The sequence below is a fragment of the Clostridioides sp. ZZV15-6597 genome (assembly GCF_020657815.1).
Lineage (GTDB): Bacteria > Bacillota > Clostridia > Peptostreptococcales > Peptostreptococcaceae > Clostridioides.
On the sequence record NZ_JAGWCT010000015.1, the window covers coordinates 1 to 57,671 of the forward strand.

The 57,671-nt window shown below is 28.9% G+C and carries 64 protein-coding genes (1 of these 64 running past the window's edge); 19 read left to right on the forward strand and 45 right to left on the reverse strand.

Annotation, left to right across the window (positions count from 1 at the left end; all coding sequences use genetic code 11):
- The first annotated feature begins 196 nt into the window (after positions 1-196).
- Complete coding sequence (locus tag KGF52_RS05535) at positions 197-763, forward strand: GNAT family N-acetyltransferase (RefSeq protein WP_227839427.1); 567 nt, start codon at positions 197-199, stop codon at positions 761-763.
- Positions 764-920: 157 nt separating this feature from the next.
- Here KGF52_RS05535 and KGF52_RS05540 read toward each other — a convergent pair whose 3' ends face one another.
- Positions 921-1,781, reverse strand: coding sequence for a YitT family protein (locus KGF52_RS05540; RefSeq protein WP_227839428.1), 861 nt, complete (start codon positions 1,779-1,781; stop codon positions 921-923).
- Between the two features lie 985 nt (positions 1,782-2,766).
- Here KGF52_RS05540 and KGF52_RS05545 point away from each other — a divergent pair.
- The 3 genes from KGF52_RS05545 to KGF52_RS05555 all read left to right on the forward strand — a co-directional run bounded on the left by KGF52_RS05545 (position 2,767) and on the right by KGF52_RS05555 (position 4,752).
- Positions 2,767-3,087, forward strand: coding sequence for a Fe-S cluster assembly protein HesB (locus KGF52_RS05545; RefSeq protein WP_227435162.1), 321 nt, complete (start codon positions 2,767-2,769; stop codon positions 3,085-3,087).
- A gap of 140 nt (positions 3,088-3,227) precedes the next feature.
- Positions 3,228-3,872, forward strand: coding sequence for a tRNA (guanosine(46)-N7)-methyltransferase TrmB (trmB, locus tag KGF52_RS05550; protein WP_227839429.1), 645 nt, complete (start codon positions 3,228-3,230; stop codon positions 3,870-3,872).
- A gap of 148 nt (positions 3,873-4,020) precedes the next feature.
- Positions 4,021-4,752, forward strand: a complete 732-nt coding sequence (locus KGF52_RS05555) for a hypothetical protein (RefSeq protein ID WP_227839430.1) — start codon at positions 4,021-4,023, stop codon at positions 4,750-4,752.
- 146 nt (positions 4,753-4,898) lie between these two features.
- Here KGF52_RS05555 and KGF52_RS05560 read toward each other — a convergent pair whose 3' ends face one another.
- Positions 4,899-5,177: a hypothetical protein gene (locus KGF52_RS05560; protein WP_227828036.1), complete on the reverse strand. Its 279-nt coding sequence runs from the start codon at positions 5,175-5,177 to the stop codon at positions 4,899-4,901.
- A gap of 270 nt (positions 5,178-5,447) precedes the next feature.
- On the opposite strand from KGF52_RS05560, the gene KGF52_RS05565 reads away from it, so the two are divergent.
- The 10 genes from KGF52_RS05565 to lexA all read left to right on the forward strand — a co-directional run bounded on the left by KGF52_RS05565 (position 5,448) and on the right by lexA (position 13,884).
- Entirely contained in the window at positions 5,448-5,894 is a 447-nt protein-coding gene (locus tag KGF52_RS05565; protein WP_227839431.1) for a hypothetical protein, read from the forward strand.
- 268 nt (positions 5,895-6,162) lie between these two features.
- The gene (gene accB / locus KGF52_RS05570; RefSeq protein ID WP_227828038.1) at positions 6,163-6,615 is read left to right on the forward strand and encodes an acetyl-CoA carboxylase biotin carboxyl carrier protein; all 453 of its coding nucleotides are present in this window, start codon (positions 6,163-6,165) and stop codon (positions 6,613-6,615) included.
- 15 nt (positions 6,616-6,630) lie between these two features.
- The gene (accC, locus tag KGF52_RS05575) at positions 6,631-7,992 is read left to right on the forward strand and encodes an acetyl-CoA carboxylase biotin carboxylase subunit (RefSeq protein ID WP_227839432.1); all 1,362 of its coding nucleotides are present in this window, start codon (positions 6,631-6,633) and stop codon (positions 7,990-7,992) included.
- Positions 7,993-8,006: 14 nt separating this feature from the next.
- Complete coding sequence (gene accD / locus KGF52_RS05580) at positions 8,007-8,861, forward strand: acetyl-CoA carboxylase, carboxyltransferase subunit beta (RefSeq protein WP_227828040.1); 855 nt, start codon at positions 8,007-8,009, stop codon at positions 8,859-8,861.
- A 20-nt stretch (positions 8,862-8,881) separates the two neighbouring features.
- The gene (locus KGF52_RS05585; RefSeq protein WP_227839433.1) at positions 8,882-9,826 is read left to right on the forward strand and encodes an acetyl-CoA carboxylase carboxyltransferase subunit alpha; all 945 of its coding nucleotides are present in this window, start codon (positions 8,882-8,884) and stop codon (positions 9,824-9,826) included.
- A 188-nt stretch (positions 9,827-10,014) separates the two neighbouring features.
- Positions 10,015-10,275 carry a stage V sporulation protein S gene (locus tag KGF52_RS05590; protein WP_003424039.1) on the forward strand — a complete coding sequence of 87 codons (261 nt, stop codon included), beginning with the start codon at positions 10,015-10,017 and terminating at the stop codon, positions 10,273-10,275.
- 153 nt (positions 10,276-10,428) lie between these two features.
- Complete coding sequence (locus KGF52_RS05595) at positions 10,429-10,800, forward strand: ACT domain-containing protein (RefSeq protein ID WP_227828042.1); 372 nt, start codon at positions 10,429-10,431, stop codon at positions 10,798-10,800.
- Positions 10,801-10,829: 29 nt separating this feature from the next.
- Positions 10,830-11,675, forward strand: a complete 846-nt coding sequence (locus KGF52_RS05600) for a hypothetical protein (RefSeq protein WP_227839434.1) — start codon at positions 10,830-10,832, stop codon at positions 11,673-11,675.
- Between the two features lie 343 nt (positions 11,676-12,018).
- A complete protein-coding gene (locus KGF52_RS05605; RefSeq protein WP_227828044.1) occupies positions 12,019-13,146 on the forward strand; it encodes a tyrosine-type recombinase/integrase in 1,128 nt (375 codons plus the stop codon).
- A gap of 102 nt (positions 13,147-13,248) precedes the next feature.
- Complete coding sequence (gene lexA / locus KGF52_RS05610) at positions 13,249-13,884, forward strand: transcriptional repressor LexA (RefSeq protein ID WP_227828092.1); 636 nt, start codon at positions 13,249-13,251, stop codon at positions 13,882-13,884.
- 146 nt (positions 13,885-14,030) lie between these two features.
- Here the strand turns inward: lexA and KGF52_RS05615 are convergent, their stop codons facing one another.
- From KGF52_RS05615 to KGF52_RS05625, 3 genes are all read right to left on the reverse strand, one after another.
- Entirely contained in the window at positions 14,031-15,194 is a 1,164-nt protein-coding gene (locus tag KGF52_RS05615) for a ComEC/Rec2 family competence protein (protein WP_227839435.1), read from the reverse strand.
- 327 nt (positions 15,195-15,521) lie between these two features.
- A complete protein-coding gene (locus tag KGF52_RS05620; protein WP_227839436.1) occupies positions 15,522-16,154 on the reverse strand; it encodes an OmpA family protein in 633 nt (210 codons plus the stop codon).
- The gene (locus KGF52_RS05625; RefSeq protein WP_227839437.1) at positions 16,147-17,505 is read right to left on the reverse strand and encodes a hypothetical protein; all 1,359 of its coding nucleotides are present in this window, start codon (positions 17,503-17,505) and stop codon (positions 16,147-16,149) included. Before KGF52_RS05625 ends, KGF52_RS05620 begins: the two co-directional genes overlap by 8 nt.
- Before the next feature lie 169 nt (positions 17,506-17,674).
- Here KGF52_RS05625 and KGF52_RS05630 point away from each other — a divergent pair, with 169 nt between their 5' ends.
- The gene (locus KGF52_RS05630) at positions 17,675-18,274 is read left to right on the forward strand and encodes an ABC transporter ATP-binding protein (RefSeq protein WP_227482658.1); all 600 of its coding nucleotides are present in this window, start codon (positions 17,675-17,677) and stop codon (positions 18,272-18,274) included.
- 403 nt (positions 18,275-18,677) lie between these two features.
- Positions 18,678-20,276: a peptide chain release factor 3 gene (locus tag KGF52_RS05640; RefSeq protein WP_227839438.1), complete on the forward strand. Its 1,599-nt coding sequence runs from the start codon at positions 18,678-18,680 to the stop codon at positions 20,274-20,276.
- A gap of 88 nt (positions 20,277-20,364) precedes the next feature.
- Here the strand turns inward: KGF52_RS05640 and KGF52_RS05645 are convergent, their stop codons facing one another.
- The 20 genes from KGF52_RS05645 to KGF52_RS05735 all read right to left on the reverse strand — a co-directional run bounded on the left by KGF52_RS05645 (position 20,365) and on the right by KGF52_RS05735 (position 36,537).
- Positions 20,365-20,838 (reverse strand): cupin domain-containing protein, encoded by a 474-nt coding sequence (locus KGF52_RS05645; RefSeq protein WP_227839439.1) that lies wholly within the window; start codon positions 20,836-20,838, stop codon positions 20,365-20,367.
- A 1-nt stretch (position 20,839) separates the two neighbouring features.
- Positions 20,840-21,931, reverse strand: a complete 1,092-nt coding sequence (eutH, locus tag KGF52_RS05650; protein WP_227839440.1) for an ethanolamine utilization protein EutH — start codon at positions 21,929-21,931, stop codon at positions 20,840-20,842.
- Between the two features lie 10 nt (positions 21,932-21,941).
- The gene (locus tag KGF52_RS21390; protein WP_255640451.1) at positions 21,942-22,067 is read right to left on the reverse strand and encodes a hypothetical protein; all 126 of its coding nucleotides are present in this window, start codon (positions 22,065-22,067) and stop codon (positions 21,942-21,944) included.
- Positions 22,060-22,332, reverse strand: coding sequence for a EutN/CcmL family microcompartment protein (locus KGF52_RS05655; RefSeq protein ID WP_227839441.1), 273 nt, complete (start codon positions 22,330-22,332; stop codon positions 22,060-22,062). Before KGF52_RS05655 ends, KGF52_RS21390 begins: the two co-directional genes overlap by 8 nt.
- A 12-nt stretch (positions 22,333-22,344) precedes the next feature.
- Positions 22,345-23,070 carry a TIGR02536 family ethanolamine utilization protein gene (locus KGF52_RS05660; RefSeq protein ID WP_227839442.1) on the reverse strand — a complete coding sequence of 242 codons (726 nt, stop codon included), beginning with the start codon at positions 23,068-23,070 and terminating at the stop codon, positions 22,345-22,347.
- Positions 23,071-23,177: 107 nt separating this feature from the next.
- Positions 23,178-23,807, reverse strand: coding sequence for an ethanolamine utilization phosphate acetyltransferase EutD (eutD, locus tag KGF52_RS05665; RefSeq protein WP_227839443.1), 630 nt, complete (start codon positions 23,805-23,807; stop codon positions 23,178-23,180).
- Positions 23,808-23,819: 12 nt separating this feature from the next.
- Positions 23,820-24,581 carry a cobalamin adenosyltransferase gene (locus KGF52_RS05670; RefSeq protein ID WP_227839444.1) on the reverse strand — a complete coding sequence of 254 codons (762 nt, stop codon included), beginning with the start codon at positions 24,579-24,581 and terminating at the stop codon, positions 23,820-23,822.
- A gap of 126 nt (positions 24,582-24,707) precedes the next feature.
- The gene (eutM, locus tag KGF52_RS05675; RefSeq protein WP_003423991.1) at positions 24,708-24,995 is read right to left on the reverse strand and encodes an ethanolamine utilization microcompartment protein EutM; all 288 of its coding nucleotides are present in this window, start codon (positions 24,993-24,995) and stop codon (positions 24,708-24,710) included.
- Positions 24,996-25,074: 79 nt separating this feature from the next.
- Positions 25,075-26,544 carry an acetaldehyde dehydrogenase (acetylating) gene (locus KGF52_RS05680; RefSeq protein ID WP_227839445.1) on the reverse strand — a complete coding sequence of 490 codons (1,470 nt, stop codon included), beginning with the start codon at positions 26,542-26,544 and terminating at the stop codon, positions 25,075-25,077.
- A 2-nt stretch (positions 26,545-26,546) separates the two neighbouring features.
- Positions 26,547-27,254 (reverse strand): BMC domain-containing protein, encoded by a 708-nt coding sequence (locus KGF52_RS05685; protein WP_227839446.1) that lies wholly within the window; start codon positions 27,252-27,254, stop codon positions 26,547-26,549.
- Between the two features lie 9 nt (positions 27,255-27,263).
- A complete protein-coding gene (gene eutL, locus KGF52_RS05690; protein WP_003423987.1) occupies positions 27,264-27,917 on the reverse strand; it encodes an ethanolamine utilization microcompartment protein EutL in 654 nt (217 codons plus the stop codon).
- 19 nt (positions 27,918-27,936) lie between these two features.
- Positions 27,937-28,818 carry an ethanolamine ammonia-lyase subunit EutC gene (gene eutC / locus KGF52_RS05695; protein WP_227839447.1) on the reverse strand — a complete coding sequence of 294 codons (882 nt, stop codon included), beginning with the start codon at positions 28,816-28,818 and terminating at the stop codon, positions 27,937-27,939.
- Positions 28,819-28,830: 12 nt separating this feature from the next.
- Positions 28,831-30,195 (reverse strand): ethanolamine ammonia-lyase subunit EutB, encoded by a 1,365-nt coding sequence (locus tag KGF52_RS05700; RefSeq protein WP_227828058.1) that lies wholly within the window; start codon positions 30,193-30,195, stop codon positions 28,831-28,833.
- Positions 30,196-30,212: 17 nt separating this feature from the next.
- The gene (gene eutA / locus KGF52_RS05705; protein WP_227839448.1) at positions 30,213-31,646 is read right to left on the reverse strand and encodes an ethanolamine ammonia-lyase reactivating factor EutA; all 1,434 of its coding nucleotides are present in this window, start codon (positions 31,644-31,646) and stop codon (positions 30,213-30,215) included.
- Positions 31,647-31,838: 192 nt separating this feature from the next.
- Positions 31,839-33,236 (reverse strand): histidine kinase N-terminal domain-containing protein, encoded by a 1,398-nt coding sequence (locus tag KGF52_RS05710; RefSeq protein ID WP_227828060.1) that lies wholly within the window; start codon positions 33,234-33,236, stop codon positions 31,839-31,841.
- Complete coding sequence (locus tag KGF52_RS05715) at positions 33,229-33,804, reverse strand: response regulator (RefSeq protein WP_227828061.1); 576 nt, start codon at positions 33,802-33,804, stop codon at positions 33,229-33,231. The genes KGF52_RS05710 and KGF52_RS05715 overlap by 8 nt, the downstream gene beginning before the upstream one ends.
- A 145-nt stretch (positions 33,805-33,949) precedes the next feature.
- Positions 33,950-34,399, reverse strand: coding sequence for a EutP/PduV family microcompartment system protein (locus KGF52_RS05720; RefSeq protein ID WP_227828062.1), 450 nt, complete (start codon positions 34,397-34,399; stop codon positions 33,950-33,952).
- A gap of 7 nt (positions 34,400-34,406) precedes the next feature.
- The gene (locus tag KGF52_RS05725; protein ID WP_169466896.1) at positions 34,407-34,757 is read right to left on the reverse strand and encodes a BMC domain-containing protein; all 351 of its coding nucleotides are present in this window, start codon (positions 34,755-34,757) and stop codon (positions 34,407-34,409) included.
- Between the two features lie 241 nt (positions 34,758-34,998).
- Positions 34,999-36,129, reverse strand: coding sequence for a 1-propanol dehydrogenase PduQ (locus KGF52_RS05730; protein ID WP_227839449.1), 1,131 nt, complete (start codon positions 36,127-36,129; stop codon positions 34,999-35,001).
- Between the two features lie 231 nt (positions 36,130-36,360).
- The gene (locus tag KGF52_RS05735; protein ID WP_227839450.1) at positions 36,361-36,537 is read right to left on the reverse strand and encodes a hypothetical protein; all 177 of its coding nucleotides are present in this window, start codon (positions 36,535-36,537) and stop codon (positions 36,361-36,363) included.
- Positions 36,538-36,889: 352 nt separating this feature from the next.
- Here KGF52_RS05735 and KGF52_RS05740 point away from each other — a divergent pair, with 352 nt between their 5' ends.
- Complete coding sequence (locus KGF52_RS05740) at positions 36,890-38,485, forward strand: recombinase family protein (RefSeq protein WP_227839451.1); 1,596 nt, start codon at positions 36,890-36,892, stop codon at positions 38,483-38,485.
- 459 nt (positions 38,486-38,944) lie between these two features.
- A complete protein-coding gene (locus KGF52_RS05750) occupies positions 38,945-40,543 on the forward strand; it encodes a peptide chain release factor 3 (RefSeq protein WP_227839438.1) in 1,599 nt (532 codons plus the stop codon).
- Positions 40,544-40,631: 88 nt separating this feature from the next.
- Here the strand turns inward: KGF52_RS05750 and KGF52_RS05755 are convergent, their stop codons facing one another.
- The 20 genes from KGF52_RS05755 to KGF52_RS05845 all read right to left on the reverse strand — a co-directional run bounded on the left by KGF52_RS05755 (position 40,632) and on the right by KGF52_RS05845 (position 56,804).
- Positions 40,632-41,105: a cupin domain-containing protein gene (locus KGF52_RS05755; protein WP_227839439.1), complete on the reverse strand. Its 474-nt coding sequence runs from the start codon at positions 41,103-41,105 to the stop codon at positions 40,632-40,634.
- A 1-nt stretch (position 41,106) separates the two neighbouring features.
- Positions 41,107-42,198, reverse strand: a complete 1,092-nt coding sequence (eutH, locus tag KGF52_RS05760) for an ethanolamine utilization protein EutH (protein WP_227839440.1) — start codon at positions 42,196-42,198, stop codon at positions 41,107-41,109.
- 10 nt (positions 42,199-42,208) lie between these two features.
- A complete protein-coding gene (locus KGF52_RS21395; protein WP_255640451.1) occupies positions 42,209-42,334 on the reverse strand; it encodes a hypothetical protein in 126 nt (41 codons plus the stop codon).
- Positions 42,327-42,599 carry a EutN/CcmL family microcompartment protein gene (locus KGF52_RS05765; protein WP_227839441.1) on the reverse strand — a complete coding sequence of 91 codons (273 nt, stop codon included), beginning with the start codon at positions 42,597-42,599 and terminating at the stop codon, positions 42,327-42,329. Before KGF52_RS05765 ends, KGF52_RS21395 begins: the two co-directional genes overlap by 8 nt.
- A 12-nt stretch (positions 42,600-42,611) precedes the next feature.
- Entirely contained in the window at positions 42,612-43,337 is a 726-nt protein-coding gene (locus KGF52_RS05770) for a TIGR02536 family ethanolamine utilization protein (protein ID WP_227839442.1), read from the reverse strand.
- Between the two features lie 107 nt (positions 43,338-43,444).
- On the reverse strand, positions 43,445-44,074 hold the full coding sequence (gene eutD / locus KGF52_RS05775) for an ethanolamine utilization phosphate acetyltransferase EutD (RefSeq protein WP_227839443.1): 630 nt from the start codon (positions 44,072-44,074) through the stop codon (positions 43,445-43,447).
- Between the two features lie 12 nt (positions 44,075-44,086).
- Positions 44,087-44,848 carry a cobalamin adenosyltransferase gene (locus KGF52_RS05780; protein ID WP_227839444.1) on the reverse strand — a complete coding sequence of 254 codons (762 nt, stop codon included), beginning with the start codon at positions 44,846-44,848 and terminating at the stop codon, positions 44,087-44,089.
- A gap of 126 nt (positions 44,849-44,974) precedes the next feature.
- Positions 44,975-45,262, reverse strand: a complete 288-nt coding sequence (eutM, locus tag KGF52_RS05785; protein WP_003423991.1) for an ethanolamine utilization microcompartment protein EutM — start codon at positions 45,260-45,262, stop codon at positions 44,975-44,977.
- 79 nt (positions 45,263-45,341) lie between these two features.
- Positions 45,342-46,811: an acetaldehyde dehydrogenase (acetylating) gene (locus tag KGF52_RS05790; protein WP_227839445.1), complete on the reverse strand. Its 1,470-nt coding sequence runs from the start codon at positions 46,809-46,811 to the stop codon at positions 45,342-45,344.
- A 2-nt stretch (positions 46,812-46,813) separates the two neighbouring features.
- A complete protein-coding gene (locus KGF52_RS05795; protein ID WP_227839446.1) occupies positions 46,814-47,521 on the reverse strand; it encodes a BMC domain-containing protein in 708 nt (235 codons plus the stop codon).
- Between the two features lie 9 nt (positions 47,522-47,530).
- The gene (gene eutL / locus KGF52_RS05800) at positions 47,531-48,184 is read right to left on the reverse strand and encodes an ethanolamine utilization microcompartment protein EutL (protein WP_003423987.1); all 654 of its coding nucleotides are present in this window, start codon (positions 48,182-48,184) and stop codon (positions 47,531-47,533) included.
- Between the two features lie 19 nt (positions 48,185-48,203).
- Positions 48,204-49,085 (reverse strand): ethanolamine ammonia-lyase subunit EutC, encoded by an 882-nt coding sequence (gene eutC / locus KGF52_RS05805; protein ID WP_227839447.1) that lies wholly within the window; start codon positions 49,083-49,085, stop codon positions 48,204-48,206.
- Positions 49,086-49,097: 12 nt separating this feature from the next.
- Positions 49,098-50,462, reverse strand: coding sequence for an ethanolamine ammonia-lyase subunit EutB (locus tag KGF52_RS05810; RefSeq protein WP_227828058.1), 1,365 nt, complete (start codon positions 50,460-50,462; stop codon positions 49,098-49,100).
- A 17-nt stretch (positions 50,463-50,479) separates the two neighbouring features.
- A complete protein-coding gene (gene eutA, locus KGF52_RS05815) occupies positions 50,480-51,913 on the reverse strand; it encodes an ethanolamine ammonia-lyase reactivating factor EutA (protein ID WP_227839448.1) in 1,434 nt (477 codons plus the stop codon).
- A gap of 192 nt (positions 51,914-52,105) precedes the next feature.
- A complete protein-coding gene (locus tag KGF52_RS05820; RefSeq protein ID WP_227828060.1) occupies positions 52,106-53,503 on the reverse strand; it encodes a histidine kinase N-terminal domain-containing protein in 1,398 nt (465 codons plus the stop codon).
- Positions 53,496-54,071, reverse strand: coding sequence for a response regulator (locus KGF52_RS05825; RefSeq protein ID WP_227828061.1), 576 nt, complete (start codon positions 54,069-54,071; stop codon positions 53,496-53,498). Before KGF52_RS05825 ends, KGF52_RS05820 begins: the two co-directional genes overlap by 8 nt.
- A 145-nt stretch (positions 54,072-54,216) precedes the next feature.
- Positions 54,217-54,666 carry a EutP/PduV family microcompartment system protein gene (locus KGF52_RS05830; RefSeq protein WP_227828062.1) on the reverse strand — a complete coding sequence of 150 codons (450 nt, stop codon included), beginning with the start codon at positions 54,664-54,666 and terminating at the stop codon, positions 54,217-54,219.
- A gap of 7 nt (positions 54,667-54,673) precedes the next feature.
- Positions 54,674-55,024, reverse strand: coding sequence for a BMC domain-containing protein (locus tag KGF52_RS05835; RefSeq protein ID WP_169466896.1), 351 nt, complete (start codon positions 55,022-55,024; stop codon positions 54,674-54,676).
- Positions 55,025-55,265: 241 nt separating this feature from the next.
- Entirely contained in the window at positions 55,266-56,396 is a 1,131-nt protein-coding gene (locus KGF52_RS05840) for a 1-propanol dehydrogenase PduQ (protein WP_227839449.1), read from the reverse strand.
- A 231-nt stretch (positions 56,397-56,627) separates the two neighbouring features.
- A complete protein-coding gene (locus KGF52_RS05845) occupies positions 56,628-56,804 on the reverse strand; it encodes a hypothetical protein (RefSeq protein WP_227839450.1) in 177 nt (58 codons plus the stop codon).
- Positions 56,805-57,156: 352 nt separating this feature from the next.
- Between KGF52_RS05845 and KGF52_RS05850 the strand changes: the two genes are divergently transcribed.
- Positions 57,157-57,671, forward strand: partial view of a recombinase family protein gene (locus KGF52_RS05850; protein ID WP_227839451.1) — the 5' end (the start) only. It continues 1,081 nt past the right edge of the window; the window shows 515 of its 1,596 coding nt (coding positions 1-515); the start codon lies at positions 57,157-57,159; its stop codon lies beyond the right edge, outside the window.

Here is a 57,671-nt window from a genome sequence, read left to right on the forward strand (position 1 = left end):
ATACATATATCTTACAATAAATAGAACTACTATAGAGCTTCTATTATTACTAACAATGTTGTAGATTTGAAAGATTTATAATAAGCTAATTTTTATTAAAATTAGAAATAAGGTTAATTTGAGCACATTTATATAATTAGTATCGTATTTTAAATATGAACAGTATATTAGATTAATGTATAAAGGAGGATTAGAAATGTCTGATTCTGAATATCCTCAAATGAAAACCTTAGAAACTAGAAACTGTATACTAAGACCTGCATCATTAAATGATACTGAAGATTTTTTTGATTGTTATAAAAATAAAGTAGTAGTAAAACATTTACCATTTAGTGAGCACAAGTCTTTAGAAGACACAAGAAAATTTATAAAATCATTTTTTTTAAATCCATATAAAAAAGGAAAAATAGGTCACTTTGCAATAGTATACAAAAGAGATAATAAAGTTATTGGGAATATGGGATTTAATAATATAAATCCCAAGGCATTGGAAGCAGAAATAGGCATATGTATTAATCCAAATTATTGGGGGCATGATTTTGCTACTGAGATAACTAAAAGAGTAATACAATATGGATTTAGGGAGCTAAATCTAAATAAAATCATTGCAATAACCTATGAAGAAAATACGAATTCTACAAAATCATTAGATTTATTAGGCTTTAAATGTGTAGGAAAATATATCAAAAAAATTCATACTGGAAGCACGATAAAAAATGTCCCTTGTTATCAGTATGAATTAAAAAAAATAATGAGTATTTAGTGTTCTAATAAGAGCTAGATAAAAACAATGCCAAAATCATATTATATCCACTAAAAAGGTTTAGTATATTAATATACTCACACTTTAATATAATATGATTTTGGCGTCTATAAGTTATTAAAAAATATATAAACAAAGTTATAAAATAACCTATTAATTAATTTTCTAAGTTTTTAAATCCTTCTCCAAGAACCTCATGCACATCTGTAACAATAACAAATGCAGTAGGGTCAGTCTTTTTAACTAATCTCTTAAGATAAAGTTCTTGTTTTTTAGAAACTACAACAAGTAGTACTTCTTTATTTTCTCTAGTGTAACCACCTTTACCATCAAGAATAGTAAGACCTCTATCAAGTTCTTTTGTTATAGCTTGTCTTAAACTTTCAGGTTCTTCAGAAATAATAAAAAATGCTTTTGAATGATCAAATCCTTCCATTATCATGTCTGCTATTTTTATTAAGACACAAAGCGCTATCCCAGAGTAAAGTCCCGTTTCTATACTACGATTTACTATACCAGAAGATATAACGACCATTCCATCTAAACAAGACATAAATTTTGTAGCTTTTATCCCTGGAAACTTTTTACTAAGTATAAGTGCAATTAAATCTGTTCCTCCAGTAGAAGCATCTGATTTAAACATTATTCCTAAACCTATCCCAACCAAAATTCCTCCTGCAATAGCAGATAGTAGTAAGTCATCAGTTAATCTCAATTTTGATAGTGGGTCTGTCAATTGGACTATAGCAGAGAATACAATTGTTCCAAATAACGTTTTTAATGAATTTTTTGTACCCATAATTCTAAAGGCAAGTATTACTAATGGTACACCTATGATTAACATGATAGCTGATACTGGAAGCCCTGTAACTTTATTTAATACTAAAGATAGACCACTAAGCCCTCCAGGAGCAATTGTATGTGGTTTTAAAAACATATTTATACCAATACTCATTGATATACAACCAAAAAATAACCCAATCATTTCAAGTAAAATTGGCGACTTTTGTTTTTTCATATAAACACCTCCATGAACTTGTCACAATTTAATATTATAACATATTTGACCAGTTTATATTATATAAAATTTCTTGACATAAGTAATTTCAAGTGTTTTATTATTCTTAATATTTGTAAAATATTTCTAAAATACATGATTTTCTGTCATTCTTCTAACACAATTATTTTTTAGTGGAAATTTTTTATATGTTATAATTTTTAATTCTTTTATTAAAGTATCCCCTATAAAAGTGGTTCTATGATATGCTTTTCTATTTTCATTAATATACACATATTATTTTGTATTCAGATTTAGATAGTTTGATAAGTAATTTTAAACTGTTTTATATATCGTCACTGTTTTGTATATTGTCGTAGTGCTTTATTAAATAAAACAGATAACTTGATAATATGAAACTATACACATATAATTTAAGAAGTATCATATTTAAGAATATTTGCATTAAAAATAGTTAAAAACACAAATATATAAGTTTAAGAAAAGATTTGATTAAATGCGTAAGTCTGGATATAAGACAATATTTTACTCGTACATTATTTTTTTCTTAGTGCTTTTCTGTAGTGCTTTTCTGTCTGGCTTTAACTGCAAGTAGTAATCGTATTATTACAGTTCTAGATGGTGTAATAGCATAATAATTGGTAGATGCATTATGCTAATTTTTACATAATAAATTTAAAGATTTTCTTAAACATTTTCCATACTTTTCAGATTGTATAAATTTTGTATATATGAATTAGACTATGTTAAATGTGTTATAATATTAAGGCAATAAATAAAAGATTATAGTATATATGAATTATTTTATTTGCTGTTTACTAAACATATTATCAGGGTATTTATTTAAGACAGTGAAATATTTAAAAGGTTTAAGTAATAATTGATAGAAGTTTTGGCAAAATATACAAAAACTAATTGATTATATACGTTATATGGGTATATAATAGATATTGTTTTAATAAAATACTTGAAAGGGAATGATTTGATGAAAATTACTTTACCAGAAACAGCTATTGATACTTTAAAAAGTATCCTAAAAGACAATCAAGATAAACCTAACAATGTAAGAGTATACTTTGCAGGTGTTGGTTGTGGAGGTCCTTCTTTTGGATTAGCTTTAGATGAGAAAAAAGAAGATGACTTAACTTATGAAGTTGGAGAATTGCAATTTGTAATGAGCTCTGATGAATACAGTCAATATGGAGATATAATTATAGAAGATACAGGGTTTGGATTTAGAGTAATTCCTGAAAACATGAAAGATCAAGGTGGAGGAGGATGCTCTGGTTGTTCAGGGTGCCACTAGAATTGATTTTTTAGTATATTGAGAACTCTCTTTGATAGAAATACTTTTCTATTTTAAGAGAGTTCTTTTTATTTTTAAGTAAGATAATGTATAATAAAAAATGTATTTTACTAATTTTTATATGTAAGGAGAATTTTATTGTGAGAAGAAGACGAAAAAAAGGTGCAGATGAAAAACTTTTAAGTTATACAGAATATGTCTTAAGGGAAGATATAGACAAATTAAAGGGAAAATGGAATATAAAGTTTGGAAATGATAATCCAATACATGTGGAATTTGGAACTGGAAAAGGTCAATTTATTACAACCTTGGCCAAACAAAATCCTGATATAAACTATATTGCTATGGAATTAAAGGAAGAAGTACTCTTAAAGGCTGTTGAAAAAGCTGATGATTCTAATTTAGATAATATATTATTTTTGTGGGCGGATGTAAGCGATATTCTAAATTATTTTGAATCTAAAGAATTATCTAGGATTTATATAAATTTCTGTGACCCATGGCCAAAAAATAGATGGAGTAAAAGAAGACTTACTTATTCTGGATTTTTAGAAATGTATAATAATATTTTAGAAGATAATGGAGAAATTCATTTCAAAACAGATAATGAAAAATTATTCGAGTTTAGTTTAAATGAAATTGCTGCAAATAATTGGCTCTTAAAGAATATTTCTCTTGATTTAAGCAGTAGTGAGTATAAAAATAATGTTACAACAGAGTATGAGGATAAATTTATGTCACAAGGCATGCGAATATTTAGATGTGAAGCTAAAAAACGTAACTAGTAATATGTTTATAAGTTTAATAGTAGAAATTTATGCTAATTTATATTAATAAAGTGTACGAAAGTAGGCATATATAACAAGGAAACAGAGCCCTCTCATAGAAATTAATTTACTATGTAAAAAATTTTGTTTTATGTGGGAGGGTGCTATGAATTTAGCTAATTTAATACCATTTCTTATTTCTGCGACGGCTTTAAATCCAATAAATTCAAACGATAAGATTTTAAGTGAAAACCAACTTAAAGATATTTTTCCTGATGCTAACCTGAGAGCAGTTGTAAAACGATATGTAAATCCAGATGAAATGACTATAAGTAATATAAAGGCTTTGGATGGAGAATTTTATGCAACAGGGGAAAATATTTCAAATTTAAAAGGTATATCATATCTTGAAAACATAGACAATTTTATTTTTTGGAACAATAACATAAAGGAACTTCCTAGAGAAATACTAGGTTTAAAAGATATGGACTCAATTAATCTTGCAAATAATTATTTAATTAATGATAATACAGTCAATTCTCTTTCTAATAATGGTGTAGATGTAAATTGCGACTTGAATTTTATTGATACAAAAGACAATCAATATAAATTGGATTCTAAATACCATAATGTTGACATAGCAAAAGGTGAGAGTATTGATTTGAGAAAAATAGTTACAAAGAAAATTGATAGTTATTACAAATATTGGGAAGTAACTAATAGCCTTCCAAAAGATTTAAACTTTGTGGTATCTGTAAGTGATAAGAGTATACTTTCATGTAAAGATATGATTATTAAGGGTAATAATAAAGGGCAAGCAGTTGTGAAAGTTATACTAAATGACAAAGATGATTTAAATACATCGCAAGAAGTTTTAATCACTGTAAATGTAAAATAACATAAAATAAAGTGTATATTCATATAACTTATTTAATTATTATATTTTTAATTTCAATATTAAATCAAAGCAAAGGTTGCTAGTAACAAAGCACTAATATTAATGTTTTGTTACTAGCAACCTTTAGATATCTATGAATAGATTATCTAAAAAATCCCATTTCTTTTGTTAGTAGCCCATATCCCTATTAAAATTATCAATGAATATACTATATACAAAAATATTCTTATATACTGAACATCTAGTCCAAAAAACTCAATATTACTTTGTGAGGTATGCAACATCACAAGTACTGCAGATATACCAATAAGCAAAGGATTAATTACTATTTGCTTATCAGTTCTTAAAATCATTATTTTCCCCATCCAAATTATCGATAATATAAAAAATAAAATTTTAAGACCAAACTCTAATGTATCTACCAAAGCGAAAACATCCCTTCATTTATAATAAATTTTTCAGCTTAATCAAATATAAAACCCTAATATAACTTTTTAAACTTGTACTAAATCCATATAAGATAATTTAATTAAGTTCTATAAAACTTTATCTACATTAATATATACTACACTATACTTTGCATTTCTTAAATATAAATTAATAAAATTAATAAAATTTTGTTCATGAGCATATAAAGATATATTTCATTATTTAAATGCATATCATTATATATACAGTTTTAGGAGGCGAGGTATATGGATTCTAAATTTTTTAATTGGTACACTCAATCCTTAGGAGGAACTTTTGGTATTATATCATGTATATGTGCTTATTTAAATGGATATATGTTTGTTTATACAAATAGCGCTAGTAGTTACTTTGAAAGTATAGGATTTTTAGGAATAATTTCAAGCTATGTATTACTTCCACTTTGTATGCTAACTTTGGTTTTTGGAATTATACGTTCTTATACTCCAGATACATCCGATAAAAGTATTTTTGATATACCCTTTTTTACTTTAAATAAAAGGTTAATACTTGTTACAGTAGTTTTTGGATTTATTGGTGCTAGATTTTATTTTATAATTCCTACAATTTTAATGACTTTTAACTTATATAGTAGTATTTTAATCACTAAATTAAAAGATATACTATATAAGAACAAAGAAAATGATACTAATATGAAAGAAAGTGAAGTCTAAATTGCATAATTTTGGTATTTGTCTTAAAAATCCCCGAGGTATTAATTTGTATTTTATTATATTTTGCAAAATATATTGAATTTTATTCATTTTATACTTATAATTTATATTAATAATGGAAAATTAAAACAAAAGAATTTACTGGTTGTTAATTTAAAATTAAAATATATCTGAATGTGTTGATTCTATAGTCAGCACTTTTTCTTTTATAAATTTGCTTTTTGTGATATAATATTAGCACCAGGTAATAATACAAGGGGGTAACAACATGAACATCAATGAAATTAAAGAATTATTAAAGGTCATAGACTCAACTAACTTAGAATATGTAAAGCTTGAAAGTAGCGATTTTAAATTAGAAGCATCTAAAAAAACTGAAGTTACAAGCTCGCCTGTTTTAAGTGTACAACAAGAATCGGTAGTAGATCTTTCTTTAGAAAAGCCATTTGTAAACGAGGCACCTGTAGTATCTAATGAGAATTTATCAATAGTAGTAGCTCCTTTGATGGGAACATTCTATGATTCTCCAAGTCCAGATGCAGAAAGCTTTGTCAAGGTTGGCGATGTAGTTGAAGAAGGTGACACTTTATGTATATTAGAAGCAATGAAACTTATGAATGAAATAACAAGTGAAATTAAAGGTGAAATAATTGAAGTATTAGTTGATAATGAAGAACTAGTAGAATATAATCAACCTTTATTTAAGATAAAACCATTGTAGTAGGAGGTATTTAAGTTGATAAAAAAAATACTAGTTGCAAATAGAGGCGATATAGCAGTTAGAATCATCAGAACGTGTAAAGAACTAGGCATAAAAACTGTTGCTATCTATTCTGAAATAGATAAAGATTGTTTTCATAGATATATAGCTGATGAATCTATTTGCATAGGGCCAAATAATATAAGCAAGAGTTATAATAACATAGAAAATATTATATACCTTGCTCTTAAATTAAAATGTGATGCTATTCATCCAGGTTTTGGCTTTTTATCAGAAAACCCTGAATTTGCAAAACAATGTGAAGAGAATAATATTATTTTTATAGGTCCAACAAGAGAACAAATGATTTTGATGGGAGATAAATCTAGAGCAAGAGAAACTATGATGGAATTAAATATCCCTGTTGTTCCTGGTTCAGAATCTGTTTTAAAAACTAAGGAAGAAGCTTTAGAAGTTGCAAGAGAAATTGGCTATCCTGTTATGATAAAAGCCTCAAGTGGAGGCGGTGGGAAAGGTATGAGAATCGTTAGAAAGGAAGAAGAGCTTTTTTCAAATTTTGATATGGCAAGTTCAGAAGCTCTAGCAGCATTTTCTAATAGCGATTTATATATGGAAAAATTTATAGAAAATCCTAGACATATAGAAGTACAAGTATTTGGTGATAAACATTCAAATGCAATACATTTAGGTGATAGAGATTGTTCTATGCAAAGAAGAAATCAAAAAGTAATAGAAGAGTCTTTAAGTCCATACCTTTCAGATGAAGAAAGAATAAATCTTCATAAAATTGCAGTGGATATAGTAAAAGGTGTAGGTTATATCGGTGCTGGTACTATTGAATTTATAGTTGATAAAGATAAAAACTTTTATTTTATAGAGATGAATACAAGAATACAAGTTGAACATCCAGTCACAGAGATGGTAACAAATCTTGACCTTATAAAACTTCAAATATCTATAGCTAATGGAGAAGAAATACCTTTTAAACAAGAAGATGTTATTTTTAGAGGCCATGCTATTGAGTGTAGAATAAATGCTGAAGATTCATCAAATAATTTTGCTCCATCACCAGGTAAGATAGAGTCATTAAATTTACCTGGAGGTTTTGGTGTTAGATTTGATACTTTTGTATATACAGGATATACTATACCACCTTTATATGATTCTATGATAGGTAAATTAATATGTTGGGCTGAGACTAGAGAAGAATGTATAAATAGAATTTATAGAGCTCTAGATGAAATTATTGTAGAAGGTATTAATACAAATGTAGAATTCCAAAAGGCACTTGTAACAAGTGAAGAGTTTAGAAAAGATACTCATCATACCAAATTTATAGAAGATGTCTTTATGAAGAAGGAATTTGCTACATTATAAGGAGTAAATAGATTATGATAAAAAAATTTTTATCATCAAAAGAATCTAAGTATGTTACGATTTCTTTAGATGACAACTTTAAAAAGAATAGTGTAGATGATAAATTTTGGACTTATTGCAAAGGATGCGATAGTCATGTATTTAGAAAAGACATAGAAGAAAATTCATTTGTATGTCCAAAATGTTCAAGACATTATGGTTTAAGAGTACGAAATAGAATAAATTTATTGATTGATAAAGGAACTTTTATGGAATTTAATTCTGATATAGAATTTCAAAATCCATTAAACTTTCCTAAATATAAAGAAAAAGTAGACTCTTATAAGGAAAAAACGAATGAGTCAGAAGCTGTTGTCACAGGTTATGGAAGATTAAATGGAATTAAAACAGTTATTTGTGTAATGAATCCTGATTTTATGATGGGAAGCATGGGTTCTATTGTTGGGGAAAAAATAACTTACTCAATAGAATATGCTGCCAAAAACAATTTACCTATAATTATTTGTTCTGCTTCAGGAGGAGCTAGAATGCAAGAAGGTATGGTATCTCTTATGCAAATGGCAAAGACTTCTCAGGCACTTGCTAAGCTTGAAGAAAAGTCATTACCATATATATCAGTTTTAACTGACCCTACTACTGGAGGAGTAACTGCTAGTTTTGCTATGCTCGGAGATATTATAATTTCTGAACCAAATACATTAATTGGTTTTGCAGGTCCAAGAGTGATAGAACAAACAATAAATCAAAAACTTCCTGAAGGATTTCAAACTTCTGAGTTTTTACTTGAAAAAGGTTTTATTGACATGATAGTAGATAGAAGAAAAATGAAGGAAGTATTGTATCAAATTCTTGCTATGCACAAGAAATAGGGCATAAAGGAGGAACTGTTTTGATTGAAAATAATAATGATAAAATAAAAGTCTTAGAAAATGATATTAAACAATTAGTAGCTATTTCTGAGGCAAATAATATAGATTTAAGTGATAAAATAAATTCTCTTAATGAAAAATTAGCAAAGCTTAAAGAAGATGCCTTTTCACATCTATCACCATATGAAAAGGTAGTGTTAAGTAGAGATATAAAAAGACCTACAACTTTGGAATACATAGAACATATTTGTTCTAATTTTTTAGAGCTTCATGGAGATAGGCTTTATAAAGATGACCCTTCTATAGTTGGAGGAATAGGGCAAATAGGAAAATTCAATGTTACTATAGTTGGTCACCAAAAGGGAAGAGATACTAAAGAAAACATAAAAAGAAACTTTGGTATGCCTCATCCAGAAGGATATAGAAAAGCGTTAAGACTTATGAAACAAGCTGAAAAATTTGACAGACCGATAGTGACATTTATTGATACATCAGGAGCTTTTTGTGGCTTAGAGGCAGAAGAAAGAGGACAAGGAGAAGCTATTGCAAGAAACTTACTTGAAATGAGTAAACTTTCTGTTCCAGTAATCACCTTTGTAATTGGTGAAGGTGGTAGTGGAGGAGCTTTAGGAATCGGAGTAGGTAATGATGTATGTATGTTAGAACACTCAGTTTATTCTGTAATTTCACCTGAAGGTCTCTCTAGTATCTTATTTAAAGATTCATCTAAAGCAAAAGAAGCTTGTGATGTTATGAAACTTACAAGTAATGATTTATATGATTTAAAAATAATAGATAAGATTATAAAAGAACCTCTTGGTGGTGCACAAAAAGATGTAGAAGCTGTTTCAAAGGAAATGAAGTCTTACATTTTAGAAAGATTAAATCATTATAAAGATATGCCTAAAGAAGAAATAATGTCTCAAAGGTATAATAAATTTAGAAATATTGGAAAATGCTTATAGAATATAAAGAAATTTGTAGATTTTTCATTATAAAATGGTTTTAAAAAATAAAGGTTTTCTTAAATCTATTATAGAAGTATATTTTTATAAAAGTATACTTTAAATGATGATTGTAATTAGTAAATGGCAATTGTGATTTAGTACTTTAGGTAATGGATACTTTAACAAATTAACAAGGAGATGTTGAAATGGAAGTACTAAAAGTTTCATCAAAATCTAATCCTAATTCTGTAGCTGGAGCTTTGGCTGGAGTACTGAGAGAACGAGGTATTGCAGAAATACAAGCTATAGGAGCTGGAGCTCTAAATCAAGCAATAAAATCAATTGCAATAGCAAGAGGCTTTGTTGCACCTAGTGGAATGGACTTAGTGTGTATTCCCGCATTTACTGATATAGAAATCGAAGGTGATAAGAAAACTGCCATCAAACTTATAATTGAACCTAGATAATATATCTTTTTGTTAGAATTTAATTAAGTTTTAAAGGTTGACTATGGAAATGATGTCCTGTAGTGAACCTTTTTTACTTTAATATATTTTATTTTATATAATTTTTAATGTATAATCTTAATTAAACAAATAAGTTTGAAGGAGATGTAGATTATGAAATTAAAACTATTTTTAGAAGAGTATGCAGTATGTAGATTAAATAATAACAGTGAAATACCAACATGGATAGATACAGAAAATTTTTACTCTATAACTAAAACTGATGATGAATTGAGCATTGTATGTTCAAACAACAATATCCCTTCTGATATTAAATCAGAAAAAGAATGGAGAATACTTAAAATCTTAGGCCCTTTAGATTTTTCACTTATAGGAATTTTATCTAAGATAAGTGGGTTATTAGCTGATAATAAAATAAGTATATTTGCAATTTCTACATATGATACAGATTATATTTTAATAAAAGAAAAAGATATAAAAAATGCTTGTAAAATTTTAAACTGTAATGGATATGAGATAGAGTAGTTGAAGACTTAAATGCGAGGTTCTAGTTTATGATTCATATAGTTGAGATTTTTAAAATAAGTATAATAAATATCTTTTGTTTTATAGGAATATTTATTGTATTTGGATTGATTTTTAGTATTATAGAAAATTTAAATAATAAATTTATCTTTTTATCTTTTGGAAAAACTGGTGTCATTGTAACTGGAGCTGTTGGAACTTTTATACATGAATTGAGTCATTTAATAATGTGTTTGATTTTTATGCATAAAATAAATTCAGTAAAATTCTTTAGACCAATTGAGAGTAAAAATGATGGAGTATTAGGATATGTAAATCATAGTTATAAAAAAGATAATATTTATCAGAGTATAGGAAATTTTTTTATAGGAATTGCTCCAATTATAGGTGGAACAATGATGATTATTGTACTTTTTAGAATACTATTACCAGATAGTTACATTAAAATAACACAAAACATAGATTTAAAATTATATGTAAGTATGATTAATAATTTTAATATAGCGGGTTTTATACAGATTATTTTAGATGATGTTTCTAATTTTGTAAAAATGATATTGTTAACACCTGATATATATTTATTAAGATATTTTATATTTATGTTTTTAATGTATTCAATTTCCACTCATATGTCACTTAGTAGTGCTGATTTGAAAAGCAGTTTAAAGGGTTTGAGTTTTATAGTTATAGTTATATTTGCAATTAGTCTAATTACATACTTATTTGGGCTTAATAGCTTAAATATATCTAGTTTAATAGTAAAGTATAATATATTTGTAAGTTTTTTTATGACGATAGGGCTTATTTTTTCAATAGTAACTCTCATAATATCTTATATTTTAAGTTTGATAAGTCCATTTAAAAATTTTAATTAAGATACTAAATTTTATACTATTTTTAGTTTTCTTATTTTAGTTTCCTTGAAAAGATAGTAAAATTCAAGATTGAAAAAGATTTTAGTAAAGCATAAAATTTCTCAATATATTTTAGTGAATATTTATTAAACATATATTGAGAAATTTAAAAAGAGTACTTGAACCCAACTAGTCTTTAAATGTGGATTTAGGGAATAGTTAACGCAAAAACCAATTAGAGCACTACTAATCTCTTAAAAAATACATTAATTGATTAAATTAAATATTTATGCTAACATAGCTACATTGTTATTAATAAAAATAACTTACAAATATTCATATTTTAATTTTAGGAGGTTTAAATTTGAATAATGATAAGAAAATTATAAAAGTACATAATAAATCTGATAAACCTGATAATATTGTCATCAAAGAAAATGAACTTATAGAAAAATGTCTACTTTTGGAAAATAAACTTCCTGTATTTATGAAAGATTATTTTATATATCTAAAAGGTTCTGTTGCCGTCTCTACACGACTTGCTTATTTAGAAGATATAAAGTTTTTCTGCTTATACATGATTGAGACAAAGGAACTAACAAGTGCAGATTGTATAAAAGACATTACAGAAAGTGATTTTAACATGATAAAATCAAGAGATATAAACTTATTTTTAGGCGATTATTGCAGCAGATATTATAAAAATACAGAAAAAAACACATTAATTTTTGAAAATAATAATAGAGCTCTGGCAAGAAAAAAATCATCCATCTCTACTCTATTTAAATTTTTATATAGAAATTCTCAAATAGATAATAACATAACTGATGGATTTAATCCAATAAAGCTACCTAAACCACAACCAGATGCTATTAAACGTCTTGAAATAGATGAAGTTGCAAAAATGTTAGAATCAGTAGAAACTGGTGAAGGTCTTACTGAAAAAGAAAAAGTTTATTGGAAAAAAACTAGATTACGTGATAAGGCTATATTAGCTCTATTTGTTACATATGGGCTTAGATTAAATGAACTTAGAGAACTTAATATCTCCTCTTTTAATTTTTCAAGAGGTGAATTCAAAATATATAGAAAACGTGGAAAAGAAGTCTTAATGCCTATAAATCATACTTGTGAACATGTAATAAAAGATTATTTGCAAAATGAAAGAACAAGAGATGATTTACTAAATGATGAAGTTAAAGATGCATTATTTTTATCTCTTCAAAATAAAAGAATTACAGCAAAAGCTATAAGAACACTTGTAAAAAAATATACATCTATTCCACTAGATACAACTAGAGATAATGGATATAGCCCTCATAAATTAAGAGCAACTGCTGCGACCTCTCTGATTCAAACAGGATTTTCTATATACGATGTTCAAAATTTACTCGACCATGATAATGTCACGACTACTCAACTTTATGCTGCACATAAAAAAAATGTAAAACGTGATATAGTTAAGAATTTTGAATGGATTGAAGATGATTAAAAATCAGGAACAAATGTTTGCAGATATAAATGGATTATGTTATAATTAAAAATATAAATGTATGGAAATAAAAACAAAATATGTTTGGAAATGAGTGATGTTATGTATTTAGATCTAACTGAAAAGCAAGTTTTAATACTGGAATTTATAAAATCTCAAATCATATTAAAAGGCTATCCACCTGCTGTAAGAGAAATATGTACTGCTGTAGGGTTAAGATCTACTTCAACTGTGCACTCTCATCTAAATAAACTTGAAAAACTGGGATACATAAGAAAAGACCCTACTAAACCAAGAGCTATTGAAGTTTTGGAGCGTAGTAAAGTCAATGATGTTTCTGGAGCTAACCAGGAAATAATAGAACTTCCTTTAGTAGGTCAAATAACAGCTGGAGAACCCATTTTAGCGCAACAAAACATAGAGGAATATATTCCATTCCCTGCCAGTTTAGTAAAGGGCAGTAATAACTTTGTATTAAAAGTAAAAGGCGAAAGTATGATTAATGCAGGAATTTTAGATGAAGATTACGTTGTAGTAGACAAAAAAAATACAGCCTTAAATTCTCAGATAGTAGTTGCACTTATAAATGGTGAATCTGCTACAGTCAAGAGATTCTTTAAAGAAGGAAACTTGATAAGACTTCAACCAGAAAATGATTTTATGGAACCAATTATGCTTAAAGACTCAGAAGTTGAAATTGTAGGTATTGTAACTGGTGTATTTAGAGTTATAAAATAACTATTAAAGAATATCAAAAAAATAAGCTATTTAATAGATAAAATATATCTTAATTTCTTTATTTTATCTATTTGGAATAGCTTATTTTTATGTGTATTTACTATTTTGTATTATTTGCTTTTTATTTATTATTTCCTATATTTTAACTATTGCTTTCCATAACATATATCACATGGGTCATTTTTCTTACTTTCTGCAATTGAACCTGATAATATTTTTTTACTTCTTGAAAGTCCACTACAATTTTTTGTTGAGTGATAACTCTTCCCTTTTGGAGTAAAATACACTATTTTTGACAAATTTGATGCATTTTGTTCCTTATTTAAGGATTCATTTTGGCCTGTATTGTTATTTGACTTTTCGGAGCTTCCATCTTCTCTAACACCTTTTTTGTAACTTCCATCTTTACAGCTTGTAAAAACTCCATCACCTGTAGATTCAAATACTATATCTGAACATTCGTCACTTCTATGTACTTTTACACCCATCTTTTTTAATTTGTTCATTGTTTCTTCATGTGGATGACCATATGAATTACCTTTTCCAACTAAAATTACTGCATATTCAGGGTTAACTTTATCTAAAAAAGCCTGAGATGAACTACTACGAGAACCATGATGAGCTACTTTTAAAAGGTCTACTTCTCCAAGTTTTGATAGTATTTCTTTTTCTGTACCTTCTTCAGCATCACCTGTAAATAAGGCTTTATCGTTACCATTAGTATATGTAAGTACTAGTGATTGTTCATTAGTAGTATCTCCTCCATTTGTATTTAGAACTTCAAAATAGGAATCTTCAAGATAAAACTTTTTATTTTCAAGAGGTACACTTGGAGATAAATCTTTATTTGCTAAAGCATTTATAAAATCTCTGTAACTCTTTGTTTCTGCTGAACCATTTGATACAAAAACATTTTCTATATTGAAATTTTTTACAACAGAATCAAGTCCCCCTAGATGGTCTGCATGAGAATGAGTAGCTATAAGATATTTAATATCTTTTACCCCTTGATTATTTAGGTAGTCTACCATTAAATTCTCATCATCGTTATCTCCCCCATCTATCAATGTAAAAGTTTTGCCCTCTTGAATTAATATTGCATCACTATTTCCAGTGTCAATAAAATGAATTTTTACATTTTTATCACTTGATATACTACTAGATAAAGTTTCTTGGTTATTTGATTGATTATTTTCACTATCTGTTGCACTGCTACAACCAGTTAAATAAATAGATACAGAGATTATTAGTAGAAATATTAAGGATTTAACTTTAGAATTTTTTTTGTTATTTATATTTTTTTCTATCACAAACTACGCCTCCATTTTCATAATACACTAGTAATTATAACATGATATGCGTTTTTATGATATTTTTTTACATAATATTTTAATTAGCATTTATAAAATAATAATAAAAAAAATTGACACCGTATAAGTTTTATATTATATAAAATGAATTATTTTACATCAGTAGTACCCAGTTATGCATTTTAAACGACCATTTATGTTTAAAATATTGCAAAATTCTTCCAAAACTTATAATATATTAAATATCAACAAAAATAAATAAACTTTTTCCTTAAAGAAGGCTTAAAGCTCACACCAACTGCCTTCTTTTTTTTTATAATTTTTTAACTATTTATTTTGATTAATATTTATTTCATATTTTAGCTCTACTCTTCTAGATGCATCTCTATTTACACTATTATCTCCATTTTTTACGAGTTCAGCTTTTGACCTACCTATTGCAATAATATGTTTAGTTACTTCATCTTTATATTTATAATTACCTATTTCATCTCCTACTACAAATTTAGCAACGCTATATGCCCTTCTTTGTGATAAATCTAAGTTATAGATATAGCTTCCTACATCGTCTGTATGACCTTCTATAACTATTTTAGATATATAGTCGCCATAATCTTTATAAATAGTTTCTATGTACTTTGGAACAAACATTTTTAACATCTCTTTAGCCTCTGGTTTCAAGACATCACTATCTACATCAAACATTGTCCTTTCACCAAAAGTTACTTGACCATTAGCCTTATCCACTTTCACAGGTATACCACTTTTTTTAAAGGTTTCTTCAACAGAAGCATTCACATTTTTAGCTAAATCTTGTTCAACTGAGCCTGAGATACTTTCTGAACTAAATAAGATAAGAATTACAACCATCAACACAGTGGATAATAAATCTGTAAATGTTGGCCAGAAACTACTCTTTTCAAATTCTCTGTTAACAGTTCTTCTATATTTATTATTCATTTAACTCATCCTCACCTATGGCCTTTATTTCTTTCTTTTCTATCTCATAAATTTCTTCACTTAAAGGATTAAATATACTATCAATATTATTTTCAAATAAATCTTCACTATCAAGAGGAACTTCATCTTGCATGAAGGAGTTATTAAACATAACATCTAGCTTATCTTGAATGTCTAAAGAATTCTCAAACATTATATCTAGTTTGGTTTGTAAGTCATTAGAAAAGTTCTCAATAATACTTGAAAGATTCTTAATTGAATCGTCTAGAGTGTATTTTTCATCTAAAAGAATTTTTTGATTTTGATATATTTTGTTTTCATGAGTCATTAATTTAGTTAACAAATCTTGAGCACTTCTTTCATATAAAGCAAATCCTGCATTTATATTTCTTATATAATCTTTAATTTTATGCTGGCTTTCAGTGGAATTATATATATTTTTTGATGATTCTTTTATATCAAATAGAATTTCCTTATTTATATTATCTTGATTATCATACTTATCAAACAGTTTCACAAATTTTACATTTAAAATATTAAACTGTTTATCTAATTTTCTTACACTTTGGTCAAATGTCTTAATAGAACTTTGAGAGCCTTCTAAAAGACTTTTTAAAGCTTCTATTCCACTGATAAATTCGTCATTAAAATCATTTAAGTCTTTAGATATTTTATCAAATTTTTCAATAGCTTCTATAGACTTGCTTATTTGTTTTATTGTATTTTTTACTTCTTCTACTTTTAAGTCCATTCTTTCTGATTTAATATGAGTTACCTCAGATGTCAGTAGATTCTCAGATTTTAACATTATTTGTATCAAAACATGTTCACAGTCTTTTATCTTTGTAAAATATCCTATAATTAGAGAAAATACCACTCCAAATATACTAGTTGTAAATGCAGTTTGCATGCTACTAATAGTCGAAGGAAGTGAATTTATAATATCTTTAGTATCAACACATAAAAGCATTGTAGAAAGCCCAACAAAGGTACCTAAAACTCCAAGTAATATACTTATTGAAGATGAATTTTTTATGCTTCTAATTTTTTCTAATATTGGTAAGTTATTATATTTTAAATCTGATACAACTTCTTCTACAAATGAAGTTATATTTACATCAGCATAAGGATTTTCTTTACTATATGTATAGTAATCATTCCTTATTTTGCTATAAAACACACTCGTTTTATAGTCTCGGTTGATTTCTTCTAGTTTTGAACTTACAAACAAATACAACTTGTTGTTTTCTACAATTTTAAAAATAGAATACAAAGTTATTGCAAGTAAAAATAATATAGTTATTGGATTAGTAAATATTGACTCTATCAAATTAGTTATTATGTTACTCAATTTTATCCCCTACCTTATAATTTATTTATCTCTAATTTATACGTACAAGTTACTAAGAAAATACGTAAATAAACAAAATATTTATATTATATTTATGAAAAATGGTACAAATAGGTTGTAATGTTAATAACATAATATATACGAGCTAAAAGTTATAGGGGGTGGCATGATGAATGACAACATAGTAGAAGTTAAAAATATCAATATGAACTTCTACACTAAGGAAGGCGAGCTTGAAGTATTAAAGGATGTAAATTTTAATTTGAAAGAAGGCGAAATACTAACATTACTCGGACCTTCTGGAAGCGGAAAATCTACAATTTTAAATATTCTTACTAATCTTTTAAAACCAACTAGCGGTGATGTAAAGATTACTGGAAATATTGGATATATGTTTCAAAAAGATAATCTGCTTGAATGGAGAAATATAATGGATAATATAACTATTGGTTTGGAAATTCAAGGAAAAAAAGATAAAAAATCTTTAGATAGAGTTGAAGAGCTTTTAAAGACTTATGGACTATGGGATTTCAGAAGCATGTATCCTAAAGAATTATCTGGTGGTATGAGACAAAGAGTTGCTCTTATTAGGACACTTTCTGTAAATCCAGATGTTTTACTTTTAGATGAACCTTTTTCAGCTCTTGACTATCAAACTAGATTGTTGGTTTGTGATGATGTTTATAGTATTATTAAAAATGAAAATAAGTCTACTATTTTAGTTACACATGATATTGGTGATGCGCTTTCTATAAAAGTGCAACTTTAGAAATTAATCTATTTTTTTGTTTAAATCCATCCATTTAGATTCTAACTCTTTTATCATATTATCCTCTATTCTTACTCCAAATGATTTAATGCTCTAATACTGGTTATTCCATGATTTAATAATGAATATAATGAAATATTATGTGCTTTAATATCCCAACAAATGAGTCTTCCAAATATGCGGGAGTTTCCTGGTGGTAAAGTTGAAAAAGATGAGTCTCTTGAGAGTGCAATTGAGTGTGAAATAAAGGTTTCTATATTGACAGTTTTGCAATAAAGTTATAATATTAATAGGATTGTAGTTTTTTATAGCATATGGAAAATTATGTTCATTTTAAAACTATTAATAAATATAATTTTTTATATTTGGATAATCGTAAAATTAAAATAAAGGATGATAAAAAATGACAGAACAAAATTTAAGCTTGATTGATGAAGTTAAAAGAAGAAGAACCTTTGCAATCATTTCCCATCCCGATGCAGGAAAAACTACATTAACTGAAAAGTTTCTATTATATGGTGGTGCCATTCGTGAAGCAGGATCGGTTAAATCAAGAAGATCTCAAAAACATGCAGTATCTGACTGGATGGAAATTGAAAAACAAAGAGGTATATCTGTTGCATCAAGTGTTCTTCAATTTGAATATAATAACTTTTGTATAAATATTCTTGACACTCCAGGGCATCAAGATTTCAGTGAGGACACTTATAGGACTCTTATGGCAGCAGACTGTGCAGTAATGGTTATTGACTCTGCTAAAGGTGTCGAGGATCAGACAAAGAAATTATTCCAAGTTTGTAAAATGAGAGGAATACCAATTTTTACTTTTATAAATAAAATGGACCGTCAAGGAAAGGATCCCTTTGAACTACTTGAAGATATTGAAAATGTTCTAGGAATTCGCTCTTGCCCAGTAAACTGGCCAATTGGTTCTGGTAAAGAGTTCAAAGGTGTGTTTAATCGTCATAAAAACCAAGTTGAACTATTTGATGATGGTAACCATGGACAATCTATTGCTAAGTCTACAACTGGAGATATATCTGATGAAAGATTTAATACTTTATTAGGTGATGCTCTTCATGAAAAACTACTAGAAGATATTGAACTTTTAGATATTGCTGGAGATAATTTTAATTTAGACGGAGTATTAAATGGTGAATTGACACCTGTGTTCTTCGGAAGTGCCCTTACTAACTTTGGTGTAGAACCATTTTTAGAATCGTTTCTAGAAATAACACCTCCGCCAAATCCTCGTAGCAGTAATTTAGGTGATATTGACCCTAATTCTAATAGCTTCTCAGGATTTATATTTAAGATTCAAGCTAATATGGATAAATCTCATAGAGATAGAATTGCATTTTTAAGAATTTGCTCTGGTAAATTTGAAAAAGGTATGACAGTAACTCATGTACAAAGAAACAAAAAGGTTAAACTTTCACAACCTCAACAGTTTGTAGCACAAGACCGTGTTATAATAGATTCAGCTTATCCAGGTGACATTATAGGGATACATGATCCAGGAATATTTAATATTGGTGATACATTAAGTGAAAAAAAATCAAATTTACAGTACACTGGCATACCACAATTTGCTCCTGAACATTTTGTAAGAGTATCTACAAAGAATGCTCTTAAAAGAAAACAGTTCTTAAAAGGTCTTACACAATTATCAGAAGAAGGTACTATACAGATATACAAACAACCTAATTTTGGTATGGAAGAACTTATTGTAGGAGTAGTTGGAGTTCTTCAATTTGAAGTTTTAGAATATCGTCTAAAACAAGAATATGGTGTTGATATGATAATGAACACACTACCTTATCGTTATATACGTTGGATTGAACCTGATACTTTTAAATCGGATAAGCTTTCAATACCAATGGATACAATATTAGTTGAAGATAAAAATAGCAATCCAGTATTGTTATTTCAAAATGAATGGTCTATTAGACATCTAATTGAGAGAAATGAAAATGTAGTTTTAAGAGAAACTTCTCTATAAAAAATAAATGTTAATCCCCCTACGTCTATTTTTAAACGTAGGGGGATTAACATTTATTTGATTATTATTAACTTAATTCAGTTTCTTGTTAATTTTGAGATGCCCAATCTGCTGGATATGTTACATATATAAATCTAGCATAATCAGGTACAGAAAATTGTATTTTACTTCCTTTTGGTATAAATATTAACTCACCTGAAGAAGCAGAAACCTTTCTTCCATCTATTAATATATCTAAAGTTCCATCTATTACATAATCTATTTCATCATAGTTTAGAGTCCAGTCAAAAGTTGTTTCCTTCATTTCCATCATACCACAACCTAATCTTGGGCTTTCCTCTAATGTAAATAAATCTTTTGTGTAAACTACATCGCTTGGGTTTCCTGTATCTAATCTATCAGATTCACTAACCTTTACAGTTGGTAATTTTATAGAAGTTATTCCACTAACATCTTTATTTCTAACAAAATCTGCAGTATCTTTAGTTCCATTTATTTTTTCTTCTATTATTTGTCTTACTAATGTTTCAATTAAGTTTTTATCTATATTTGCTATATCCATCTTATACATTCTCCTTCTTTAATGTCTTACTTGCTATAACCATAGCTAATAAGACTGCTGTTATACCACCAATTAATTTAGCAACTATCATTGGTGTTATCATATTAGCATTAAATCCTGCTGTAAATCCTAAGTGGTCTCCAAATACGAATGCTGCTGATACAGAAAATGCTACGTTTATTATCTTTCCTCTATTATCCATATCTTTCATCATACCAAACATTGGTATACAGTTAGCTAAACTTGCAACAAGCCCTGCAGCTGATACATCATTCATTCCAAGAACTTTTCCTAAAGCCATTAATGGTTTATTAAATACCTTTGTTATAACAAATACTAATGGGAATGCTCCTGCTAAAACTATTGCAATATCTCCAACTATTTCTATACCTTCACCTATTGGCTTCATTCCAGGTATTACAACTATCCCTGTTAAGGCTTCAACTATTGCAGCAGCAAGTCCTAAAGTTATAACTATCACTACACCCTTTCCAAAATATGTAAATCCTTTTATCATAGCATTTTCAAATTTCAATAATCCAAGTGCTATAACGACTGCAAATATTATTATTGGTATCAAGTTCCTAAGAACCATCATTACTTCAAATCCTGCAACTAATCCACCAACAAAAGCTCCAATAGGTATTGTTATTATCCCTGCAAGTATTCCTGTTGCTAAGAATTTTTGGTCTTCTTTTTCAATTATTCCAAGTGCAACTGGTATTATAAACACTATTGTAGGTCCCATCATAGCACCTACTATTAAGCCTCCAAATAATCCAGCATTAGGGTCTTTTGCAAGCTCAAGGGCAAGTGGTGCACCACCCATATCATTAGCTAACAAACTTCCAGCAAACATAGCTGGGTCAGCTCCAAGCATATCAAACACTGGTACTACAATTGGTCTTAATACATCAGCAAGAACTGGTGCTAGACATATAACACCTACCATTGCAACTGCAAGTGAACCCATTGCCATTATACCTTCTTCAAATTGTTCTCCAAGACCAAATTTACTACCTATACATTTATCTATAGCCCCAAGTACCATGAAGACTACCATTACATAGATTATAATTTCATTTATACTCATAGTTCCCCCATTATTTTATTAGATTTTTTATTATTTGACTGTCTACTGATGATATTACAGTCTTATATATTGTGAATTTAATTTCTATACCTTTATCTATACTTTTAAACTCTATAGTGCCTATACTTTTATTCATCAAACACTTCAAATGAATCGACTACTCCAACTATCGTTGCATCTACTGGAACATGAACTTTTTCAATCGATTCTCTAGCTGAGGAACCTTTGGATATAAGAACTAAGTCTCCATTTCCTGCTCCTGCATTATCGGCTGCAACCATGAAGCCTTCCTTGTACGTGTCTTTAGTTTTTAAAATTTTTACAACTAAAAGTTTTTGACCACATAATTTTTCATCTTTTCTTGTGGCCCAAACATTACCTACAACTTTTCCTATATCCATAAAATTACCTCCTTACACTTTCTTTAGTTTGAGATGGTGTATTTTCATAAAGTCTACAGCTAATGGCGTTATTATACTTTTTTTATTAACTAGTATATTTTTAACTCCATTTATAGTTGGTTTTCTTAAGTCAGCTTCTGATATAAGTTTTTTATTTCTTAAATCTAAACTAAATTCAGTATCTATCTTCATACTTTCTACATTGTTTAGACTTTCTATATCTTTATTTAAAGCTTTTGTATTTTCTTTTTTAGAAACTATAGCACTTGATACTTCACTTTTTATACTTAACTTATTTTTATTTATAGTATTTAAGTCTTTTATAATTTCTACACCAAATTTACATATTTCATCTTCAAAGAACATAAACTTCTTATATAATGCTTTTGGTGCAGTATCCTTATATTTTTTGTATTCAATTCCTTCATCTAAGAGATATACTTTCTTACCCTTCATAATCATTTTTAGTATAAATCTTTCTTCTTCACTTGTTGAATTCCCAAGTGCTATGTTTGATAATCCTCTCATACAAAGTTTCGAAACTATCACTATTTCACACTCTTTTGTACTTCTATCAAATTCAACTATTTCAAATTCATCTTTTAATAAGTTAAATTTACTACTATCCTGTTCAAATACAATTACAGCTTTAGGTTTACTAGATACTTTCAATTCATTATTGTTTATTTTTTTATAAACTTCTTCTATTATTAGATTTACAAGGTCATCATAATTCATATTTAATCCTCCCTAGAGGTATTTTCTATATTCATCTTTCATACTTTTCTGTATTTTTAATACTTCCAACATTGTATATAGTAAATGAAATTAGAAGTTAAATTAATTTATGCTTTCTTTATTATTTTAGCAACAGTCCCTTTTGAATAGCCACATGCATTGGCTTCATCATAATCTATGTGCATGTAAGTTTTAAAGATGTCACTAACTCTTATTACTACATCATCAAATGTTAAAGGTCTCTGACCCATTACCTTAGCTTCAACTATTTCTTTATCACATACATTGAATTTTTCAGCATCCTTAGGAGTCATGTGTATGTGTCTTTTAGCAACCATTAACCCCTTATCAAGTTCAACTTCATCATGTTGTGTTGATATTTTAATACTTAAAGTACCTTCTAAGTCTCCACTTTGTTTTATAGGAGCTTTTAATCCAAGAGTTGAACCATCTGTTAAAGATATTTCTACCTGAGTTTCATTTCTACATGGCCCAAGTACAACTACATTTTTTATACTTCCTTTAGGACCAGTTATTGTGACTCTTTCCTTACAAGCATATTGACCTGGTTGAGATAAGTCTTTTAATTTTGTAAGAGTATATCCTTTACCAAATAATTTATCTACATCTTCTCTACTTAAGTGAACGTGTCTTCCTGATGCCTCAACTTCTATGAATGCTTCTTTTTTAACTCTATTTATTACTTCTTCTACTATTTCATTTAATAGACTCTCCATTGCGTCCTCCAACTACTTATACTTATTAGTTCTAACTTTATATATCATTATCCAAAATACTGACGATAATCTATTAAGTGCCTTTATTAAATCTTCTCTTTGAACATTTCCGTACTCACCTTTAAATGCTTCGTAAGCTGCAAGTTCAACCTCTCGTGTATTGCTTCTTATACTATTTATAGCTACTACTACTTCTCCCATTTCATAACTTGGGAACTCATGTCCTATACCAAAGTATTTTTTAGGATAGTGAGATTGTTCTCTAAGTTCTTGTGGAGTCAATCCTAAAAGTTTAAAATCTTCTAGTTTTTCTTCTAAAACCTCACATCTCATTATATTTCTTACAAAGTCTAATACCTCTTGTAATTCCTTAACAAGCTTTGGCATACCTAGTTTTTGGCAAAGAATCTGTGCTTTTAGTATTTCTGATTCAAGAGAATCTATTTTACCTCTTAGTATTATTCTTTTATGGTCTTTAAAAACTAAAAGATTTCCATTTAATTGAGTCATATGTTCTGGTTTTTCATCCAATTTAGCACCAAATACAGTAGTATATTTATATGTTTTCTCTTTAACTACTTCTTTTATAACTTCTTTGGGTTCATTATTTATATCTGAAAGCTTATCAATATATTTGAGTTCAATACTTCTCTCAGTTAAATAAGATTTTGCAGAAGGAGTTATTATCTGTCCTTTTTCTATATAGAATTCAGTTACATTGTCTTTGTTTTTTCCTATTTTTCTTTTTATTTCGTTTTCTGTTAAAACACCCATTTTATCACATCTCCTATTAGATGTATAAAAAAGGCTACCTCAAAATACATTGAGTTTATTAGTAAGACTCATTTTTGAGATAGCCTCTTTTTTAATCAAAATTTAAATTTTAAAATTGCATTTATATTACTCAGCTGATACTTTTGGTAATATAGCATCTACTTCAAAATGTGGTCTTGGTATAACATGAACTGATATTAGTTCTCCAACTCTCTCAGCAGCTGCAGCTCCAGCATCTGTAGCAGCTTTAACAGCTCCAACATCTCCTCTTACCATTACAGTAACTAATCCTCCACCTACTTGTTCTTTTCCTACTAATTGTACATTTGCAGCTTTAACCATTGCATCTGCTGCCTCTATCGCTCCTACTAATCCTTTAGTTTCTATCATTCCTAATGCGTTTGCACTTGCCATAATCTTATCCTCCAAAAATTTAATTTTATAGTTTTTATTTTTAGAAATTTATAGCTATAAATTTCATTGTTTGTTTTAGTTATGCTAGTTCTTTGACTAATCTTTGAACTAGAAGATTTATTAATTCTTCTTTATCCATTGAGTCAAACATTGATTTTTCAACTTGAGATGTATCTCTTCCAAGTTCTTCTATTTCTTTGATTCCATAAGCTACTCTTTTAACATTTATTAAATCAAGTGGACCTACATTGTTTGAAGTTGAACTTCCACCTATTGCACCACAACCAAGTGTTAGTGCTGGCACAAGGTTTGTTGATGCACCTATTCCTCCAAGTGCTGAAGGAGTATTCACAAGTATTCTTGATACTGGCATGTTAAGAGCAAATCTCTTTACCAACTCTTCATCATTTGCATGCATTGAGAAGGTATGACCTGCACCTTCATTTAGTAATATTTCTCTACATCTATTCATAATAGCCTCTACATTTTCTTCAACATAGAACGCTAGTATTGGTGTAAGTTTTTCTCTTGAATAGGCTACATTATGACCAACTTTATTTTCTCTTGCAACGAGAACTTTTGTATTTTTAGGTACATTTGTTAAATCTGCTAAATTTGATATTACCTCAACACTCTTACCAACTATTTGTGGATTCATAGTACCATTAGCTCTCAATATGAATTTTGCTAATCTCTCACTTTCTTTTTCATTTAAAATATACGCACCTTGATTTTTAAGTTCTTTTAAAACAGTTTCTTCCATAGATTTTTCTATTATTATAGATTGTTCTGATGCACATATAACACCATTATCAAAAGTTTTAGAATCTATTATTCTTTTGACTGCTAACTTAACATTTGCTGATTTATCTATAAACGCTGGGCCATTTCCAGGTCCAACTCCGATAGCCGGTGTTCCTGAAGAGTAAGCAGCTCTAACCATTGCTTCTCCTCCAGTTGCTAATATTAAGTTTGTATCTTTATGTTTCATTAATTCATTAGTTCCAACTATACTTGGATTAGTTATACATAATATTGAATCCTCTGGAGCTCCAGCCTTTATAGCTGCGTCACTTATTATATTAACTGTTTCAAGTATGCATTTTTTTGCATTTGGATGTGGAGAGAAAACTATAGTATTTCCTGCCTTTAAAGATATTATAGATTTGTATATTACTGTTGATGTTGGGTTTGTTGAAGGAATAAGACCTGCCACAACTCCAACTGGTGTAGCTATATCTATCGTATTTGCTTCTTTATCTTCACCAATTATTCCAATAGTTTTTGTATCTTTTAGAGTTTCATAAACTCCCATGGATGCAAAAGTATTTTTAATTACTTTATCTTCCCATTTTCCAAACCCAGTTTCTTCATTTGCCATTTTAGCTAATTTAGTAGCATTATTAAATGTTGCATTTGCAACAGCTTTTACTATTTTATCTATTTGCTCTTGGCTCATTTTAGAAAGTTTCTCTTGAGCCACTTTAGCTCTTTTTACAAGAGTTCTGACTTCTTGTATAGATACTAAATCTTTATCTAAAAGTGTCATAACTATCTATCCCCTCTGCTAAGCTTTTTAATTAAGTTTATCAATTCTTCTTTTTTAAGAACATTTAAATCTTTATAAGTTATTGAAGAGTCTAATTTCTTAGCCATAGCTTTAAGTTTTTTCACGCTGTTCTTTGATAAATCATCTCTATCAAAATCAGAATTTTCTATTTTGACTTGTTCTAATACTTCTTTATTATCATTAGTATTTTCTATTTTTTCCTCATTAGTTTCTGTTAAACTATCATCAACTACTTCAATTTCTTTGTTAATTTTATTTATATCACTATATAGTTTTTCATTATTATTTTCACTATTTTCAGTGCCATCTAAAATTACATTATCTTTTTCCGATAAATTTTTCGATACATTATCAGTTATTTCTAATGTAATCTCAAAGTTTTCCTCTGTATCTTCTGAAACTTCACAGACTTTAGGTTCTTTATTTTTAAATAAAGCATCGGTTACTTCATTATGTATTCTTGGTATAATATGTGATGCTCTTAATGTACCAATTCTAGAAACTGCTATTTCACCTGCTTCTAGAGCTGATTTAACAGCACCAACATCTCCACATATTGTTAAAGTAACAATGCCTGCTCCAACCTTATCAATTTCTAAGATATTAACATTTGCAGATTTTAAACAAGCATCAGAAGCTTCGATTGCAGCAACATATCCTATTACTTCTATTAAGCCTACAGCATCCATTTAATTATCCTAGAATCCTGTTGGATTATCTGCAACTGATTTTACTGCTTCTGCAAATGCATCACATGCTGCTTTACAGGCCGATTGAGAACCTGTAAGTAATGCTCCACCAAAGTTTGTTTCAGTTGGAGGTGCAAATAATTCGCACATCTTAACATCTGCTGCCTTCATTGCTGCATCCAGCGCATACATTGCTTCAAGTGGCGGTGCTACTAAATAAGCTAATGCCTCACCTTCTCTTATTCCTGCTACTTCTGAAAGGTATGTACCTGTTCTTGATACACAGTGAGCATAATATGCTATTGAATCATCATCATTTGCACTTATAAAAGTTGCTCCATATTCTAGAAAATCAACTACTGCATTTAGACCACTTCTTACTTCTGCTGGACTTGGTCCTGCTATTATCCCTAGTACTTCACCAGCAAGCTTTGTTGAAGCATTTGCAGCACCTGCATACATTGATTTTGCATACACAACATCAACTTCTGAAGCTTTAGTTGCTTCATCAAGAGCTGTGTATGTAACATCATCACAGTCTGCAGTTATTAAACCTAAACTTTTGTGATGTGATTTTAGTTCTAGTTTTTGTGCCATTTCTGGACTTATATTTGAAATTATCTTAATTCCTAATATATTAGGACGAATTACATCGTTTTTCATATTCTACACTCCCTCGACTTTATTTAAGGTCTATTCCTGAAGCTTTTTTATCTAACATAGTTTTTATAAGTTCAGCTATATGAGCACCTGCTTCAACTGCAGTTGTTCCACCTTTGTGAATGTTTGATATAACTGTTCTCTTTGCTTCTGCCATTCCTATATATGGCTTATATGCTATATATGCTGACATTGATTCAGCAGTAACTAATCCTGGTCTTTCTCCAACCAACATACATATAACTTCACAACCTAATTCTTCACCTAAGTGGTCCATAGCACCAACTCTACAATGTTTAACAAATAAAATTTCACTTGAATCTATTCCGTACATTTTTAGACCTTGTTTTATAGCTGGCACGCAGTCTTTTAAGTTTGCTTCTATAGCTGCTGAACTAAGCCCGTCTCCTACTAACATCAAAACCCTTTGATTTGTTCCAAGTTTAGATTTTATATTATTTATAGTTTCTGGAGAGAATTTTCTTCCTAAATCTGGTCTTGTTAAGTATTCATCTTTATCACTACATAAAGTTTCTACTGCAAACATATTGTTTTCTTTTATAAATTCTTCATCTACATAAGAGAAAACAGCATCTTGTGCAGCAGCATGGTCTGCTCTAAATCTTAAAACTGTTTCTGTTTTATATCTAGTACCAGCTCTTCCTATACCTATTCTTGCAGGCGTTTTAGACTTCATATCTAAATAAGCTTCTGCGTCCTTTGGATTTTTTACTAGCAATTGCTTTCTTATATCAACTTCTGTTATGTCATCTATACAAGCATCATTATCTATTACAACTTCAGTCACTTTTTTAACAGTTTCAGATACAACATTAGTATCTAATTCTCCAACCATTTGCCCAACTAACTGTTCTACTAATGCTTTTAAATCCTTCTCATTCATACTAAATACCTCCTATCCTAATAATAGAGATGCGTCTCCCGCTAAATCTGTTAATTTACCATCTTTAGAGAATCCCATCTTTTCCATCCAAGCATCAAATTCTTTTATTGCTGTCAATCCAAACATTTCCCTAAGTGATGCTGTTTCATGGTATCCTGTTGTTTGATAGTTAAGCATAACATCATCTCCATGAGGTATTCCCATAAAGTATGTACATCCTGCTGTTGTTAGTAATATAGCTAAGTTTTCCATATCATTTTGGTCAGCTTTCATATGGTTAGTGTAGCAAACATCAACACCCATTGGTAATCCATGTAATTTACCCATAAAATGGTCTTCAAGTCCTGCTCTTACAACTTCTCTAGCATCATATAAATATTCTGGTCCTATAAATCCAACAACTGTATTTACTAAGAATGGTTCATACTTTTTAGCAAATCCATAGCATCTAGCTTCCATAGTAACCTGGTCTATTCCATGATGTGCTTCTGAAGATAATTCTGAACCTTGTCCAGTTTCAAAATACATGACATTAGGTCCTGTAGCTGTTCCGTGTTTTAAAGCTAATTGTCTAGCTTCTTCTATAGTATCGCCATTGAATCCAAATGCTTCATTTCCTTTTTCAGAACCTGCTATAGATTGGAATATTAAATCTGCAGGAGCACCATTTCTTATCGCTTCCATTTGTGTAGTAACATGGGCTAATACACATGTTTGAGTTGGTATTTGATATTTTTGCTTTACCTCTTCAAATCTTTTTAATACTTTAGTAACACTTTCAACAGAGTCATCAACTGGGTTTAATCCAAGTACTGCATCTCCTATACCAAAAGTTAGACCTTCAAGAAGCGATGCAAGTATTCCATCTGGGTCATCTGTTGGATGATTAGGTTGAAGTCTTGCTGATAATGTTCCATGTTCTCCTATAGTTGTATTACAGTGGGCTGTAACCTTTATCTTCTTAGCAGCATAAACTAAGTCCATATTTGACATTAGTTTTGCAACTGCTGCGATAATCTCAGAAGTTAACCCTCTTGATATTCTTCTTATATCAGCACTTGTAGTATTTGAATCTAATAACCATTCTCTAAGTTCAGATACTGTCCAGTCCTTTATTTCTGCATAAACTTTTTCATTTACAGCATCTTGTATTATTCTTGTTACTTCATCTTCTTCATATGCTACTGCAGGATTATTTCTTATATCCTCTAGTTTTATATGTGATAAAACAACTTTTGCTGCTATCCTTTCTTCAGCTGATTGTGCTGCAAGACCTGCTAATTTATCTCCTGATTTTTCTTCATTAGCTTTAGCCATTACATCATATAAGCCTTTAAACTGATAAGTACGTCCAAATAATTTTGTCTTTAAAATCATTTACTTACCCCCTTCTATTAATTAAAAACTAATGTTTTTATTACCACAGGTAAAACCTTACCTTCAACTATAGGTTTTCCAATGTCAATATAATCTCCATTTTCAACCTTTACACTATCAATACAAACAATATCTTTTTTATAGTTCAATAATGCATATATTGCTTGACCTAGCACCTTTGCCATATCATTTTCAACGATTACCACAAAAGGCAAATTATTTTCTATAATTTGTTTCATTCCATCTACAAATCCTTTAGCATACTCTTGTATATCTAAAAAAGTAGGATTTTTCTTGCCTATCATAGCTATAGCAACTTTCTGTAAATCATTTTCCAATTTGAACCAGTTAAGTTTATTTTCTATGGCTTGACTAATCTGTTTTGAAGTACCAATCTCTTCATCAACTGATAATTTTAAAACTGGTAAATTTTTAATTGGGAATGACTCCCTAGTGTAGGTTATTGTACTTCCACTTACTTCAGTAGTGTGAGAACCTGCACCAACCACTGTTGCTCTTATTGTTTCTATTGATTTGACTACATTTACTTTTTTAAGGTATTCGCAATTTTTTATTGCTTGCCCAAGTAAAATTCCCAAATCACCATATTCAAAATAATTCTTTACTTCTCCATTGTAGTAAATATAATCTGCTACTCCACCTGAGAATGAAACATTTTTAATTTTTTCATCTATACTTATTGACTTATTAGTTATTATAAAATCAAATAAAGGCGTTTGAGATTTTAATCCTATACTTTCCATTAATAAATTAACCATTATATTAACTATTGGTTTTGTATTTTCTATTGTAGCTACAGTTCCTACTTGAAGATTTAAGTTATTATCTTTTATGATTTTATCTATTTTAGGCGAAATATAAGTTATCTTCTTACTTGCTTTATCTACCTTTATAAGCCTTCCACCTATATCCAAACACCCAGTATCAGTTACTTCTCCCCTTTTAAATGAAGCTATGTTACTAGTTCCCCCACCTATGTCTATATTTACAATTGTAGTTGAATGTTCTTTTGAATAAATATGAGCCCCTGCTCCTTTTCCTGATATTATACTTTCTAAATCAGGTCCTGCTGTTGCAACGACAAAGTCTCCAGCAAATCCACTTAAAGTATGAAGTACATCATTTGCATTTTCTTTTCTAGCTGTTTCGCCAGTTATTATTACTGCTCCTGTATGTATATCTACTTTAGATATATTTGCTTTTTTATATTCATTTTCAACTATTTCTTTTATTTGTTGTCCATTTATTTCTTTGTTTGAAATAAGAGGAGTAAAATAAACTTTACTTTTATAAATAATTTCCTTGTCTACTATACTTATCCTAGGTACCGAAAAATTTGATTCAGTATTTTCTACTATTAATTTAGAAAAAATCAATTGAGTAGTACTTGTCCCAATGTCAATACCAACACTTAATAATTCTTCTCTCATTTTCTCACCTCCTAAAATTTAAGTATGTCTTAAACAAGCAAAGAGGCTTAAAGCTATAATAAATATTTGTTAAATCAAATATATTTATAAGTTTTATAAATATATTTGATTAACTTAATCTATTAATAACTTTAAGCCTCTTTGCTCAATTAAAACTACTACCTTGTAGATGAGTTATTATCTAATATTAATTTATGTAGGTATAGTAATTAACACTTCGGTTCCATTTTTACTGCTCTTTCTTTTTATACTTCCTTTTAGCATTTGAGTTATATAACTATCTATTATATATGTTCCTAAACTATTTTTATTTATATTATCACTATCAAATCCAATTCCATCATCTATAATAGCGATATTTCTCAAACCATTATCTTTATTTACTAATATCTGTATATTACCACGTTCTCTATTCTTGAAAGCATGGTCATAACAGTTTTGTAGTACTTCATTTATAACTAAAAGTATGGCTGTTGCTTTTTCTCCACTAATTTTAAAGTCTTCACCTGTTATACATATATCGATATCTTTATTAAACAGATATCCGCCTTGAATATTTGATACTAATAAATTTATACCTTCTAATATAGATATATTATTATCGATTTCCTTAGATAATAAGTAATGAGTTGAAAGAATTGCAAACACTCTATTTGTTATATTATCTAGACATTGTTTAACTTCCTCGTTTTGAGACAATCTACTTTGTTTTTTTATTATAGATATTACTGTGTGAAGATTGTTTTTTACTCTATGATGAGTTTCTCTTATAGCTACTGTTTTTAAAATTAGTTCTTCTTCTTTTCGTTTTAAATCACTTATATCTTGTACTATTTTACAAACCTTAAATTCATCATCTTTGATGTATATGGTTTTTATTTTAAAAAACATATTACCTATTGAAACTTCATTTGTTTCATCATAATTCTCATCTATCAATATATCTTCAAACACCGTATGCTCTATGTATAAATCATTGTAATGCATATCTTGTATATCACATTCAAACCCAATACTTTTATACATGTCAGTTGCAATACGATTTTTAATTTTCAGCTTTCCATTTTTATCAAATATAAGTATAGCAGAATTTAAATTATCAACTAAAAAGTCATTATTTTCTATCAATTTTATAAACTGATGTGAATTTTTATTTTCTTCATCTTCGTTAGTGTCAAACTCATTTTTAACTTCACTACTTATATCTTTTTCAACTATTAATACTGCTAGAATTTTGTCATCCAATGTTATTGGTTGAATATTCTGTTTAACCAGTTTATATTCTTGTGTTAAAGCCTTAATATCTCGTGCTCTTTCTCCAGTCTTTAAGCACTTTATAACTCCTGGTTCATTTTCAATTAGAGCTTTTTTTCCTATAACATTTTCACAGTATAATGACTTTTCTTTAGGTCTACCATGTGCCACCACAATTGCTTCATCATCACATTTACTTAATACATCTATAAAAACATCAGCCTCATAAAAGTTAGCCATTAAATCTAAGGATTTTGATACTTCTATAATTTTTTCAATTTCATTTTTATTTAAGTATGTTTGTGTAATTGCTATTTTTTTTATCGTATTAATCATCGTACCCTATTATAATCATTTTAGCAATTTCCATCATTGAAGTTCTTTTATCCATACTTAATTTTCTTATTATATTGTATGCTTCATCCTCAGAAACTTTAAACTCTCTTATAAGTATACCTTTTGCTCTTTCTATTAACTTTCTTTCATTTAATTTAGAATTTACTTTCTCTAAATCTTTTTTCATTCTTTCAAATTCATTTACTTTATTTAAACACATTTCTATAGTTGGTATAAGTGATTTTTCACTTGCTGTCTTTACTAAATATCCATAAGCACCTATACTTTTAGCTTTTTCTATGTATTCTTTATCTTCAAATGAAGTTAATAAAAGTACTCCACCTGCTAGATTTTCCTTACATATTATTTTACCTGCCTTTATACCATCAAGAATTGGCATTTCTATATCCATTATAACTAAATCAGGCTTATGTTTTTTACACATTTCAACAGCTTCAAACCCATCGCATGCTTCTCCTATTATTTCATAACCATTATTTTCTAGGACATCTTTTATATCCATCCTTAACAGTGGTTCATCATCAACCAATAGTATTTTTTTCCCCATGTTCCTACCTCACTTAAAGATTAAATCTTCTTAAAATAGTTTTATATATATTTTTATGTTTTTATAAAATGCTAAATTTATATTTTATTTAACTCTCTGTTTAATTTAATTCTATCATAGTTTTGAGTTAAAAAAATATTTTCCCCTAAATTTCGTCTATTTTTTTAGATTTTTCTAGATATTCAAACAATTTTTCAAGTCCTATACCATCAATTGTATCTATTTTAAATATTTGACTTGCTCCTGCTAGTGATAATCGTTCATAAGCTATATTAATTTCATCTTCAGTAGACATATTTATTTTGGTTATAATTCCTATTACATCTTTACAAAACATACTTGCAAATCCTGGTGCTATATAATTTTCTTCTTGTGTAGCATCATATACTATTGCTATAATTTTTGCATCTACAGATGTTGTTATCAATGCATTGTACAAGCTTCTATTTTCCATATATTCACCTGGAGTGTCTATTGCATCATTGTAAAGTTCTACTGATTGGGTTTTCTTGTATTTCAATTCCAATTGGTCTAGTTTTTGGCACAAAGTGGTTTTACCACTTCCTGTTTTTCCCATAAAAATTATATTTTTCATTGTATTATTATGTCCTTGTTATTTTAGTAGATGAGAAGTTCAACATATTTCCTAAAACTTCTAAAACATCATTTAATGCTGATTCTACAGAACTTACATCACCTGATATTACTACAGAACCACTAAATCTATCTATAAACCCCAAAGATACATTTGAAGATTTTGTAGCAACATCTGCTGCTATTATTGATGCTTCACTTGGTGTTATTGTGAGTATTCCTATCGCATCTTTTTTATCAAGCACTAATCCTAATTTCTTATATATATCTTCATTAGGATTGGCTATTATATGTGCCAATGTAACCTGTTTTCCAGGAACATATTCTTGAATAACTCTTTGCTTAGATTCTTCAGCCAAATTTATTCCCTGCTTTCTTTAAGTATAGTTTATTAAAAAATTACTTGCTAAAAATAAAAGGAGCTCCATAAGAATAATATTAATATTCCTAAGAAGCTCCATTGCTTTTTTACTAAAATATCACACCTTTGTGATACTTTTATTATAGTTTTCTGCTTTATATTTGTCAATATATAATTTATATTTTTAAAAACATTTTCCCTATTTGTATAATATTATGTTTACATGTAATAAAATGTAGTTATTTAATATTATTTAATATGTTTATTATATCCTCTTCAGTTGGTACCTTAGGGTTGGTTAATGTACAAGTATCTTTTATGGCAAGCCTTGCTATTTCTCTCTCTTCATTAATTATATCTTCTAAACTTAATTTACACTCTGTCAATTTAGTTGGCATATTCATTTCTTTTTGCAGTTTCTTTATTTCATTTACTAAGTTTTTAACAGCTATTCTTATATTACCATTACCAAATCCTACTAATTCTGCTATTTGTGCATATTTTATAGCTGTATCTGAGTAAGCTATGTTGGTATATCCTATTATTGATGAATTATATTCTATAACATGTGGAAGTAATATTGAGTTTGTTCTTCCATGTGGTATATGAAATTTTCCGCCTAATACATGCGCTATAGAATGATTTATACCAAGTGATGTTTGGTTAAATGCCATACCTGCTAAACAAGATGCATTGTGCATTTTTTCTCTAGCTTTTATATCATTTCCATCTTTGTATGCTTTTAATAAATATTTAAATACTAATTTTATAGCTTTTTCAGCAAGTGCATCAGAAAAATCATTAGCATTTGTGGATACATAAGCCTCTATTGCATGTGTTAATACATCCATACCTGTATCTGCTGTTATAAAATTTGGTACAGTTTTTACAAGTTCTGGGTCTAGTATTGCTATATTTGGAAGTAAATCATCACTTACTAATGGATATTTACACCCTTTTTGATTATCTGTTATTACAGAAAATGATGTTACTTCTGAACCTGTTCCACTTGTTGTTGGTATTGCTATAAATTCTATATCAGTAGCATTTAATATTTTTTTAGAAAAATCCATTATAGATTTTGCAGCATCTATCGCAGAACCTCCTCCTAATGCTATTATTATATCTGGATTAATAGATTTAAATTTTTCTACTCCTGCTACTATTGTTTCTATTGGTGGGTCTGGTACTATTTCTTCAAAAACTTGATATGTTGAATTTATTAAGTTAAATGTTATTTTATCTATTGTTTTTGATTTAACCATAAATGGGTCTGTTATTATTAATACATGTTTATCTTTTAATTCTTGTAGTGCTTTTAATGCTCCTTCTCCAAATTTTATTTTGGTTTTAATTTCAAAGTTATTCAAATTTATCTCCTCCTTAAATTCAATGCACAAAAAAGCTCCATAGATAAAATCTATGGAGCTCCTTTGCTCTTTTAACACTTCATTGTGTTATATTAAAATATACTATTTGATTAATCTAATGTCAAGTTAATAGTATATAAAATACATCTAGATATTTTCTCATTTGCATATCTCATTTGCATATCTCTTTTTTATATTTAATCTTTAATTTTCTAAATCAATAATCGAAATTTATACATCAGTTTTACTTACTTTTAAGTCTTCTTCTAAAGTATTAAAAGCTTTATCCAAAACTTCTTTAGAATATTTTTTGCTTACTATATTTACAAACCATCTAGCTTTAGCCATTTCTATTTCATTAAGTTTAGCCTCATCTTTAGGAAAAATCTCTATAACTTTGATTTCCATACACAAACCTCCTACAAAGTTTTTGCTATAAGCCTTAATTTTAAAAATTCTTCCTTATAAAATCATTTAGATTATAACTTTTTATATTAGTTTATGAAGTTATAGATTTGTCCTGATACAACTAAGTACTAAATTTAATGTATCTGCTGATTATTTACTAGATTTTTCGTGATATAGAAGTAAAACCTAATAGACTGATAAAACTGATTTAGAATTTAAAAAGCAAAGAAATAAAAGAAATAAGTAGTCATATATTATAAAGAATAGATTTATGATATTGTTAAAAGTTATGGTATTTTTTTAGCATTGAATACAATATAAATAACTACCTAACTTATAGGAGGTTTTAATTTTGAAAGCTGCAATTTATTCAAGAAAATCAAAGTTTACTGGTAAAGGTGAATCTATAGAAAATCAAATACAACTATGTATGGACTATGCTAAGTCTGTTGGTATAAAAGATTTTTTAATATATGAAGATGAAGGCTTTAGCGGTGGTAATATAAATAGACCTCAATTTAAGAAAATGATGCAAGATGCGAAAGCAAAAAAGTTTGATTATCTTGTGTGCTATAGATTAGATAGAATATCAAGAAATGTATCTGACTTCTCTACTTTAATAGAAAAACTAAATAAACTAGATATATCTTTTATATCTATCAAAGAACAATTTGACACTTCTACCCCCATGGGAAGAGCTATGATGTTTATATCTAGTGTATTTGCACAGCTTGAAAGAGAAACAATAGCTGAACGTATAAAAGATAATATGTATGAACTTGCTCGTACTGGAAGATGGCTAGGTGGCAAAACTCCTCATGGATTTAGCAGTAAAAAGATTAAATACTTAGATGAAAACCTAAAAGAAAGAAGCATGTATCAGTTAGAAGTTAGTGATGGTGAAATGGAAGTTGTTAAAATAGTTTATGCTAAGTATCTAGAACTTAGGTCTCTATCTCAATTATACAAATATGTTTATCACAATGGAATAAAGGGTCCTCGTGGTGGTAAATTTGACCCTAGTTCATTATCTGGTATACTTAGAAGTCCTGCTTATGTGAAAGCTAATGATGTTGTTGTAGAATATCTTAGAAATAATAATATGGAAGTTATCGGTACTCCTGATAATGAATGTGGAATACTTACTTATGCTAAAAATACATCTACACCTATAGCAGCTATTGCTAAACATAAAGGAATTATAGATTCTACTACTTGGCTTGAAGTTCAAGGTTTACTTGATGCTAATCGTGATAAGAGTCCAAGAACTGCTACTGGTAAAGTTGCTTTATTATCAGGACTTTTAAAATGTTCTAAGTGTGGTTCTAATATGAGAATTACTTATAAAGGTAAACGAACTGATGAAGAATTAAAGTATTATTATGTATGTGGTACTAAAAAGAATCTCGGTATTGATGCCTGTAATTGTAAAAATCTTAATGGGCCTTTAGTTGAAGATATTATTATTGAAAGAATTAAACATTGTAATGTCGAATCTATTATAGATGCTTTTCATGAAAATAAGATTAAAGTTGATGATGTATCAAATAGCGTTAAAAATGAGATTGATTTATTTAGGAATTCTATTGAGGATAAGGAAAAGAGCATTGGGAATTTGGTTATGGAGCTTGCTAAAAATACTGGTAGTGTTGCTTCTGATTATATTATCTCTCAGATTGAAAGTTTAAATAATGAAATTGAAGAATTAAAGGTTAGGTTTAGAAACTTAGAAGATAAAAGTGTTGATATTAAAAATGCCAGTGTTAATTTAGATATTGTTGTTAGTAATTTAGAAAAGTTTAATGATATGGTTGATAATGCTAATCTGGATAATAAGAAGTTATTGCTTTCTACTCTTGTTGATTCTATAGTTTGGGATAGTTCTAGTGGTACTCTTAGTATTGTTTATATGGGTGCTGACATGGATGACTTAGTTTCTGTTGTCTGATAGGTCGCACTTCTGTAGTGATGGCAGATGCGCTTTCTATAAAAGTGCAACTTTAGAAATTAATCTATTTTTTTGTTTAAATCCATCCATTTAGATTCTAACTCTTTTATCATATTATCCTCTATTCTTACTCCAAATGATTTAATGCTCTAATACTGGTTATTCCATGATTTAATAATGAATATAATGAAATATTATGTGCTTTAATATCCCAACAAATGAGTCTTCCAAATATGCGGGAGTTTCCTGGTGGTAAAGTTGAAAAAGATGAGTCTCTTGAGAGTGCAATTGAGTGTGAAATAAAGGTTTCTATATTGACAGTTTTGCAATAAAGTTATAATATTAATAGGATTGTAGTTTTTTATAGCATATGGAAAATTATGTTCATTTTAAAACTATTAATAAATATAATTTTTTATATTTGGATAATCGTAAAATTAAAATAAAGGATGATAAAAAATGACAGAACAAAATTTAAGCTTGATTGATGAAGTTAAAAGAAGAAGAACCTTTGCAATCATTTCCCATCCCGATGCAGGAAAAACTACATTAACTGAAAAGTTTCTATTATATGGTGGTGCCATTCGTGAAGCAGGATCGGTTAAATCAAGAAGATCTCAAAAACATGCAGTATCTGACTGGATGGAAATTGAAAAACAAAGAGGTATATCTGTTGCATCAAGTGTTCTTCAATTTGAATATAATAACTTTTGTATAAATATTCTTGACACTCCAGGGCATCAAGATTTCAGTGAGGACACTTATAGGACTCTTATGGCAGCAGACTGTGCAGTAATGGTTATTGACTCTGCTAAAGGTGTCGAGGATCAGACAAAGAAATTATTCCAAGTTTGTAAAATGAGAGGAATACCAATTTTTACTTTTATAAATAAAATGGACCGTCAAGGAAAGGATCCCTTTGAACTACTTGAAGATATTGAAAATGTTCTAGGAATTCGCTCTTGCCCAGTAAACTGGCCAATTGGTTCTGGTAAAGAGTTCAAAGGTGTGTTTAATCGTCATAAAAACCAAGTTGAACTATTTGATGATGGTAACCATGGACAATCTATTGCTAAGTCTACAACTGGAGATATATCTGATGAAAGATTTAATACTTTATTAGGTGATGCTCTTCATGAAAAACTACTAGAAGATATTGAACTTTTAGATATTGCTGGAGATAATTTTAATTTAGACGGAGTATTAAATGGTGAATTGACACCTGTGTTCTTCGGAAGTGCCCTTACTAACTTTGGTGTAGAACCATTTTTAGAATCGTTTCTAGAAATAACACCTCCGCCAAATCCTCGTAGCAGTAATTTAGGTGATATTGACCCTAATTCTAATAGCTTCTCAGGATTTATATTTAAGATTCAAGCTAATATGGATAAATCTCATAGAGATAGAATTGCATTTTTAAGAATTTGCTCTGGTAAATTTGAAAAAGGTATGACAGTAACTCATGTACAAAGAAACAAAAAGGTTAAACTTTCACAACCTCAACAGTTTGTAGCACAAGACCGTGTTATAATAGATTCAGCTTATCCAGGTGACATTATAGGGATACATGATCCAGGAATATTTAATATTGGTGATACATTAAGTGAAAAAAAATCAAATTTACAGTACACTGGCATACCACAATTTGCTCCTGAACATTTTGTAAGAGTATCTACAAAGAATGCTCTTAAAAGAAAACAGTTCTTAAAAGGTCTTACACAATTATCAGAAGAAGGTACTATACAGATATACAAACAACCTAATTTTGGTATGGAAGAACTTATTGTAGGAGTAGTTGGAGTTCTTCAATTTGAAGTTTTAGAATATCGTCTAAAACAAGAATATGGTGTTGATATGATAATGAACACACTACCTTATCGTTATATACGTTGGATTGAACCTGATACTTTTAAATCGGATAAGCTTTCAATACCAATGGATACAATATTAGTTGAAGATAAAAATAGCAATCCAGTATTGTTATTTCAAAATGAATGGTCTATTAGACATCTAATTGAGAGAAATGAAAATGTAGTTTTAAGAGAAACTTCTCTATAAAAAATAAATGTTAATCCCCCTACGTCTATTTTTAAACGTAGGGGGATTAACATTTATTTGATTATTATTAACTTAATTCAGTTTCTTGTTAATTTTGAGATGCCCAATCTGCTGGATATGTTACATATATAAATCTAGCATAATCAGGTACAGAAAATTGTATTTTACTTCCTTTTGGTATAAATATTAACTCACCTGAAGAAGCAGAAACCTTTCTTCCATCTATTAATATATCTAAAGTTCCATCTATTACATAATCTATTTCATCATAGTTTAGAGTCCAGTCAAAAGTTGTTTCCTTCATTTCCATCATACCACAACCTAATCTTGGGCTTTCCTCTAATGTAAATAAATCTTTTGTGTAAACTACATCGCTTGGGTTTCCTGTATCTAATCTATCAGATTCACTAACCTTTACAGTTGGTAATTTTATAGAAGTTATTCCACTAACATCTTTATTTCTAACAAAATCTGCAGTATCTTTAGTTCCATTTATTTTTTCTTCTATTATTTGTCTTACTAATGTTTCAATTAAGTTTTTATCTATATTTGCTATATCCATCTTATACATTCTCCTTCTTTAATGTCTTACTTGCTATAACCATAGCTAATAAGACTGCTGTTATACCACCAATTAATTTAGCAACTATCATTGGTGTTATCATATTAGCATTAAATCCTGCTGTAAATCCTAAGTGGTCTCCAAATACGAATGCTGCTGATACAGAAAATGCTACGTTTATTATCTTTCCTCTATTATCCATATCTTTCATCATACCAAACATTGGTATACAGTTAGCTAAACTTGCAACAAGCCCTGCAGCTGATACATCATTCATTCCAAGAACTTTTCCTAAAGCCATTAATGGTTTATTAAATACCTTTGTTATAACAAATACTAATGGGAATGCTCCTGCTAAAACTATTGCAATATCTCCAACTATTTCTATACCTTCACCTATTGGCTTCATTCCAGGTATTACAACTATCCCTGTTAAGGCTTCAACTATTGCAGCAGCAAGTCCTAAAGTTATAACTATCACTACACCCTTTCCAAAATATGTAAATCCTTTTATCATAGCATTTTCAAATTTCAATAATCCAAGTGCTATAACGACTGCAAATATTATTATTGGTATCAAGTTCCTAAGAACCATCATTACTTCAAATCCTGCAACTAATCCACCAACAAAAGCTCCAATAGGTATTGTTATTATCCCTGCAAGTATTCCTGTTGCTAAGAATTTTTGGTCTTCTTTTTCAATTATTCCAAGTGCAACTGGTATTATAAACACTATTGTAGGTCCCATCATAGCACCTACTATTAAGCCTCCAAATAATCCAGCATTAGGGTCTTTTGCAAGCTCAAGGGCAAGTGGTGCACCACCCATATCATTAGCTAACAAACTTCCAGCAAACATAGCTGGGTCAGCTCCAAGCATATCAAACACTGGTACTACAATTGGTCTTAATACATCAGCAAGAACTGGTGCTAGACATATAACACCTACCATTGCAACTGCAAGTGAACCCATTGCCATTATACCTTCTTCAAATTGTTCTCCAAGACCAAATTTACTACCTATACATTTATCTATAGCCCCAAGTACCATGAAGACTACCATTACATAGATTATAATTTCATTTATACTCATAGTTCCCCCATTATTTTATTAGATTTTTTATTATTTGACTGTCTACTGATGATATTACAGTCTTATATATTGTGAATTTAATTTCTATACCTTTATCTATACTTTTAAACTCTATAGTGCCTATACTTTTATTCATCAAACACTTCAAATGAATCGACTACTCCAACTATCGTTGCATCTACTGGAACATGAACTTTTTCAATCGATTCTCTAGCTGAGGAACCTTTGGATATAAGAACTAAGTCTCCATTTCCTGCTCCTGCATTATCGGCTGCAACCATGAAGCCTTCCTTGTACGTGTCTTTAGTTTTTAAAATTTTTACAACTAAAAGTTTTTGACCACATAATTTTTCATCTTTTCTTGTGGCCCAAACATTACCTACAACTTTTCCTATATCCATAAAATTACCTCCTTACACTTTCTTTAGTTTGAGATGGTGTATTTTCATAAAGTCTACAGCTAATGGCGTTATTATACTTTTTTTATTAACTAGTATATTTTTAACTCCATTTATAGTTGGTTTTCTTAAGTCAGCTTCTGATATAAGTTTTTTATTTCTTAAATCTAAACTAAATTCAGTATCTATCTTCATACTTTCTACATTGTTTAGACTTTCTATATCTTTATTTAAAGCTTTTGTATTTTCTTTTTTAGAAACTATAGCACTTGATACTTCACTTTTTATACTTAACTTATTTTTATTTATAGTATTTAAGTCTTTTATAATTTCTACACCAAATTTACATATTTCATCTTCAAAGAACATAAACTTCTTATATAATGCTTTTGGTGCAGTATCCTTATATTTTTTGTATTCAATTCCTTCATCTAAGAGATATACTTTCTTACCCTTCATAATCATTTTTAGTATAAATCTTTCTTCTTCACTTGTTGAATTCCCAAGTGCTATGTTTGATAATCCTCTCATACAAAGTTTCGAAACTATCACTATTTCACACTCTTTTGTACTTCTATCAAATTCAACTATTTCAAATTCATCTTTTAATAAGTTAAATTTACTACTATCCTGTTCAAATACAATTACAGCTTTAGGTTTACTAGATACTTTCAATTCATTATTGTTTATTTTTTTATAAACTTCTTCTATTATTAGATTTACAAGGTCATCATAATTCATATTTAATCCTCCCTAGAGGTATTTTCTATATTCATCTTTCATACTTTTCTGTATTTTTAATACTTCCAACATTGTATATAGTAAATGAAATTAGAAGTTAAATTAATTTATGCTTTCTTTATTATTTTAGCAACAGTCCCTTTTGAATAGCCACATGCATTGGCTTCATCATAATCTATGTGCATGTAAGTTTTAAAGATGTCACTAACTCTTATTACTACATCATCAAATGTTAAAGGTCTCTGACCCATTACCTTAGCTTCAACTATTTCTTTATCACATACATTGAATTTTTCAGCATCCTTAGGAGTCATGTGTATGTGTCTTTTAGCAACCATTAACCCCTTATCAAGTTCAACTTCATCATGTTGTGTTGATATTTTAATACTTAAAGTACCTTCTAAGTCTCCACTTTGTTTTATAGGAGCTTTTAATCCAAGAGTTGAACCATCTGTTAAAGATATTTCTACCTGAGTTTCATTTCTACATGGCCCAAGTACAACTACATTTTTTATACTTCCTTTAGGACCAGTTATTGTGACTCTTTCCTTACAAGCATATTGACCTGGTTGAGATAAGTCTTTTAATTTTGTAAGAGTATATCCTTTACCAAATAATTTATCTACATCTTCTCTACTTAAGTGAACGTGTCTTCCTGATGCCTCAACTTCTATGAATGCTTCTTTTTTAACTCTATTTATTACTTCTTCTACTATTTCATTTAATAGACTCTCCATTGCGTCCTCCAACTACTTATACTTATTAGTTCTAACTTTATATATCATTATCCAAAATACTGACGATAATCTATTAAGTGCCTTTATTAAATCTTCTCTTTGAACATTTCCGTACTCACCTTTAAATGCTTCGTAAGCTGCAAGTTCAACCTCTCGTGTATTGCTTCTTATACTATTTATAGCTACTACTACTTCTCCCATTTCATAACTTGGGAACTCATGTCCTATACCAAAGTATTTTTTAGGATAGTGAGATTGTTCTCTAAGTTCTTGTGGAGTCAATCCTAAAAGTTTAAAATCTTCTAGTTTTTCTTCTAAAACCTCACATCTCATTATATTTCTTACAAAGTCTAATACCTCTTGTAATTCCTTAACAAGCTTTGGCATACCTAGTTTTTGGCAAAGAATCTGTGCTTTTAGTATTTCTGATTCAAGAGAATCTATTTTACCTCTTAGTATTATTCTTTTATGGTCTTTAAAAACTAAAAGATTTCCATTTAATTGAGTCATATGTTCTGGTTTTTCATCCAATTTAGCACCAAATACAGTAGTATATTTATATGTTTTCTCTTTAACTACTTCTTTTATAACTTCTTTGGGTTCATTATTTATATCTGAAAGCTTATCAATATATTTGAGTTCAATACTTCTCTCAGTTAAATAAGATTTTGCAGAAGGAGTTATTATCTGTCCTTTTTCTATATAGAATTCAGTTACATTGTCTTTGTTTTTTCCTATTTTTCTTTTTATTTCGTTTTCTGTTAAAACACCCATTTTATCACATCTCCTATTAGATGTATAAAAAAGGCTACCTCAAAATACATTGAGTTTATTAGTAAGACTCATTTTTGAGATAGCCTCTTTTTTAATCAAAATTTAAATTTTAAAATTGCATTTATATTACTCAGCTGATACTTTTGGTAATATAGCATCTACTTCAAAATGTGGTCTTGGTATAACATGAACTGATATTAGTTCTCCAACTCTCTCAGCAGCTGCAGCTCCAGCATCTGTAGCAGCTTTAACAGCTCCAACATCTCCTCTTACCATTACAGTAACTAATCCTCCACCTACTTGTTCTTTTCCTACTAATTGTACATTTGCAGCTTTAACCATTGCATCTGCTGCCTCTATCGCTCCTACTAATCCTTTAGTTTCTATCATTCCTAATGCGTTTGCACTTGCCATAATCTTATCCTCCAAAAATTTAATTTTATAGTTTTTATTTTTAGAAATTTATAGCTATAAATTTCATTGTTTGTTTTAGTTATGCTAGTTCTTTGACTAATCTTTGAACTAGAAGATTTATTAATTCTTCTTTATCCATTGAGTCAAACATTGATTTTTCAACTTGAGATGTATCTCTTCCAAGTTCTTCTATTTCTTTGATTCCATAAGCTACTCTTTTAACATTTATTAAATCAAGTGGACCTACATTGTTTGAAGTTGAACTTCCACCTATTGCACCACAACCAAGTGTTAGTGCTGGCACAAGGTTTGTTGATGCACCTATTCCTCCAAGTGCTGAAGGAGTATTCACAAGTATTCTTGATACTGGCATGTTAAGAGCAAATCTCTTTACCAACTCTTCATCATTTGCATGCATTGAGAAGGTATGACCTGCACCTTCATTTAGTAATATTTCTCTACATCTATTCATAATAGCCTCTACATTTTCTTCAACATAGAACGCTAGTATTGGTGTAAGTTTTTCTCTTGAATAGGCTACATTATGACCAACTTTATTTTCTCTTGCAACGAGAACTTTTGTATTTTTAGGTACATTTGTTAAATCTGCTAAATTTGATATTACCTCAACACTCTTACCAACTATTTGTGGATTCATAGTACCATTAGCTCTCAATATGAATTTTGCTAATCTCTCACTTTCTTTTTCATTTAAAATATACGCACCTTGATTTTTAAGTTCTTTTAAAACAGTTTCTTCCATAGATTTTTCTATTATTATAGATTGTTCTGATGCACATATAACACCATTATCAAAAGTTTTAGAATCTATTATTCTTTTGACTGCTAACTTAACATTTGCTGATTTATCTATAAACGCTGGGCCATTTCCAGGTCCAACTCCGATAGCCGGTGTTCCTGAAGAGTAAGCAGCTCTAACCATTGCTTCTCCTCCAGTTGCTAATATTAAGTTTGTATCTTTATGTTTCATTAATTCATTAGTTCCAACTATACTTGGATTAGTTATACATAATATTGAATCCTCTGGAGCTCCAGCCTTTATAGCTGCGTCACTTATTATATTAACTGTTTCAAGTATGCATTTTTTTGCATTTGGATGTGGAGAGAAAACTATAGTATTTCCTGCCTTTAAAGATATTATAGATTTGTATATTACTGTTGATGTTGGGTTTGTTGAAGGAATAAGACCTGCCACAACTCCAACTGGTGTAGCTATATCTATCGTATTTGCTTCTTTATCTTCACCAATTATTCCAATAGTTTTTGTATCTTTTAGAGTTTCATAAACTCCCATGGATGCAAAAGTATTTTTAATTACTTTATCTTCCCATTTTCCAAACCCAGTTTCTTCATTTGCCATTTTAGCTAATTTAGTAGCATTATTAAATGTTGCATTTGCAACAGCTTTTACTATTTTATCTATTTGCTCTTGGCTCATTTTAGAAAGTTTCTCTTGAGCCACTTTAGCTCTTTTTACAAGAGTTCTGACTTCTTGTATAGATACTAAATCTTTATCTAAAAGTGTCATAACTATCTATCCCCTCTGCTAAGCTTTTTAATTAAGTTTATCAATTCTTCTTTTTTAAGAACATTTAAATCTTTATAAGTTATTGAAGAGTCTAATTTCTTAGCCATAGCTTTAAGTTTTTTCACGCTGTTCTTTGATAAATCATCTCTATCAAAATCAGAATTTTCTATTTTGACTTGTTCTAATACTTCTTTATTATCATTAGTATTTTCTATTTTTTCCTCATTAGTTTCTGTTAAACTATCATCAACTACTTCAATTTCTTTGTTAATTTTATTTATATCACTATATAGTTTTTCATTATTATTTTCACTATTTTCAGTGCCATCTAAAATTACATTATCTTTTTCCGATAAATTTTTCGATACATTATCAGTTATTTCTAATGTAATCTCAAAGTTTTCCTCTGTATCTTCTGAAACTTCACAGACTTTAGGTTCTTTATTTTTAAATAAAGCATCGGTTACTTCATTATGTATTCTTGGTATAATATGTGATGCTCTTAATGTACCAATTCTAGAAACTGCTATTTCACCTGCTTCTAGAGCTGATTTAACAGCACCAACATCTCCACATATTGTTAAAGTAACAATGCCTGCTCCAACCTTATCAATTTCTAAGATATTAACATTTGCAGATTTTAAACAAGCATCAGAAGCTTCGATTGCAGCAACATATCCTATTACTTCTATTAAGCCTACAGCATCCATTTAATTATCCTAGAATCCTGTTGGATTATCTGCAACTGATTTTACTGCTTCTGCAAATGCATCACATGCTGCTTTACAGGCCGATTGAGAACCTGTAAGTAATGCTCCACCAAAGTTTGTTTCAGTTGGAGGTGCAAATAATTCGCACATCTTAACATCTGCTGCCTTCATTGCTGCATCCAGCGCATACATTGCTTCAAGTGGCGGTGCTACTAAATAAGCTAATGCCTCACCTTCTCTTATTCCTGCTACTTCTGAAAGGTATGTACCTGTTCTTGATACACAGTGAGCATAATATGCTATTGAATCATCATCATTTGCACTTATAAAAGTTGCTCCATATTCTAGAAAATCAACTACTGCATTTAGACCACTTCTTACTTCTGCTGGACTTGGTCCTGCTATTATCCCTAGTACTTCACCAGCAAGCTTTGTTGAAGCATTTGCAGCACCTGCATACATTGATTTTGCATACACAACATCAACTTCTGAAGCTTTAGTTGCTTCATCAAGAGCTGTGTATGTAACATCATCACAGTCTGCAGTTATTAAACCTAAACTTTTGTGATGTGATTTTAGTTCTAGTTTTTGTGCCATTTCTGGACTTATATTTGAAATTATCTTAATTCCTAATATATTAGGACGAATTACATCGTTTTTCATATTCTACACTCCCTCGACTTTATTTAAGGTCTATTCCTGAAGCTTTTTTATCTAACATAGTTTTTATAAGTTCAGCTATATGAGCACCTGCTTCAACTGCAGTTGTTCCACCTTTGTGAATGTTTGATATAACTGTTCTCTTTGCTTCTGCCATTCCTATATATGGCTTATATGCTATATATGCTGACATTGATTCAGCAGTAACTAATCCTGGTCTTTCTCCAACCAACATACATATAACTTCACAACCTAATTCTTCACCTAAGTGGTCCATAGCACCAACTCTACAATGTTTAACAAATAAAATTTCACTTGAATCTATTCCGTACATTTTTAGACCTTGTTTTATAGCTGGCACGCAGTCTTTTAAGTTTGCTTCTATAGCTGCTGAACTAAGCCCGTCTCCTACTAACATCAAAACCCTTTGATTTGTTCCAAGTTTAGATTTTATATTATTTATAGTTTCTGGAGAGAATTTTCTTCCTAAATCTGGTCTTGTTAAGTATTCATCTTTATCACTACATAAAGTTTCTACTGCAAACATATTGTTTTCTTTTATAAATTCTTCATCTACATAAGAGAAAACAGCATCTTGTGCAGCAGCATGGTCTGCTCTAAATCTTAAAACTGTTTCTGTTTTATATCTAGTACCAGCTCTTCCTATACCTATTCTTGCAGGCGTTTTAGACTTCATATCTAAATAAGCTTCTGCGTCCTTTGGATTTTTTACTAGCAATTGCTTTCTTATATCAACTTCTGTTATGTCATCTATACAAGCATCATTATCTATTACAACTTCAGTCACTTTTTTAACAGTTTCAGATACAACATTAGTATCTAATTCTCCAACCATTTGCCCAACTAACTGTTCTACTAATGCTTTTAAATCCTTCTCATTCATACTAAATACCTCCTATCCTAATAATAGAGATGCGTCTCCCGCTAAATCTGTTAATTTACCATCTTTAGAGAATCCCATCTTTTCCATCCAAGCATCAAATTCTTTTATTGCTGTCAATCCAAACATTTCCCTAAGTGATGCTGTTTCATGGTATCCTGTTGTTTGATAGTTAAGCATAACATCATCTCCATGAGGTATTCCCATAAAGTATGTACATCCTGCTGTTGTTAGTAATATAGCTAAGTTTTCCATATCATTTTGGTCAGCTTTCATATGGTTAGTGTAGCAAACATCAACACCCATTGGTAATCCATGTAATTTACCCATAAAATGGTCTTCAAGTCCTGCTCTTACAACTTCTCTAGCATCATATAAATATTCTGGTCCTATAAATCCAACAACTGTATTTACTAAGAATGGTTCATACTTTTTAGCAAATCCATAGCATCTAGCTTCCATAGTAACCTGGTCTATTCCATGATGTGCTTCTGAAGATAATTCTGAACCTTGTCCAGTTTCAAAATACATGACATTAGGTCCTGTAGCTGTTCCGTGTTTTAAAGCTAATTGTCTAGCTTCTTCTATAGTATCGCCATTGAATCCAAATGCTTCATTTCCTTTTTCAGAACCTGCTATAGATTGGAATATTAAATCTGCAGGAGCACCATTTCTTATCGCTTCCATTTGTGTAGTAACATGGGCTAATACACATGTTTGAGTTGGTATTTGATATTTTTGCTTTACCTCTTCAAATCTTTTTAATACTTTAGTAACACTTTCAACAGAGTCATCAACTGGGTTTAATCCAAGTACTGCATCTCCTATACCAAAAGTTAGACCTTCAAGAAGCGATGCAAGTATTCCATCTGGGTCATCTGTTGGATGATTAGGTTGAAGTCTTGCTGATAATGTTCCATGTTCTCCTATAGTTGTATTACAGTGGGCTGTAACCTTTATCTTCTTAGCAGCATAAACTAAGTCCATATTTGACATTAGTTTTGCAACTGCTGCGATAATCTCAGAAGTTAACCCTCTTGATATTCTTCTTATATCAGCACTTGTAGTATTTGAATCTAATAACCATTCTCTAAGTTCAGATACTGTCCAGTCCTTTATTTCTGCATAAACTTTTTCATTTACAGCATCTTGTATTATTCTTGTTACTTCATCTTCTTCATATGCTACTGCAGGATTATTTCTTATATCCTCTAGTTTTATATGTGATAAAACAACTTTTGCTGCTATCCTTTCTTCAGCTGATTGTGCTGCAAGACCTGCTAATTTATCTCCTGATTTTTCTTCATTAGCTTTAGCCATTACATCATATAAGCCTTTAAACTGATAAGTACGTCCAAATAATTTTGTCTTTAAAATCATTTACTTACCCCCTTCTATTAATTAAAAACTAATGTTTTTATTACCACAGGTAAAACCTTACCTTCAACTATAGGTTTTCCAATGTCAATATAATCTCCATTTTCAACCTTTACACTATCAATACAAACAATATCTTTTTTATAGTTCAATAATGCATATATTGCTTGACCTAGCACCTTTGCCATATCATTTTCAACGATTACCACAAAAGGCAAATTATTTTCTATAATTTGTTTCATTCCATCTACAAATCCTTTAGCATACTCTTGTATATCTAAAAAAGTAGGATTTTTCTTGCCTATCATAGCTATAGCAACTTTCTGTAAATCATTTTCCAATTTGAACCAGTTAAGTTTATTTTCTATGGCTTGACTAATCTGTTTTGAAGTACCAATCTCTTCATCAACTGATAATTTTAAAACTGGTAAATTTTTAATTGGGAATGACTCCCTAGTGTAGGTTATTGTACTTCCACTTACTTCAGTAGTGTGAGAACCTGCACCAACCACTGTTGCTCTTATTGTTTCTATTGATTTGACTACATTTACTTTTTTAAGGTATTCGCAATTTTTTATTGCTTGCCCAAGTAAAATTCCCAAATCACCATATTCAAAATAATTCTTTACTTCTCCATTGTAGTAAATATAATCTGCTACTCCACCTGAGAATGAAACATTTTTAATTTTTTCATCTATACTTATTGACTTATTAGTTATTATAAAATCAAATAAAGGCGTTTGAGATTTTAATCCTATACTTTCCATTAATAAATTAACCATTATATTAACTATTGGTTTTGTATTTTCTATTGTAGCTACAGTTCCTACTTGAAGATTTAAGTTATTATCTTTTATGATTTTATCTATTTTAGGCGAAATATAAGTTATCTTCTTACTTGCTTTATCTACCTTTATAAGCCTTCCACCTATATCCAAACACCCAGTATCAGTTACTTCTCCCCTTTTAAATGAAGCTATGTTACTAGTTCCCCCACCTATGTCTATATTTACAATTGTAGTTGAATGTTCTTTTGAATAAATATGAGCCCCTGCTCCTTTTCCTGATATTATACTTTCTAAATCAGGTCCTGCTGTTGCAACGACAAAGTCTCCAGCAAATCCACTTAAAGTATGAAGTACATCATTTGCATTTTCTTTTCTAGCTGTTTCGCCAGTTATTATTACTGCTCCTGTATGTATATCTACTTTAGATATATTTGCTTTTTTATATTCATTTTCAACTATTTCTTTTATTTGTTGTCCATTTATTTCTTTGTTTGAAATAAGAGGAGTAAAATAAACTTTACTTTTATAAATAATTTCCTTGTCTACTATACTTATCCTAGGTACCGAAAAATTTGATTCAGTATTTTCTACTATTAATTTAGAAAAAATCAATTGAGTAGTACTTGTCCCAATGTCAATACCAACACTTAATAATTCTTCTCTCATTTTCTCACCTCCTAAAATTTAAGTATGTCTTAAACAAGCAAAGAGGCTTAAAGCTATAATAAATATTTGTTAAATCAAATATATTTATAAGTTTTATAAATATATTTGATTAACTTAATCTATTAATAACTTTAAGCCTCTTTGCTCAATTAAAACTACTACCTTGTAGATGAGTTATTATCTAATATTAATTTATGTAGGTATAGTAATTAACACTTCGGTTCCATTTTTACTGCTCTTTCTTTTTATACTTCCTTTTAGCATTTGAGTTATATAACTATCTATTATATATGTTCCTAAACTATTTTTATTTATATTATCACTATCAAATCCAATTCCATCATCTATAATAGCGATATTTCTCAAACCATTATCTTTATTTACTAATATCTGTATATTACCACGTTCTCTATTCTTGAAAGCATGGTCATAACAGTTTTGTAGTACTTCATTTATAACTAAAAGTATGGCTGTTGCTTTTTCTCCACTAATTTTAAAGTCTTCACCTGTTATACATATATCGATATCTTTATTAAACAGATATCCGCCTTGAATATTTGATACTAATAAATTTATACCTTCTAATATAGATATATTATTATCGATTTCCTTAGATAATAAGTAATGAGTTGAAAGAATTGCAAACACTCTATTTGTTATATTATCTAGACATTGTTTAACTTCCTCGTTTTGAGACAATCTACTTTGTTTTTTTATTATAGATATTACTGTGTGAAGATTGTTTTTTACTCTATGATGAGTTTCTCTTATAGCTACTGTTTTTAAAATTAGTTCTTCTTCTTTTCGTTTTAAATCACTTATATCTTGTACTATTTTACAAACCTTAAATTCATCATCTTTGATGTATATGGTTTTTATTTTAAAAAACATATTACCTATTGAAACTTCATTTGTTTCATCATAATTCTCATCTATCAATATATCTTCAAACACCGTATGCTCTATGTATAAATCATTGTAATGCATATCTTGTATATCACATTCAAACCCAATACTTTTATACATGTCAGTTGCAATACGATTTTTAATTTTCAGCTTTCCATTTTTATCAAATATAAGTATAGCAGAATTTAAATTATCAACTAAAAAGTCATTATTTTCTATCAATTTTATAAACTGATGTGAATTTTTATTTTCTTCATCTTCGTTAGTGTCAAACTCATTTTTAACTTCACTACTTATATCTTTTTCAACTATTAATACTGCTAGAATTTTGTCATCCAATGTTATTGGTTGAATATTCTGTTTAACCAGTTTATATTCTTGTGTTAAAGCCTTAATATCTCGTGCTCTTTCTCCAGTCTTTAAGCACTTTATAACTCCTGGTTCATTTTCAATTAGAGCTTTTTTTCCTATAACATTTTCACAGTATAATGACTTTTCTTTAGGTCTACCATGTGCCACCACAATTGCTTCATCATCACATTTACTTAATACATCTATAAAAACATCAGCCTCATAAAAGTTAGCCATTAAATCTAAGGATTTTGATACTTCTATAATTTTTTCAATTTCATTTTTATTTAAGTATGTTTGTGTAATTGCTATTTTTTTTATCGTATTAATCATCGTACCCTATTATAATCATTTTAGCAATTTCCATCATTGAAGTTCTTTTATCCATACTTAATTTTCTTATTATATTGTATGCTTCATCCTCAGAAACTTTAAACTCTCTTATAAGTATACCTTTTGCTCTTTCTATTAACTTTCTTTCATTTAATTTAGAATTTACTTTCTCTAAATCTTTTTTCATTCTTTCAAATTCATTTACTTTATTTAAACACATTTCTATAGTTGGTATAAGTGATTTTTCACTTGCTGTCTTTACTAAATATCCATAAGCACCTATACTTTTAGCTTTTTCTATGTATTCTTTATCTTCAAATGAAGTTAATAAAAGTACTCCACCTGCTAGATTTTCCTTACATATTATTTTACCTGCCTTTATACCATCAAGAATTGGCATTTCTATATCCATTATAACTAAATCAGGCTTATGTTTTTTACACATTTCAACAGCTTCAAACCCATCGCATGCTTCTCCTATTATTTCATAACCATTATTTTCTAGGACATCTTTTATATCCATCCTTAACAGTGGTTCATCATCAACCAATAGTATTTTTTTCCCCATGTTCCTACCTCACTTAAAGATTAAATCTTCTTAAAATAGTTTTATATATATTTTTATGTTTTTATAAAATGCTAAATTTATATTTTATTTAACTCTCTGTTTAATTTAATTCTATCATAGTTTTGAGTTAAAAAAATATTTTCCCCTAAATTTCGTCTATTTTTTTAGATTTTTCTAGATATTCAAACAATTTTTCAAGTCCTATACCATCAATTGTATCTATTTTAAATATTTGACTTGCTCCTGCTAGTGATAATCGTTCATAAGCTATATTAATTTCATCTTCAGTAGACATATTTATTTTGGTTATAATTCCTATTACATCTTTACAAAACATACTTGCAAATCCTGGTGCTATATAATTTTCTTCTTGTGTAGCATCATATACTATTGCTATAATTTTTGCATCTACAGATGTTGTTATCAATGCATTGTACAAGCTTCTATTTTCCATATATTCACCTGGAGTGTCTATTGCATCATTGTAAAGTTCTACTGATTGGGTTTTCTTGTATTTCAATTCCAATTGGTCTAGTTTTTGGCACAAAGTGGTTTTACCACTTCCTGTTTTTCCCATAAAAATTATATTTTTCATTGTATTATTATGTCCTTGTTATTTTAGTAGATGAGAAGTTCAACATATTTCCTAAAACTTCTAAAACATCATTTAATGCTGATTCTACAGAACTTACATCACCTGATATTACTACAGAACCACTAAATCTATCTATAAACCCCAAAGATACATTTGAAGATTTTGTAGCAACATCTGCTGCTATTATTGATGCTTCACTTGGTGTTATTGTGAGTATTCCTATCGCATCTTTTTTATCAAGCACTAATCCTAATTTCTTATATATATCTTCATTAGGATTGGCTATTATATGTGCCAATGTAACCTGTTTTCCAGGAACATATTCTTGAATAACTCTTTGCTTAGATTCTTCAGCCAAATTTATTCCCTGCTTTCTTTAAGTATAGTTTATTAAAAAATTACTTGCTAAAAATAAAAGGAGCTCCATAAGAATAATATTAATATTCCTAAGAAGCTCCATTGCTTTTTTACTAAAATATCACACCTTTGTGATACTTTTATTATAGTTTTCTGCTTTATATTTGTCAATATATAATTTATATTTTTAAAAACATTTTCCCTATTTGTATAATATTATGTTTACATGTAATAAAATGTAGTTATTTAATATTATTTAATATGTTTATTATATCCTCTTCAGTTGGTACCTTAGGGTTGGTTAATGTACAAGTATCTTTTATGGCAAGCCTTGCTATTTCTCTCTCTTCATTAATTATATCTTCTAAACTTAATTTACACTCTGTCAATTTAGTTGGCATATTCATTTCTTTTTGCAGTTTCTTTATTTCATTTACTAAGTTTTTAACAGCTATTCTTATATTACCATTACCAAATCCTACTAATTCTGCTATTTGTGCATATTTTATAGCTGTATCTGAGTAAGCTATGTTGGTATATCCTATTATTGATGAATTATATTCTATAACATGTGGAAGTAATATTGAGTTTGTTCTTCCATGTGGTATATGAAATTTTCCGCCTAATACATGCGCTATAGAATGATTTATACCAAGTGATGTTTGGTTAAATGCCATACCTGCTAAACAAGATGCATTGTGCATTTTTTCTCTAGCTTTTATATCATTTCCATCTTTGTATGCTTTTAATAAATATTTAAATACTAATTTTATAGCTTTTTCAGCAAGTGCATCAGAAAAATCATTAGCATTTGTGGATACATAAGCCTCTATTGCATGTGTTAATACATCCATACCTGTATCTGCTGTTATAAAATTTGGTACAGTTTTTACAAGTTCTGGGTCTAGTATTGCTATATTTGGAAGTAAATCATCACTTACTAATGGATATTTACACCCTTTTTGATTATCTGTTATTACAGAAAATGATGTTACTTCTGAACCTGTTCCACTTGTTGTTGGTATTGCTATAAATTCTATATCAGTAGCATTTAATATTTTTTTAGAAAAATCCATTATAGATTTTGCAGCATCTATCGCAGAACCTCCTCCTAATGCTATTATTATATCTGGATTAATAGATTTAAATTTTTCTACTCCTGCTACTATTGTTTCTATTGGTGGGTCTGGTACTATTTCTTCAAAAACTTGATATGTTGAATTTATTAAGTTAAATGTTATTTTATCTATTGTTTTTGATTTAACCATAAATGGGTCTGTTATTATTAATACATGTTTATCTTTTAATTCTTGTAGTGCTTTTAATGCTCCTTCTCCAAATTTTATTTTGGTTTTAATTTCAAAGTTATTCAAATTTATCTCCTCCTTAAATTCAATGCACAAAAAAGCTCCATAGATAAAATCTATGGAGCTCCTTTGCTCTTTTAACACTTCATTGTGTTATATTAAAATATACTATTTGATTAATCTAATGTCAAGTTAATAGTATATAAAATACATCTAGATATTTTCTCATTTGCATATCTCATTTGCATATCTCTTTTTTATATTTAATCTTTAATTTTCTAAATCAATAATCGAAATTTATACATCAGTTTTACTTACTTTTAAGTCTTCTTCTAAAGTATTAAAAGCTTTATCCAAAACTTCTTTAGAATATTTTTTGCTTACTATATTTACAAACCATCTAGCTTTAGCCATTTCTATTTCATTAAGTTTAGCCTCATCTTTAGGAAAAATCTCTATAACTTTGATTTCCATACACAAACCTCCTACAAAGTTTTTGCTATAAGCCTTAATTTTAAAAATTCTTCCTTATAAAATCATTTAGATTATAACTTTTTATATTAGTTTATGAAGTTATAGATTTGTCCTGATACAACTAAGTACTAAATTTAATGTATCTGCTGATTATTTACTAGATTTTTCGTGATATAGAAGTAAAACCTAATAGACTGATAAAACTGATTTAGAATTTAAAAAGCAAAGAAATAAAAGAAATAAGTAGTCATATATTATAAAGAATAGATTTATGATATTGTTAAAAGTTATGGTATTTTTTTAGCATTGAATACAATATAAATAACTACCTAACTTATAGGAGGTTTTAATTTTGAAAGCTGCAATTTATTCAAGAAAATCAAAGTTTACTGGTAAAGGTGAATCTATAGAAAATCAAATACAACTATGTATGGACTATGCTAAGTCTGTTGGTATAAAAGATTTTTTAATATATGAAGATGAAGGCTTTAGCGGTGGTAATATAAATAGACCTCAATTTAAGAAAATGATGCAAGATGCGAAAGCAAAAAAGTTTGATTATCTTGTGTGCTATAGATTAGATAGAATATCAAGAAATGTATCTGACTTCTCTACTTTAATAGAAAAACTAAATAAACTAGATATATCTTTTATATCTATCAAAGAACAATTTGACACTTCTACCCCCATGGGAAGAGCTATGATGTTTATATCTAGTGTATTTGCACAGCTTGAAAGAGAAACAATAGCTGAACGTATAAAAGATAATATGTATGAACTTGCTCGTACTGGAAGATGGCTAGGTGGCAAAACTCCTCATGGATTTAGCAGTAAAAAGATTAAATACTTAGATGAAAACCTAAAAGA

Coding starts and splice junctions, on each gene's coding strand:
- KGF52_RS05535 (WP_227839427.1), top strand. CDS start 197: ATGTCTGATTCTGAATATCCTCAAATGAAAACCTTAGAAACTAGAAAC.
- KGF52_RS05540 (WP_227839428.1), bottom strand. CDS start 1,781: ATGAAAAAACAAAAGTCGCCAATTTTACTTGAAATGATTGGGTTATTT.
- KGF52_RS05545 (WP_227435162.1), top strand. CDS start 2,767: ATGAAAATTACTTTACCAGAAACAGCTATTGATACTTTAAAAAGTATC.
- KGF52_RS05555 (WP_227839430.1), top strand. CDS start 4,021: ATGAATTTAGCTAATTTAATACCATTTCTTATTTCTGCGACGGCTTTA.
- KGF52_RS05565 (WP_227839431.1), top strand. CDS start 5,448: ATGGATTCTAAATTTTTTAATTGGTACACTCAATCCTTAGGAGGAACT.
- accB (WP_227828038.1), top strand. CDS start 6,163: ATGAACATCAATGAAATTAAAGAATTATTAAAGGTCATAGACTCAACT.
- accD (WP_227828040.1), top strand. CDS start 8,007: ATGATAAAAAAATTTTTATCATCAAAAGAATCTAAGTATGTTACGATT.
- KGF52_RS05590 (WP_003424039.1), top strand. CDS start 10,015: ATGGAAGTACTAAAAGTTTCATCAAAATCTAATCCTAATTCTGTAGCT.
- KGF52_RS05595 (WP_227828042.1), top strand. CDS start 10,429: ATGAAATTAAAACTATTTTTAGAAGAGTATGCAGTATGTAGATTAAAT.
- KGF52_RS05600 (WP_227839434.1), top strand. CDS start 10,830: ATGATTCATATAGTTGAGATTTTTAAAATAAGTATAATAAATATCTTT.
- lexA (WP_227828092.1), top strand. CDS start 13,249: ATGTATTTAGATCTAACTGAAAAGCAAGTTTTAATACTGGAATTTATA.
- KGF52_RS05620 (WP_227839436.1), bottom strand. CDS start 16,154: ATGAATAATAAATATAGAAGAACTGTTAACAGAGAATTTGAAAAGAGT.
- KGF52_RS05630 (WP_227482658.1), top strand. CDS start 17,675: ATGAATGACAACATAGTAGAAGTTAAAAATATCAATATGAACTTCTAC.
- KGF52_RS05640 (WP_227839438.1), top strand. CDS start 18,678: ATGACAGAACAAAATTTAAGCTTGATTGATGAAGTTAAAAGAAGAAGA.
- KGF52_RS05645 (WP_227839439.1), bottom strand. CDS start 20,838: ATGGATATAGCAAATATAGATAAAAACTTAATTGAAACATTAGTAAGA.
- eutH (WP_227839440.1), bottom strand. CDS start 21,931: ATGAGTATAAATGAAATTATAATCTATGTAATGGTAGTCTTCATGGTA.
- KGF52_RS21390 (WP_255640451.1), bottom strand. CDS start 22,067: ATGAATAAAAGTATAGGCACTATAGAGTTTAAAAGTATAGATAAAGGT.
- KGF52_RS05655 (WP_227839441.1), bottom strand. CDS start 22,332: ATGGATATAGGAAAAGTTGTAGGTAATGTTTGGGCCACAAGAAAAGAT.
- KGF52_RS05660 (WP_227839442.1), bottom strand. CDS start 23,070: ATGAATTATGATGACCTTGTAAATCTAATAATAGAAGAAGTTTATAAA.
- eutD (WP_227839443.1), bottom strand. CDS start 23,807: ATGGAGAGTCTATTAAATGAAATAGTAGAAGAAGTAATAAATAGAGTT.
- KGF52_RS05670 (WP_227839444.1), bottom strand. CDS start 24,581: ATGGGTGTTTTAACAGAAAACGAAATAAAAAGAAAAATAGGAAAAAAC.
- eutM (WP_003423991.1), bottom strand. CDS start 24,995: ATGGCAAGTGCAAACGCATTAGGAATGATAGAAACTAAAGGATTAGTA.
- KGF52_RS05680 (WP_227839445.1), bottom strand. CDS start 26,544: ATGACACTTTTAGATAAAGATTTAGTATCTATACAAGAAGTCAGAACT.
- KGF52_RS05685 (WP_227839446.1), bottom strand. CDS start 27,254: ATGGATGCTGTAGGCTTAATAGAAGTAATAGGATATGTTGCTGCAATC.
- eutL (WP_003423987.1), bottom strand. CDS start 27,917: ATGAAAAACGATGTAATTCGTCCTAATATATTAGGAATTAAGATAATT.
- eutC (WP_227839447.1), bottom strand. CDS start 28,818: ATGAATGAGAAGGATTTAAAAGCATTAGTAGAACAGTTAGTTGGGCAA.
- KGF52_RS05700 (WP_227828058.1), bottom strand. CDS start 30,195: ATGATTTTAAAGACAAAATTATTTGGACGTACTTATCAGTTTAAAGGC.
- eutA (WP_227839448.1), bottom strand. CDS start 31,646: ATGAGAGAAGAATTATTAAGTGTTGGTATTGACATTGGGACAAGTACT.
- KGF52_RS05710 (WP_227828060.1), bottom strand. CDS start 33,236: ATGATTAATACGATAAAAAAAATAGCAATTACACAAACATACTTAAAT.
- KGF52_RS05715 (WP_227828061.1), bottom strand. CDS start 33,804: ATGGGGAAAAAAATACTATTGGTTGATGATGAACCACTGTTAAGGATG.
- KGF52_RS05720 (WP_227828062.1), bottom strand. CDS start 34,399: ATGAAAAATATAATTTTTATGGGAAAAACAGGAAGTGGTAAAACCACT.
- KGF52_RS05735 (WP_227839450.1), bottom strand. CDS start 36,537: ATGGAAATCAAAGTTATAGAGATTTTTCCTAAAGATGAGGCTAAACTT.
- KGF52_RS05750 (WP_227839438.1), top strand. CDS start 38,945: ATGACAGAACAAAATTTAAGCTTGATTGATGAAGTTAAAAGAAGAAGA.
- KGF52_RS05755 (WP_227839439.1), bottom strand. CDS start 41,105: ATGGATATAGCAAATATAGATAAAAACTTAATTGAAACATTAGTAAGA.
- eutH (WP_227839440.1), bottom strand. CDS start 42,198: ATGAGTATAAATGAAATTATAATCTATGTAATGGTAGTCTTCATGGTA.
- KGF52_RS21395 (WP_255640451.1), bottom strand. CDS start 42,334: ATGAATAAAAGTATAGGCACTATAGAGTTTAAAAGTATAGATAAAGGT.
- KGF52_RS05765 (WP_227839441.1), bottom strand. CDS start 42,599: ATGGATATAGGAAAAGTTGTAGGTAATGTTTGGGCCACAAGAAAAGAT.
- KGF52_RS05770 (WP_227839442.1), bottom strand. CDS start 43,337: ATGAATTATGATGACCTTGTAAATCTAATAATAGAAGAAGTTTATAAA.
- eutD (WP_227839443.1), bottom strand. CDS start 44,074: ATGGAGAGTCTATTAAATGAAATAGTAGAAGAAGTAATAAATAGAGTT.
- KGF52_RS05780 (WP_227839444.1), bottom strand. CDS start 44,848: ATGGGTGTTTTAACAGAAAACGAAATAAAAAGAAAAATAGGAAAAAAC.
- eutM (WP_003423991.1), bottom strand. CDS start 45,262: ATGGCAAGTGCAAACGCATTAGGAATGATAGAAACTAAAGGATTAGTA.
- KGF52_RS05790 (WP_227839445.1), bottom strand. CDS start 46,811: ATGACACTTTTAGATAAAGATTTAGTATCTATACAAGAAGTCAGAACT.
- KGF52_RS05795 (WP_227839446.1), bottom strand. CDS start 47,521: ATGGATGCTGTAGGCTTAATAGAAGTAATAGGATATGTTGCTGCAATC.
- eutL (WP_003423987.1), bottom strand. CDS start 48,184: ATGAAAAACGATGTAATTCGTCCTAATATATTAGGAATTAAGATAATT.
- eutC (WP_227839447.1), bottom strand. CDS start 49,085: ATGAATGAGAAGGATTTAAAAGCATTAGTAGAACAGTTAGTTGGGCAA.
- KGF52_RS05810 (WP_227828058.1), bottom strand. CDS start 50,462: ATGATTTTAAAGACAAAATTATTTGGACGTACTTATCAGTTTAAAGGC.
- eutA (WP_227839448.1), bottom strand. CDS start 51,913: ATGAGAGAAGAATTATTAAGTGTTGGTATTGACATTGGGACAAGTACT.
- KGF52_RS05820 (WP_227828060.1), bottom strand. CDS start 53,503: ATGATTAATACGATAAAAAAAATAGCAATTACACAAACATACTTAAAT.
- KGF52_RS05825 (WP_227828061.1), bottom strand. CDS start 54,071: ATGGGGAAAAAAATACTATTGGTTGATGATGAACCACTGTTAAGGATG.
- KGF52_RS05830 (WP_227828062.1), bottom strand. CDS start 54,666: ATGAAAAATATAATTTTTATGGGAAAAACAGGAAGTGGTAAAACCACT.
- KGF52_RS05845 (WP_227839450.1), bottom strand. CDS start 56,804: ATGGAAATCAAAGTTATAGAGATTTTTCCTAAAGATGAGGCTAAACTT.